The 57,671-nt window shown below is 69.2% G+C and carries 16 protein-coding genes (2 of these 16 only partly in view); 8 read left to right on the top strand and 8 right to left on the bottom strand.

What is annotated here, in order from left to right; all coding sequences use genetic code 11:
• The 3 genes in view from IBJ82_RS16550 to IBJ82_RS16540 are tightly spaced (at most 5 nt apart) and all read right to left on the bottom strand, a layout consistent with a single transcriptional unit that may run on beyond the window.
• Positions 1-994, bottom strand: partial view of an acyl-CoA dehydrogenase family protein gene (locus IBJ82_RS16550; protein ID WP_194826777.1) — the 5' portion only. It extends 167 nt beyond the left edge of the window; 994 of the gene's 1,161 nt are visible here — the first part of the coding sequence; its start codon is at positions 992-994; its stop codon lies beyond the left edge, outside the window.
• The gene (locus tag IBJ82_RS16545) at positions 991-3,084 is read right to left on the bottom strand and encodes an acetyl/propionyl/methylcrotonyl-CoA carboxylase subunit alpha (protein ID WP_194826776.1); all 2,094 of its coding nucleotides are present in this window, start codon (positions 3,082-3,084) and stop codon (positions 991-993) included. The genes IBJ82_RS16550 and IBJ82_RS16545 overlap by 4 nt, the downstream gene beginning before the upstream one ends.
• Before the next feature lie 5 nt (positions 3,085-3,089).
• A complete protein-coding gene (locus IBJ82_RS16540; protein ID WP_194826775.1) occupies positions 3,090-4,697 on the bottom strand; it encodes a carboxyl transferase domain-containing protein in 1,608 nt (535 codons plus the stop codon).
• An 88-nt stretch (positions 4,698-4,785) separates the two neighbouring features.
• Here IBJ82_RS16540 and IBJ82_RS16535 point away from each other — a divergent pair, with 88 nt between their 5' ends.
• A complete protein-coding gene (locus tag IBJ82_RS16535; protein WP_194826774.1) occupies positions 4,786-5,385 on the top strand; it encodes a TetR/AcrR family transcriptional regulator in 600 nt (199 codons plus the stop codon).
• Positions 5,386-5,446: 61 nt separating this feature from the next.
• On the opposite strand, the gene IBJ82_RS16530 is transcribed toward IBJ82_RS16535, so the two are convergent.
• The gene (locus IBJ82_RS16530; protein WP_194826773.1) at positions 5,447-5,839 is read right to left on the bottom strand and encodes an NYN domain-containing protein; all 393 of its coding nucleotides are present in this window, start codon (positions 5,837-5,839) and stop codon (positions 5,447-5,449) included.
• A gap of 107 nt (positions 5,840-5,946) precedes the next feature.
• Here IBJ82_RS16530 and IBJ82_RS16525 point away from each other — a divergent pair, with 107 nt between their 5' ends.
• Both IBJ82_RS16525 and IBJ82_RS16520 read left to right on the top strand, forming a co-directional pair.
• Entirely contained in the window at positions 5,947-6,156 is a 210-nt protein-coding gene (locus IBJ82_RS16525; protein WP_101468427.1) for a type II toxin-antitoxin system VapB family antitoxin, read from the top strand.
• The gene (locus IBJ82_RS16520; RefSeq protein WP_194826772.1) at positions 6,153-6,572 is read left to right on the top strand and encodes a PIN domain nuclease; all 420 of its coding nucleotides are present in this window, start codon (positions 6,153-6,155) and stop codon (positions 6,570-6,572) included. The genes IBJ82_RS16525 and IBJ82_RS16520 overlap by 4 nt, the downstream gene beginning before the upstream one ends.
• Here IBJ82_RS16520 and IBJ82_RS16515 read toward each other — a convergent pair.
• Both IBJ82_RS16515 and IBJ82_RS16510 read right to left on the bottom strand, forming a co-directional pair.
• On the bottom strand, positions 6,565-7,278 hold the full coding sequence (locus IBJ82_RS16515) for an ABC transporter ATP-binding protein (RefSeq protein WP_194826771.1): 714 nt from the start codon (positions 7,276-7,278) through the stop codon (positions 6,565-6,567). The genes IBJ82_RS16520 and IBJ82_RS16515 overlap by 8 nt on opposite strands.
• Positions 7,279-7,363: 85 nt before the next feature.
• Positions 7,364-8,404, bottom strand: a complete 1,041-nt coding sequence (locus tag IBJ82_RS16510) for an ABC transporter permease (RefSeq protein WP_194826770.1) — start codon at positions 8,402-8,404, stop codon at positions 7,364-7,366.
• A gap of 130 nt (positions 8,405-8,534) precedes the next feature.
• On the opposite strand from IBJ82_RS16510, the gene IBJ82_RS16505 reads away from it, so the two are divergent.
• From IBJ82_RS16505 to IBJ82_RS16495, 3 genes are read left to right on the top strand one after another with little or no spacing between them, the layout of a single operon-like run.
• A complete protein-coding gene (locus IBJ82_RS16505; protein ID WP_194827191.1) occupies positions 8,535-9,716 on the top strand; it encodes a sensor histidine kinase in 1,182 nt (393 codons plus the stop codon).
• On the top strand, positions 9,713-10,330 hold the full coding sequence (locus IBJ82_RS16500; RefSeq protein ID WP_194826769.1) for a response regulator transcription factor: 618 nt from the start codon (positions 9,713-9,715) through the stop codon (positions 10,328-10,330). Before IBJ82_RS16505 ends, IBJ82_RS16500 begins: the two co-directional genes overlap by 4 nt.
• A gap of 59 nt (positions 10,331-10,389) precedes the next feature.
• Positions 10,390-10,815, top strand: coding sequence for a PPOX class F420-dependent oxidoreductase (locus tag IBJ82_RS16495; protein ID WP_194826768.1), 426 nt, complete (start codon positions 10,390-10,392; stop codon positions 10,813-10,815).
• 11 nt (positions 10,816-10,826) lie between these two features.
• On the opposite strand, the gene IBJ82_RS16490 is transcribed toward IBJ82_RS16495, so the two are convergent.
• Positions 10,827-11,981: a TerD family protein gene (locus IBJ82_RS16490; RefSeq protein WP_228537156.1), complete on the bottom strand. Its 1,155-nt coding sequence runs from the start codon at positions 11,979-11,981 to the stop codon at positions 10,827-10,829.
• A 23-nt stretch (positions 11,982-12,004) separates the two neighbouring features.
• Positions 12,005-12,694 (bottom strand): DUF3105 domain-containing protein, encoded by a 690-nt coding sequence (locus IBJ82_RS16485; protein WP_194826767.1) that lies wholly within the window; start codon positions 12,692-12,694, stop codon positions 12,005-12,007.
• Between the two features lie 92 nt (positions 12,695-12,786).
• Between IBJ82_RS16485 and cobM the strand changes: the two genes are divergently transcribed.
• Positions 12,787-13,530, top strand: coding sequence for a precorrin-4 C(11)-methyltransferase (cobM, locus tag IBJ82_RS16480; RefSeq protein WP_194826766.1), 744 nt, complete (start codon positions 12,787-12,789; stop codon positions 13,528-13,530).
• Between the two features lie 419 nt (positions 13,531-13,949).
• Positions 13,950-57,671 carry the 5' portion of a non-ribosomal peptide synthase/polyketide synthase gene (locus tag IBJ82_RS16475; protein WP_194826765.1) on the top strand. The gene runs 69 nt beyond the window's last position, so the window shows 43,722 of its 43,791 coding nt (coding positions 1-43,722); the start codon lies at positions 13,950-13,952; the stop codon falls past the right edge of the window.

The raw sequence follows: 57,671 nt of genomic DNA, 5'->3' as shown, positions 1-57,671 counted from the left end.
CGCTGGCGACCATCTTCGCGATCGACGCGGCCTTCTTGAACGGCTTACCGGCCAGCATCAACGCGGCGGCGTCGTAGTAGGCGGTGCGCGCGACATGGGCCCGCGCCTCCATCCGGGCGATCTTGAACGCGATGGCCTGATTGCGCCCGATCGCCTGCCCGAATGCCTGACGTTCGCCCGCGTAGCGCACGCTCTCGTCGACACAGCCCTGCGCGGCGCCGACGGCCAGCGCGGCGATGGCGATGCGGCCCTCGTCGAGGATGCGCAGGAAGTTGGCGTAGCCGCGACCGCGCTCGCCGAGCAGGTTCTCCTGCGGCACCCGCACATCGGTGAAGCTCAGCGGGTGGGTATCGGAAGCGTTCCAGCCGACCTTGTTGTAGGCGGGCTCGGCCACGAAACCTGGTGTGGAGGTCGGCACCAGGATGGTGGAGATCTCCTTCTTGCCGCCGGACTGCCCGGTGACCGCGGTGACGGTGACCAGCCGGGTGATGTCGGTGCCGGAGTTGGTGATGAACTGCTTGCTGCCGTTGATCACCCAGGTCTCACCGTCCTGCACGGCGGTGGTCCTGGTGCCGCCCGCGTCGCTGCCCGCGTCGGGTTCGGTGAGTCCGAAGCCCGCCAGGGCCTTGCCGCTGGTGAGCTGCGGCAGCCATTCGGCGCGCTGCTTGTCGTTGCCGAAGCGGTAGATCGGCATGGCGCCGAGCGACACACCCGCCTCAAGGGTGATCGCCACGCTCTGATCGATCTTGCCGAGTTCCTCGAGCGCCAGGCACAGGGCGAAGTAGTCGCCGCCCATGCCGCCGAACTCCTCGGGAAACGGCAGGCCGAACAGTCCCATCTCGGCCATGCCCGCCACGACTTCGTACGGAAAGCTGTGTTCGGCATCGTGTTTCGCCGACACCGGCGCAACGACCTGGTTGGCGAAGTCGCGCACGGTCAGCGCGAGTTGGCGATATTCCTCGGGCAGCGAACCGGAGGACAGGTAGTCGGTCATGCGAGGGATCCTTCGCGCTCGGTTTCGGCGGTTTCTGCTGCGGCACTATCGGCCGCCGCGGTTTCTGCGGGATGGGCGACGACGCGCACCAGTACCTGGTCGAGCTTCACCTGGGCGCCAGCAGCGGCGAGCACCTCCACAGTGCCTGCCACCGGCGCGGTGAGCGCGTGCTCCATCTTCATGGCCTCGATGACGATCACCGGATCACCGACGGCGACGGTCGCGCCGTTCTCGACCGGCGTCGCGATCACCGAACCCGGCATGGGACTGCGGATCTCGGCGTCACCGACGTGGGCGACATCGCCACGCACGCTCGCCTCGGCGACCTCGCGCAGGACAGCGAGGGCGCCGTCGTGGCTCACCCACAGCTGACCGTCGGCCTCGGCGATGCGGTAGGTGCGGCGCAGTCCGTCGAGAGTCGCTGCGAGACCCTCGGCCGTGACAGTGGCGGTGAGTGTGTGCAGCGCGAGCTCGCTCGATGTCGAAACCTCGGCCCCCGGCTCGTCGAGCCAGACCGTCGCCGAAGCCGGTCTGCCCGCGATGAAAACGTGGCGTACCTGCTCGCCCGCGGACAGTCTGATCGAGGTCGGGGCCGGTGTGCCGAGGCGCCATCCCGAGGGGGTCGCCCAGGGATCGCCACCGGTGGCGGGCCAGCGTCGCAGCCAGTGATGTGTCGCGGCGGCGATGAATTCGGCGTCGGTGACCTCGGCGGTCACGAAGTCGGCGACGCGCCGATCCAGCAGCGCCGTGTCGAGACGGCCCGCCTGTACGTCGTCGTCGGCGAGCAGGAACCGCAGGAACTCGATATTGCTCGTAACCCCGAGCAGCACAGTCTGTTCCAGTGCGCGGTCCAGCGCGGCGAGTGCTTCGGCGCGCGTGTTGCCCCGTGCGATCACCTTCGACAGCATCGGGTCGTAGTCACTGCCGACCACGGTGCCTACCGACAGGCCCGAATCCACCCGCACGCCAGCGCCTTCCGGCTCCGACAGCGCGAGCACGGTGCCGCCGGTCGGCAGGAACCCGCGGCTCGGGTCCTCCGCGTAGACGCGCGCCTCGATGGCGTGCCCGACGAGGTGGATCTCGTCCTGGGTGCGCACCAGCTTCTGGCCCGCGGCCACCCGCACCTGGCACTCCACCAGGTCGACGCCGGTGACCATCTCGGTTACCGGATGTTCCACCTGCAGACGGGTATTCATCTCCATGAAGAAGAACTCGTCCGGCTGGTCGGCCGAGACGATGAACTCAACGGTGCCCGCGCCCACGTAGTCCACGCTGCGGGCGGTATTGCAGGCGGCGGTGCCGATCCGCGCTCTGGTCTGCGCGTCCAGCAGGGGTGACGGCGCTTCCTCGATCACCTTCTGGTGCCTGCGCTGCAAGCTGCATTCGCGCTCACCCAGATGCACCACATTGCCGAACTTGTCGGCCAGGACCTGCACCTCGATGTGACGGGGCCGGTTGACGAACCGTTCGAGGAACAGGGTGTCGTCGCCGAAGGCCGCACCGGCTTCGCGCCGGGCGCTCACCAGCGCGGCAGGCAGATCGGCGGGGTCGGCGACTCGGCGCATGCCCTTGCCGCCGCCACCGGCGGAGGGCTTCACGAGCACCGGGTAGCCGATTTCCGTTGCGGCGGCGATCAGTTGGTCATCGGTCAGGCCGGGCTCGGCGATGCCGGGCACCACGGGAACCCCGAACGCCGTCACCGTCTTCTTCGCGGTGATCTTGTCGCCCATCACCTCGATCGCCTTGGCCGGCGGCCCCAGGAACACGATGCCCGCGTCGGACAGCGCTGCCGCGAAGGCCGAATTCTCCGACAGGAAGCCATAACCCGGATGCACAGCCTGTGCACCGGAACGAACGGCGGCGTCGACGACCTTCTCGATCGACAGGTAGCTCTCACGCGCCGGCGCGGGCCCGAGCCGCACCGCGAGATCGGCCTCACGCACGTGGCGCGCGTCGGCGTCGGCGTCGCTGTAGACCGCGACCGAGCGAATACCCATGGCGCGCAGGGTCTTGATGACTCGCACCGCGATCTCGCCACGGTTGGCGACCAGGACGGTGTCGAATTCGACGGGTTGGTTCTTGTTCAGCATGTCGCTCACATCCGGAAGACGCCGTAGGAAACGGGTTCGAGCGGCGCTTGCGCGCACACCGAAAGGGCAAGGCCGAGCGCGGTTCTGGTGTCGGCCGGGGCGATCACGCCGTCGTCCCAAATGCGCGCGCTCGCGTAGTAGGGGTTGCCCTGGGTCTCGTACTGCTCACGGATCGGGGCTTTGAACGCCTCCTGATCCTCGGCCGACCACGGCTTGCCCGCGTTGTCGAGCTGATCGCCGCGCACCGTCGCCAGCACGGACGCGGCCTGTTCGCCACCCATCACCGAGATGCGCGCGTTGGGCCACATCCACAGGAAGCGAGGCGAATACGCGCGCCCGCACATGGAGTAGTTGCCCGCGCCGTAGGAGCCGCCGATCACGACCGTGAGCTTGGGCACCCGCGCGCACGCGACGGCGGTGACCATCTTCGCGCCGTGCTTGGCGATGCCGCCCGCCTCGTAGTCGCGCCCGACCATGAAGCCGGTGATGTTCTGCAGGAACAGCAGCGGGATCTTGCGCTTGTCGCACAGTTCGATGAAATGCGCGCCCTTCATGGCGGATTCGCTGAACAGCACGCCGTTGTTGGCGACGATGCCGACGGGATGGCCGTGGATGCGGGCGAAGCCGGTGACCAGGGTCTTGCCGTATTCGGCCTTGAACTCCTGGAAGCCGCTCTCGCCGTCGACGATGCGGTCGATGACCTCGCGCACGTCATAGGGGGTGCGCGGGTCGACGGGGACCACGTCGTAGAGTTCGTCCTCCGGCTTGGCGGGCGGGGTGCTCGGCAGTACCTCCCACGGCGCTTCGGGGCGCGGGCCGAGCGTGGCGACGATATTGCGGACGATGCGCAGTGCGTCGCGGTCGTCCTCGGCCAGGTGGTCGGTGACACCGGAGGTGCGCGAATGCAGCAGGCCGCCGCCGAGGTCCTCGGCGGTGACGATCTCGCCGGTCGCCGCCTTCACCAGCGGCGGACCGCCGAGGAAGATGGTGCCCTGGTCGCGCACGATGACGGCCTCGTCGGCCATCGCGGGCACGTACGCGCCGCCGGCGGTGCACGAACCCATCACCGCCGCGATCTGGGCGATGCCCTTGGCGCTCATGTTCGCCTGGTTGTAGAAGATGCGGCCGAAGTGCTCGCGGTCGGGGAACACCTCGTCCTGGTGTGGCAGGAAGGCGCCGCCGGAGTCCACGAGGTACACGCAAGGCAGGTTGTTCTGCGCGGCCACCTCCTGCGCGCGCAGGTGCTTCTTCACCGAGATCGGGTAGTAGGTACCGCCCTTGACCGTTGCGTCGTTGGCCAGGATCAGGCACTCGCGGCCCGCGATGCGGCCGATGCCCGCGATCACGCCCGCGCCGGGGCACTCGTCGCCGTACATGCCGTCGGCCGCCAGTGGGGACAGTTCGAGAAACGGGCTGCCGGGGTCGAGCAACTGGTCGACGCGCTCGCGGGGGAGCAGCTTGCCCCTGGCCACGTGGCGTTCGCGCGACTTCTGCGGACCGCCGAGCGCGGCTGTGGCCAGCCGCTGTCGCAGATTCGCGACCAGGGCGCCGTGCGCATCCCGGTTGCTCGTCGCGGCCACGGTGCCGTCTTCGGTCTCGTGCGTAACCGTCATCGCGCCCATTCTCTCATTCGGTTAATCGCTAATAACTGAAATTCAGGTTAATCTTCACTAACCAAGTTGTCCAGAGGGGGCGGCCACAATGTCGACCAGCGAGCCTGTCCAGGTGACCCGGCGCGAGCAACTCAAAGCTCAGCGTCGCGAACAGTTGCTCGCCGCGGGCGCCCGTCTCATCGCCGACCGCGGCTTCTTCGGCGTGCGCCTGGACGACCTCGGCGCGGCGGTCGGCATCAGCGGCCCCGCCGTCTACCGCCACTTCGCGAACAAAGAGGCACTGCTGGTCGAACTCCTGGTCGGCATCAGTGAGCGCCTGCTCTCGGGCGGTCGCGCCGTCGTCGACGAATCACCGTCGGCCGCCACAGCGCTGACGGCCCTGGTCGACTTCCACCTCGACTTCGCCTTCGGTAATCCCGAACTCATCCGCATCCAGGACCGCGACCTCGACAACGTGCCCGCCAACGACCGCCGGATCTTGCGCCGCACCCAGCGCCAATACGTCGAGATCTGGGTAGGTGTCCTGCGCGAACTGAACCCCGGTCTCCCCGAGGAGGCCGCCCGCATTCAGGCTCACGCCGCCTTCGGCCTGATCAACTCCACCCCGCACAGCGCGTCCGCGGCGAGTGCGTCGAGGGCCCGGCCGGTGCTTCGTCAGATGGCGTTGGCGGCGCTGTCGGCCGACTAGTTCGCGCTTTACGTGCGTGGGCTAGTCGCCGATCGGATCCGCGACCAGCCTCGGCGTGCGGTCAGCCGAGCTGGCTCCACAGCCAGCCGGGGCCTACGGATTCGGCGCCGTGGGCTGCTACTCGGGTGCGGAGTTCGCGGTCGGCGGTGACGACGGTGATCTGTTCGTGGGAATCGGTCTCGGCGACCACATCGACGATCTTGTCGTCGCCCGAGCGGTCGGCGAGAACCACCTTCATCCGTGGCGCGGAGGGTTCGGCGCCGTCGGCGGCGACTTTGGCCGCGCCTTCGAGGACGACGGTGACTTCTGTGGTCTCGGGCAGACGGGTCGTCAGGTCCGCCATGTCGGCGAGAAGCCTGCGCGCGGCACCCGCGCGGTCCTTCCACCAACCGTTGGGGCGCGAGCCGATGACATTGGCCGCATCCACCACGATGAGATGCCTCGGATCGCTCATCGCTCCAGTCTGCCGCGCAGTCTGCCGCGGGCGAGATGGCGCACCGGGTCGCCATCTTGATATATGATCTATAGAGGCTGTATATAACGTCAATGTTAGGTGGGGAAGTGTCCAAGCTACTGATCGACGTCGACGACGAAGCGCTCGCGGAGGCACAGCAACTTCTCGGAACATCGACGAAGAAGGAAACCGTCAACGCGGCACTCGCTGAGGTCGCCAAGCGACTCAAGCGGGTGCGGGCGTTGAACAGCCTTGCCGAGATGGCGGAGCAGGGCGACTTCGATGTGCTGCTCGACAAGTCCAATTACCGAGCGTGATCAGCTATTTGATCGATACCTCCGCCGCCGTCAGATTCATCGCGAATCCGGCCGTCAAACAGGCGTGGCAGGAGACTGTGACAGCGGGAGCGGTCGCGGTGTGCGACGTAGTGGAGCTCGAACTCCTCTACGGCGCAACGTCACTCGCCGACCGATTGCGAAAGAAGAAGCTTCTCGGCGAACTTTTCGGCTGGGCACCCACGCCCGACAGTGTGTGGACCCGGGCGCATGAGGTTCAGCAGTTGCTCACCGAACAGGGGCAGCATCGCAGCGCCGGTGCAGCGGACCTGGTGATCGCGGCCACCGCGGAGGCGAATCGCATCACGATCCTGCACTATGACCACGACTTCGAGGCCGTTGCCAAAGCAACCGGTCAGTCCACCCAATGGATCGCGCCGCCGGGTACCGTCAGCTGACCTCGCTCGGCACTTCCAGTCTGGACAGCGTGCCGTCGGTCATGCGGTAGACCGCGTCCATGCGGTGCAGGTGGGTCGGGTCATGGGTTACCAGGATGGTGGCGGCGCGGTGTTCGCGGGCGATGGTGGTGATCAGGTCGATGATCGCGGCGCCGCGTTCGGAATCCAGCGCGCTGGTGGGTTCGTCGACCACGAGCAGGGCGGGGTCGTTCATCAGGGCTCTGGCGATGTTGACGCGCTGGCGTTGGCCGCCGGAGAGCTGGGCGGGACGTTTGTGAGCTTGTTCGGTCAGACCTACCGCTTCGAGTAGTTCCTTTGCGCGGGAGGTGGTTTCACTACGCGATGCCCGCTTCGGGCCACCGAGGTGGGCGGTCACTTCCAGCTGCTCGACGGCGGTAAGGGACGGGATGAGATTCGGTTGTTGGAAGACGATGCCCATCGAGGTCCGGCGGGCTGCGGCGGCGGCTCGGCGGCTCAGCGTAGCCAGATCTGTAGTGGCCGAATCAGTTTCGAGAATGACCGTGCCCGAATCGGGCCGGATCAGGGTCGCGGCGACGGCGAGCAGGCTCGACTTTCCTGATCCGGACGCGCCGGTCACCGCGGCGATGGTGCCGCCGGGGACGTGCATGTTCACTCGGTCGAGGGCGGTGAGACGGTCTGTGCCGTCGGGGTAGGTGAGGGTCACGTCGGTGAGAGTGATTGCCACAGTGGATCCTTCGGTTGGTCGCCCGGTGCGCGGGATCGGCTGCGCGACTGCGGCATCGGTGCGGGCGACGGTCGTCACGGGTTAGTCAGCGGCTCGCGCCGAGCGCGGTCAGCGGGTCGGTGGTGAACAGGAAGCGCAGGGCGACAGCGGCGCCGGCGAGGCCGAGGACGATCAAGGCCAGCGCGGGGACCAGGGTCGTCGCGGGGCTGAGCACGAAAGGCATTGCCTCGCCGAGGAACAACGAAGCGAGGGCGGTGATCGCGAGGCCCGCCGTGACGCCCGCGGTCAGGACGATCGCGGCCTGGGCGAGGGCATCGCGAACCAGTGAGCCGGTGGTCGCGCCGAGAGCCTTCAAGGTGGCGATGTCGGGTTGGCGCTGCACGGTCCAGACCGTGAAGAAGGCGCCGATCACCAGCGCGGAGATGGCGAACAGCAGCACGGTCATCAGGGTGAGTGAGCTGTTCTCGGCCTGGTATGAGCCGATCGCCTGGACGGCATCTTTCGCGGGCAGCGAGTGCGTTCCGGCTTCGGCGTCGAGGCCACTGGGGACATCGCCGGTCACCGCCAGCACGGTCGCGGCACCGGCGCGCGGGCTGGCTGCCTGCCAGTCCTGCATGCTCGTCCAGATCACGGGGGTGTGGCTGTACCACTCGTCGTCGGCTACGTCGGCGACGGTGAACTCGTGGCCCGCCAGCAGCACGACGTCACCGGTACCCGCCGACAGCTCACGAGCCGCCGCCGAACTCAGCACCACGGCGCCGGGAGCGGTAGCAGGACGATTGCTGAACGCCGACGGGTCGCCGCCGAACAACGCGACCTGAGTCGGGCCGGCGCCGACGTGCTCGGCCCTCGTGCGTGAGATGCCGATCGGGGTAGCGTCCGCCGATTTCCACTGCTCGATCTGCTGCTCGGTGAGCACCGACGAATCGAAAGTCGGATCGGCCCCGGTCTCGGCGAAAACCACCTGGTCGGCGTCGATGCCCTGGACCGCGGAGATGTTCTGGTGCGCGAGCCCGGCGGTGAGACCGCTGAGGAAGCTCACCAGCACCGCCACCAACAGCACGACGGTGGTGATGAGCAGGAAGCGGCCAAGGGCGGCTCGCAGATCTCGGAGTGCGACGAACATGACTCCACTCTGTCGATCTCGCCTGTCGACGCCATCGCACCGGCGCACGAAACGCCGTCCATCCAAGGTCTGGCGGCGTTTACATCTTTCGATGGATGCCCGTGTGGTTGCCGCACATAAGCTGGTCGACGTGCACTCGTCCCCCCTGACCCCGGTGGTCACCACCCTGCGCCTCGGCCTGCATGTGCTGGTGACGGTGCTGGCGGTGGTGGTCGCGGTGCGTGCGTTGCTGCCCGACGGCGGCGGTCACGGAATCGCGGTGGTCGCGCTGACGGTGGTGTGGTTGCTGGTCTATTTCGCGGGGACCGAGTTCCCTCGCTCGCGTTCGCGGACGGTTCCCGATGGGGCGGTGTGGGTGTGGCTGGCGGCGTTGACCGTGCTGTGGCTGGTCTTGCTCGCGCTCACCCCCGATGCGGTCTACCTGGCGTTCGGGCTGTTCTTCGTCTACCTGCACCTGCTGCCACGGCCGTGGGGTCTGGTCGCGGTGGTCTCGGCGACGGCCATCGGTGTACTCGGGTTCGCGGTCCATCGTGGTTGGTCCGCGGGCGCGGTGGTGGGGCCGGTTCTCGGCGCGTTGGTAGCGATCGGAATCGGGCTCGGCTATCAGGCCCTGCATCGTGAGGCGGTCGAACGGGAGCGATTGATCGACGAATTGATCGGCACCAGAGCGATTCTCGCGGAACAGGAACGGACCGCGGGCAAGCTCGCCGAGCGTGAACGCCTGGCCAAGGAAATCCACGACACCGTCGCCCAGGGGTTGAGCAGTATCCAACTACTCCTGCACGCCGCCGAGCAGGCCGCGCCGGATCATCCTGCGCTGGACCGTATTCGGCTCGCGCGCGAGACCGCCGCCGAAGATCTGGCCGAAACCCGAAGGCTCATCGACGAATTGTCGCCCGCCGCGCTGGACGGACAATCGCTCGCCGAAGCGCTGGAACGTATCTGCCTTCGCGCGCAGTCGCCGACACTGACCACGCAGCTACTCGTCGAGGGTGAACCGGAACGACTGTCGATGCCGGTCGAGGCGGCGCTGGTGCGGATCGCGCAGAGTGCGGTGGCCAATGTGGTCCAGCACGCGCAGGCTGAGCGCATGCGGGTCACCCTCACCTACGGCGACACCGACGCGCACTTGGACATCGTCGACGATGGGATCGGGATCGAACCGGATATGTTGCGCCACCCTCGATCCGGCGCGTTCGGCCTCGCCGCCATGCGCAGTCGCGTCGAGCAACAGGGCGGTGCGATGACCGTCGAATCCGAACCCGGCCATACCGCCGTGACGGTGTCCTTCCCGCTCGGAGCGGCCTCATGATCCGCCTTCTCCTCGCCGACGACCACGCCATCGTCCGTGCGGGCCTTCGCGCGCTGCTCGACGCCGCCGCCGACATCACCGTCGTCGGCGATGTCGCCGATGCCGATGCGGCAGTGGCTTTTTGCGCCGCTACCCCCGTCGATCTGGTCCTCATGGACCTGCGTTTCGGCGACGGCCGCTCCGGCGCTTCCGCCACCGCCGACCTGCGCGCCCTCCCCACCCCACCGAACGTCCTCGTCGTCACCAATTACGACACCGACGCCGATATCCTCGGCGCCATCGAAGCAGGCGCCGTCGGCTACCTCCTCAAAGACACCCCACCCACCGAACTCCTCGCCGCCGTCCGCGCCGCCGCCGCGGGCGAAAGCGTCCTCTCCCCAACCGTCGCCTCCCGCCTGATGACCAGAGTCCGCCGAGCCGACACCACCCTCAGCCCCCGCGAAGTGGAAGTCCTGCGCCTGGTCGCCGCAGGCCTGTCCAACCGCGACATCGCCAAACAACTGTTCCTCAGCGAAACCACCGTGAAGTCCCACCTCGTCCACATCTACGCCAAACTGGGCGTCAAGTCCCGCACCTCCGCCGTCGCGACCGCTAGAGAAAGCGGTGCGATCTGACCGTCGACATGCACTTTCACCTTCGGCGTCACCTCCGTCGCTGCGTTTACCCTGAGTGCATGGCCTCTCTGTCTGATCCCAAGGTGCTCGAATTTCTGTCCCACGGAACGCGGACGGGCAAGGTGGCGTTCGCTGCCGCGGATGGGCGTCCGTTGGTGACGCCGGTGTGGTTCATCGTCGAAGGTGACGAGCTGGTTTTCAATACGGGCAAGAACTCGGCCAAGGGGCGGGCTTTCGCGCGTGATCCGCGCGTCGCGGTGTGCGTCGATCTCGAGGAACCGCCGTTCGCGCTGGTCGAGGTGCAGGGGACGGTCACGCTGTCCGAAGACCTCGATGAGCTGGTGCGCACGGCTACCGCCATCGCCGCCCGGTACATGGGGCCCGACAAGGCGGAGGAGTTCGGTAAGCGCAATGGGGTGGCCGGTGAGCTCGTGGTCAGGGTGCGGCCGACCAAGATCATCGCGCAGTTCGATATGACCGGTTAGGCCTTCGCCTACTAGCGACTCGACAGCACGAATTGTTTGCCCGGATCGACCATTTTTCGCACGGTCGCGCCTTTCGAATATTCGCCGAGGGCCGTCATATTCCATCCGTGCCCGGCACGGGTGAGCATCGCCAGGAACACCCCCGTGGTCGGTTCGCCCTTCGACAGCTCGAAACGCACCAACTCGGTGCCGGTGTGTTCGTCGACCAGCCGGCAATGCGCGCGGCCGACCTGATCGAACTTGTGGCCCGCGAAGGAGTTCACGGTGAACACCAGGGCGTGGACCTCCGGCGGCAGCGCGGTGAGGTCGACGGTGATGACCTCGTCGTCGCCGTCACCGTCGCCGGTCAGATTGTCGCCGGAGTGGGCGATGGCGCCGCCGAATGCCTCCCGTCGCAGGAACCACACGTTGGTCAGTTTCTTCGCTCGGTCGTCGTAGGCGATGACAGAGGCATCGAGGTCGACCCTGCTGCCGTGCGTGGCCGGGTCCCACCCCAACCCCATCCGCACCCGCGTGAGCGGCGGCGCGCCCTGCTTGGTGAGCGATACCGTCTCGTTCTTGCGCAGCGTGACGTGGCCCTTGGACAAGTCGACCGTCGGTCGACCGAATTGTGGCGGATCGGCGGGGGCTACCGGAGGTGGCGTCGGAAGTTGTTGCGCGGCTGGTGGGGTCGGCTCATCGTCGACGGTGATCCCGAAATCGCCTGCGATCCCGGCTAGTCCCTGCGCGTACCCCTGACCGACAGCGCGGACCTTCCATGCGCCATCGCGCCGGTAGATCTCGCAGGCGATCAGCGCGGTCTCCGGTCCGAGTCCGGTCGGGCTGAAAGTGGCCAGCAGTGCGTCGGTCACCGCGTCGGTCACCGCGATCCGGATCGGTCCGGCCTGGCCCCAGTCGGTTGGTCCGGTCCCGTCGAGACTGGTAGTGAGAACGATCTTTTCGATGTCGAGGGGCACCGACCCGAGGACGACTCGAATCGCATCGGGCGTCACGACCTCGACACCGGGTGCGACCGGTTGGTTGTAGAAGACGAAATCGCTGTCGGAGCGCACTTTTCCGGCAGCGGTGAGCAGCAGCGCGGCGATATCGACTGGTGTCGCGGCAGTTACCGTCACCCGCACCTCGCTCGCGGGGATCGGCGTGTTCGCACCCTTGGCCAACTCCATGGTCGTTCTCCGCTCTCGTCCGACTACCGAATACCCGACATGGGAACCGCGTCGGGGCCGGGCGGGGTCGGGTCGTACGGCGGGGGATCGGTGCGGTCGAAGAGGGGGGACGAGCAGGTCGCGCCGACTTCTGGAGTGGTGTAAGGGTTTTCGCGGAGGGCCACGATGAACTGGTCGATACGTTCGTCGGTGACGTCGTCGAGGGGGAGTTGATGGCCCCACGACTGCAACGAGATCGGGTGGTCCATGTCGGGGATGGGCGACATCAGGGTGTACTGCCTGTCGGTCACCTTCGCGCTCAGCGTCGCCTGGTCCTGCGCGCTCACCTGCGCGGGGTCGTAGGCGATCCATACCGCGCCGTGCTCCAGCGAATGCACCGCGTTCTCGGTGCGCAGGGCCTTCGCATAGACGACACCGGTGCAGGCCGCCCATTGCGCGTCGTGCGGTCCGCCCACCGGCGGGATCGACGGGTAGGCCACTCGCTGGTTCGGCCGCACATGCTGCTGCCCCGGCGCGATCTCGGTGACGACGACGCCGGGAATCTGGAGCGAGGGGTCACGGTTGTCCGAGGTCGGGGCGAAGCTGTCCGCGGTAGCGGTGGCCCTACCGACGACCTTCTCGGCCGAGCACCCCGTCGCCAGCGTGGCGGCCACGAGCACCACCGCGCAAGCGCCTGCGCCGCGCACCCCACCGGACCTACTCGAAACCCGCATCGCGGACCCCCGTTTCCTCGTCGCCGCCGCTTGCCATCCGACACAGAACCTACTTGTCTCCCGGTCGCGGGGGCACTTCTAGACTCCCGACTATGACTGTGCACTTCATCGGGGCAGGCCCCGGCGCCGCCGACCTGCTCACGGTGCGAGCGGTCGAGCTTCTGCGCGACAGTCCGGTCTGCCTCTACGCGGGTACCTACCTCGATCCCGAGGTTCTCGCGCACTGCGCGCCCGACACCGAAATGATCGACACCCAGCACCTGAATCTGGATCAGATCATCGACCACCTCGTGCGCGCTACCGAGGCGGGCCGTGACGTGGCGCGGCTGTGTTCGGGCGATCCCTCCATCTACTCGGCCCTCGCCGAGCAGACCCGCAGACTCGATGCTCGCAACGTGCCGTGGGATATCACCCCGGGAGTCCCCGCCTACGCGGCCGCCGCGGCGGCCCTCGGGACCGAACTGACCGTCCCCGAGGTCGTCCAGTCGGTTGTACTCACCCGGACCCAGGCCCGCTCCACCGCGATGCCCGCAGGTGAGGCCCTGAGGAACTTCGCCGCCACCGGCGCGACCCTCGTCCTCCATCTCGCCATCACCCGGATCAGGGTGCTGGCCGAGGAACTGGTCGCCGAATACGGTGCGGACTGCCCAGTCGCCGTCGTCTATCGCGCCAGCCAACCCGAGCAACTCGTCCTGCGCGGCACGCTGGCCGACATCGCCGATCAGGTGGAGGGCGCGGGCCTGCGGCAGGCCGCTGTGATCCTGGTCGGGCGTGCGCTGTCCACATCCATCGACTGCGCCCAGTCGCACCTCTACGACCCCGCCAGGGCCCGGTAACACCCACTGCCGCGACAGCAGACCGATCGGTGTGAGCCATCACTCAGTTCATCCGGTGCGCCGGTGGTCAGCCAGGGATGTGAGAACGCGGACAAGCGTCAGCAAACGAGGGCCGGCGGTTTCACCAGGGGCGATGCTTGCCAGCTATGGAGGTGGTTGGTTGCGGGGCGGCCACACCGGTAGATTGGTGCGATGGTTTGCGACGAGTAGACCGGCGCTGGCGGCCGGACGGTCAGGTGCATGGTCTCGGCTGTGTAACGAGACCGACCCGGGCGACAGATAGTGCCAATGGACATTTTGCCTGATTGATTCGAGAACTGAACCCGAGACGCGGGCGCCACGCTGGTAGTTAGGTGGGCGCTCGCGTTCCGGTGTCGTCGGGGAGCGCCTGACCGGGTGTTCCGGAAGCGAGGTTTGGGTTGGACCGGCTGGATTTCGGCGGAAACGGCGAAACTGGTGACGGACGTGGAGGCTCCTCGGAGTACTTCCCGCTCTCGCCCGCACAGCTGGGTATCTGGTACGCGCAGCACGTCGACCCACAGGTGCCGATCAATATCGCCCAGTACGTCGACCTGCGCGGACGCCTCGATGTCGCCGCGCTGGAGCGTGCGAGTGCCGACGCGGCCACCGACATCGAATCGGGCTGGTTGCGCATCGTCGAGGTCGATGGTGAGCCGATGCAGACGGTCGATCCCACCCAGGACGCGACGCTGATCTATGTCGACGTGCGTGGCGAAGCCGATCCCGAAGCGGCCGCGGCCGCCTGGATGCGCGCCGAGTACAGCCGCCCGCTCGACATCGTTCGCGACCGCCTCGTCCAGGCCGCCGCGCTGCAGCTCAGTGACGATCGCTGGTACTGGTATGCCCGCGTCCACCACATCGTGCTCGACGGTTTCGGCGCCAACAACTTCGTCAACCGCACGGCGGAGCTCTATACCGCCGAGGTCACCGGCACCCCGGCCCCGCCGAACAAAGCCACCGATCTGCGCACTCTCCACGAGTCCGAGCTCGTCTACCGCGACAGCACCCGTTTCCAGTCCGACAAAGAGCACTGGGCCCAGCGCGTAGCGGGTCTGGAAGAGGGCAGCAGCCTCACCGGCCGCTCGGCCCCGCCCTCGCCGGTCAACGACGTCACCAGCGCGGCGCTGAGCACGGCCCAGGACGCGCTGCTCACCGCGGCGATCGCCCGCCACGACAGCACCGCCGCACCGCTGCTGATCGCCGGTTTCGCGGCCTACCTGGCCCAGATCACCGGCACCGAGGACGTGATCCTCAGTCTCCCGGTCACCGCTCGCACCACCGCGGTGATGCGTCGCTCCGGCGGCGCCACCTCGAACATCGTGCCGCTGCGCTTGCGCGTCGGCCACGACACCACCGTCGCGCAGCTGCTGCGTTCGGTGACCACCGAGGTCTCCGGCGCCCTGCGCCACCAGCGCTACCGCCACGAGGACATCCGCCGTGATTCGGCGGGCGACGGCATGGTCTCCACGGAGTTCTTCGGCCCGTGGGTCAACATCATGCTGTTCGACAACCACCTGAGCTTCGGTGGCATGGAGGGCACGCTCAACGTGCTGTCCACGGGCAGCATCGAGGACCTGGGCGTCAACTTCTATCAGTCGCACGGTGGCACCCGCTCCCACATCGACTTCGAGACCAACCCGAACCTGTACTCGGCCGCCGACGCGCAGACCCATCACGGCCGGTTCCTCGAGTTCTTCGACCGGTTCCTGGCCGCCGACGCCGACCTCGCGGTCTGGAAGCTGCCGGTCACCGGCACCGCGGAGCTGGAACGCTCGCTCACCGACTGGAACGACGCGGCCCACGAGGTCCCCGCCACCACGCTGCCCGCGCTGCTCGACGCGCAGATCCTGCTCACTCCGGACAACATCGCCCTCGACTTCGAAGGCGAAACCCTCACCTACGCCGAGTTCGCGGCGAAGGTGAACCGGCTGGCCCGCTTCCTGATCGCCGATGGCGTCGGCCCGGAATCCCTCGTAGCGCTCGGCATGCGCCGTTCGCTCGACCTGGTCATCGGCATGCACGCCGTGCTCAGGGCCGGTGGCGCGTACGTGCCGATCGACCCGGACCATCCGGCCGACCGCACCGCCTACATCCTCGAGTCCGCGGCACCGGTCTGCGTCCTGACGACCACCGGTGACGACCTCGACCTGCCCGACACCGTCGCCCGCGTCGAGATCGATCGACTCGACACGACCAGTTTCGACGCCGCACCTGTCACCGATGCCGACCGCCTGTCCCCGCTGCGCCCGGACAACACGGCCTACGTCATCTACACCTCGGGTTCCACCGGTCGCCCCAAGGGCGTCGCGGTCACCCACCACGCGATCGTCAACCAAGAGCTGTGGATGCTCGACGAGTACCGGTTGACCGCCGACGACGTCTACCTGCAGAAGACCGCGACCACCTTCGACGTGTCGCTGTGGGGCTACTTCCTGCCGCTGATGGTCGGCGCGAAACTTGTCATCGCGAGCCCCGACGGCCACCGCGACCCGCTCTACGTCGCGGACATGATCGAACGCCACGGCGTCACCGTGACGGACTTCGTCCCGTCCATGCTCACGGTATTCGTCTCCCACGCGACGCAGGCCCAATGCGCCACGCTGCGTGCGGTTTTCGTCATCGGTGAAGCACTGCCTCCCGAGACCGCCGCAGGTCTGCGCGCGATCTCCGACGCCGGCCTGCACAACCTCTACGGCCCCACCGAGGCAGCGGTCTCGGTCACCTACTGGGAGGCCACCGAAGCCGACACCACCCAGGTGCCGATCGGTATCCCCGAGTGGAATGTCGAAGTCTACGTACTGGATTCGCGGCTGCGACCGGCCGCGATCGGCGCGCCGGGTGAGCTGTATCTGGCCGGTCGTCAGCTGGCCCGCTGCTACCGTGGCCGCCCCGACCTGACCTCGGATCGCTTCGTCGCCAACCCCGTCGGCGCCCCCGGCGAGCGCATGTACCGCACCGGTGACCTGGTGCGCTGGAACGCCGACGGCGTGCTGGAATACATCGGCCGCACCGACTTCCAGGTGAAGTTCCGTGGTCAGCGCATCGAGCTCGGTGAGATCGAAACCGACCTGCTCGCGCACCCGAGCGTCAGCCAGGCCGCGGTCCTCGTGGTCGATACCGCGACCGGCCAGCAGCTCGTGGCCTACATCGTGCCGTCGCCGGGCCAGTCCGCCGACCCGGCGACGCTGACCCGCTTCGTGTCCGAGAAGCTGCCCGCCTACATGGTCCCCGCGTCGATCATGGTGCTCGACGCGTTCCCGCTCAACACCTCGGGCAAGCTCGACCGCAAGGCACTGCCCGAGCCCGTCTTCACCGCCGCCGCAGGCGATTTCCGTGCACCGCGCACCCCGGCCGAACAGATCGTGGCCGGCATCTTCGCCGACGTGCTGAGCCAGGAACGGGTCGGCGCCGACGACAACTTCTTCGAACTCGGTGGCAACTCGCTGGTCGCCACCCAGGTCGTCGCCCGCATCGGCGCCGCGTTCGGCATCCAGCTCGGCGTGCGCGCGCTGTTCGAGACCCCGACCGTGGCCGGACTCGCCTCGCGGGTCGAATCCGCTACGCCCGCAGATGTTTCAGCCACGCGTCCGCAGCTGGTGGCGCAGCCCCATCCCGAACAGGTCCCGCTGTCGCTGGCCCAGCAGCGGATGTGGTTCATCAACCAGTTCGACCCCACCGCGCCCACCTACAACCTGCCCTTCGTGGTGCAGATGAAGGGTCGCGTCGATGTCGACGCCCTGATCGCCGCGCTCAATGATGTTGTGGTGCGCCAGGAATCGCTGCGCACGATCTTCCCCGACGCCGACGGCGGCTTCCAGCGGGTGCTCGGCGCCGACGAATTCGATCTCGGCATCGCGGTGACTCCGATCGACCAGTCGCGCCTGCGCGAGGAACTGATCGACTTCGCCTCCACCGGCTTCGACGTCACCCTGGAACTGCCCATCCGCGTGCAGATCTTCAAAATAGTCGGCGGAACGGCCGAGTCCAACGGCGCCGCTCCCGAGGGCTCTGCGTGGTCACGCTCCGCTACCGCCTCCGAGCCCGCCGGTCACGGCGCGGGCACACCGGAATACGCGGTCGCCTTCGTCGTCCACCACATCGCGGCCGACGGCTTCTCCTTCGGCCCGCTGGCCCGCGACGTCGCCACCGCCTACCTGGCCCGTGCCGCGGGCGAGGCCCCGGCCTGGCTGCCGCTGCCGGTCCAGTACCGCGACTACACCCAGTGGCAGCACGATCTGCTCGGCGCCGAGTCCGACCCGACCTCGATGGCCGCGCGTCAGCTCGACTACTGGCAGCGCGCGCTCGATGGCCTGCCCGACCAGCTCGACCTGCCCAGCGACCGCCCGCGCCCGCAGCAGCAGAGTTTCCGTGGCGCGCGCGTCGGATTCGAGATCGACGCCGACACCCACGAACAGCTCGCCGCCGTGGCCCGCGCCAACGGCGTCACCCTGTTCATGGTGGTGCACGCCTCCCTGGCTGTGCTGCTCGCGCGCCTGTCGGGCACCACCGACATCGCCGTCGGCACCCCGATCGCCGGCCGTGGTGAGCAGGCGCTGGACGACCTGATCGGCATGTTCGTCAACACCCTGGTGTTGCGTTCCGACGTCGACCCCACCCAGCCGTTCACCGAATTCCTCACCCGCACACGCGAAACCGACCTGAGCGCGTTCGCCAACGCGGACGTGCCCTTCGAGCGGCTCGTCGACGTGCTCAATCCGTCGCGCTCGCAGGCCCGGCACCCGCTGTTCCAGGTGGTGCTGTCGTTCCAGGAGATGTCGCACGGCACCCTCGAGCTGCCCGGTCTCACGGTCACGGCCGACGAGGTCGAGGTCGACATGGCCAAGTTCGACCTGCAGTGGACGCTGACCGAGGAGCACACCGGCACCGGCTCGCTGTCGGGCATGACCGGCGTGCTCACCTACGCCATCGACCTGTTCGACCAGTCGACCGTCGAAGAGCTGCTGTTGCGCTGGCGCCGCGTGCTCGACGCGATCCTGGCCGACCCGGCCGTCACCGTCGGCGCGATCGACGTGCTCGACGCCGCCGAACGCACCGACCTGGTCACCCGCTTCGGCGCTCCCGCCGCAGTGGCGCGCACCCTGCCGCAGCTCATCGCCCAGGCCGCCCGCGACACCGAATCGACCGCCGTGGTGTTCGAGGGGACAGCTGTCTCCTACGGTGAACTCGATCGGCGCTCGAACCAGTTGGCGCGCTTGCTGATCCAGCAGGGTCTCGGCGCCGAGGACTTCGTGGCCGTGGCTGTGCCGCGTTCGCTGGAGTCGGTGCTTGCGGTGTGGTCGGTCGCCAAGACCGGCGCCGCGTTCGTGCCCGTCGACCCGAACTACCCGGCCGACCGCATCGCCCACATGATCGCCGATGCCGGTGTGTCCGTGGGTATCACGGTCACCGGGGAAGCAGGCGAGCTGCCCGATTCGGTGAGCTGGCTGGTGGTCGACGACCTCGACCTCGACTACATCTCCGATGCCCCGCTGGCCCCGCGCGAACTGGTCCGCCCGACCGATCCCGCGCAGCCCGCGTACCTGATCTACACCTCCGGCTCCACCGGTGTGCCCAAGGGCGTCGTGGTGACCCATGCCAGCGTCGCCAACTTCTGCGCCGAGCAGATCGACCTCTACTCGCTCGACTCGAACACGCGCGCACTGCATTTCGCCTCACCCTCGTTCGACGCCTCGGTGCTGGAACTGCTGCTCGCGATCGGTCGCGGCGGCACCCTCGTCGTCGTCCCGCCGGGCGTCTACGGCGGTGAGGAACTGCGCGACATCCTCATCGCCGAACAGGTCACCCACGCCTTCGTGACCCCCGCCGCGCTGGCCACCTTCGACGCGCGCGGCCTCGATCACCTGCGGGTGCTCGCCGCCGGTGGCGAAGCGGTGCCGCCGGAACTGGTCGCCAAGTGGGCGGTGCGCCTGTCCAACGGTTCGCGCCGCATGCTGGGCAATGTCTACGGCCCCACCGAGACCACCATCGCGTCCAACCTCAGCGAAGGGCTGATCCCGGGGGAGCGGGTCGTCATCGGCGGACCCATCCGCGGCGTGCACACCCTGATCCTCGACGACCGCCTTCGCCCCGTGCCGGTGGGTGTCGCGGGTGAGCTCTACATCGGTGGCGTCGGTATGGCCCGTGGCTACCACGCCCGCGCCTCGCTGACCGCCGACCGGTTCGTCGCCAATCCCTACGCCCCCGGCGCGCGGATGTACCGCACCGGTGACGTGGTGCGCTGGACCGCCGATCGCAATGTGGAATACGTCGGCCGCTCCGACTTCCAGGTGAAGGTCCGCGGTTTCCGTATCGAACTGGGCGAGATCGACTCCGCGCTCGCCTCGCACGAGACCGTCGATTTCGCGGTCAGCATCGGCCACAAGAACAAGGGCGGCAGCACCTCGCTGGTGTCCTATGTCGTCGCGGTGCCCGGCACGTCGATCGATATCGCCGAACTGACCGACCACGTCGCGCAGCGCCTGCCCGCGTACATGGTGCCCTCGTCGATCATGGTGCTCGCCGCGATCCCGCTGACGGTCAACGGCAAGCTCGACCGTCGCGCGCTGCCCGCGCCGGTGTTCGAGGTGCGCGAGTTCCGTGCCCCGACCACCCCGATCGAGCAGATCGTCGCGCAGATCTTCGCCGACGTGCTCGAACTGGGCCGCGTCGGCGTCGAGGACGACTTCTTCGAACTGGGCGGCAACTCGCTGATCGCCACCCAGGTCGCCTCCCGCATCGGTATCGCCCTCGACACCCGTGTCCCGGTCCGCATGCTGTTCGAGGCTCCCACGGTGGCGGCGCTGGCCGCCCGGGTGGAATCCCAGGCCGGTGACGGCGCGCGCAAGGCGCTGGTCGCCCGCGAGCGCCCCGACCGGGTGCCGCTGTCGCTGGCGCAGCAGCGCATGTGGTTCCTCAACCGCTTCGACACCGCCTCGGCGGTCAACAACATCCCTGTCGCGATCCGGCTCTCCGGTGATCTCGATGTGGCCGCGTTGCAGGTCGCGGTCATCGACGTCATCGACCGGCACGAGTCGCTGCGCACCGTGTTCCCCGACTCCGGCGCGGGCCCCGTGCAGGTGGTTCTGGACGCCGCGCAGATCGTCCCCGACCTCACCCCGTACCGGGTCACCGAGGACAACCTCATCGATCACCTGATCGACCTGGCGTCGATGGCGTTCGACGTGACCAGCGAAGTACCGCTGCACGCACGGCTTTTCGAGGTTTCCGAGTCCGAGTACGTGCTCGGCATGGTGGTGCACCACATCTCCGCCGACGGTTGGTCGATGGCGCCGCTCTCGCGCGATGTGATCATGGCGTACGCGGCCCGCACCTCGTGGGAAGCGCCGACCTGGGCCGAATTGCCGGTCCAGTACGCCGATTACGCGCTCTGGCAGCGTGAGGTGCTCGGTTCCGAGGACGATCCGCAGTCGCTGATCTCCTCCGAGATCGCCTACTGGGCAAAAGAACTCGCCGACCTGCCCGACGAGCTGGTCCTGCCGGCCGATCATCCGCGCCCGCCCGCCGCCTCCTACCGCGGTGGCACGTACAGCTTCGTGATCGCGAGCGAAACCCAGCGCGCCCTGGTCGAATTGGGCCGCCGCTACAACGCCTCGCTGTTCATGGTCATGCACAGCGCGCTGGCCGTGCTGCTCGCCCGCGCCAGCGGCACCAGCGATATCGCCATCGGCACCCCCGTCGCGGGCCGTGGTGATCAGGCGCTCGACGACCTGGTCGGCATGTTCGTCAACACCCTGGTGCTGCGCTCGCAGGTCGAGGGCGCCACCCCGTTCGCGACCCTGCTCGACCAGGCCCGCGAGACCGACCTGCAGGCCTTCGCGCACGCCGATGTGCCGTTCGAGCGGCTCGTCGAGGTGCTCAACCCGGCCCGTTCGCAGGCGCGCCACCCGCTGTTCCAGGTGATGCTGTCGTTCCAGAACAACAAGCAGGCCTCGCTCCAGCTGCCCGGCCTCGCGGTCAGCGGCATCGATTACGACCCACAGCTGGCCAAGTTCGACCTGCAGCTCACGCTCACCGAGGTGCAGGACACCAACGGCGAAGCCGGCGGCATGGCGGCCGAGTTCTCCTACGCGCTCGACCTTTTCGAGGAATCGACGATCGCCGCGTTCGCGCGCAGGCTCGACAACATCTTCGCCGCGATCGTCGCCGATCCCGAGGTGTTCGTCGGCGATATCGATCTGCTCGCGCCCGAGGAGCACGCGCAGGTTCTCGTCGACTGGAACGACACCGCGCACGCGGTCCCGCAGGGCACGCTGGTGTCGCTGTTCGACGCGCAGGTCGAGCGGACCCCGGACGCCGTCGCCCTGGTCTTCGAGCAGGAAGAACTGTCCTACCGCGAGCTCCAGGAGCGGGCCAACCGCATCGCGCGCCGCCTGATCGCCGACGGCGTCGGCCCCGGTGACCATGTGGCACTGGCGATCCGGCGCTCCACCGAGCTGGTCGTCGCCATGTACGCGGTGCTGCAGACCGGCGCCGCCTACGTGCCGCTCGATCCCGATCAGCCCGCCGACCGTATCGGTCACATCATCGAGACCGCGCAGCCGCGCCTGGTGCTCACCAGCCGTCGCGACTCGTTCGAGGCCGACGGCGTCACCGTGCACGTGGTCGAGAACATCTTCTCGCCCGCCGATTTCAGCGGTGCCCCGATCACCGATGCCGAACGCGTGCAGCCGCTTCGGGCCACCAACACCGCCTACGTGATCTTCACGTCCGGCTCGACCGGTCGCCCCAAGGGCGTCGCGGTCGACCACGCGGCGATCGTCAACCGGCTGCTGTGGATGCAGCACGAGTACCCGATCGACGCCGCCGACGCCGTGCTGCAGAAGACCCCGGCCACCTTCGACGTGTCGGTGTGGGAGTTCTTCTGGCCCTTACAGACCGGCGCCCGCCTGGTCGTGGCCAAGCCCGACGGACACCGCGACCCGGTGTACCTGGCCCAGATCATCGCCGAGCGCGCTATCACCACCGCGCACTTCGTGCCCTCGATGCTGTCGGTGTTCGTCTCGACCCTCGGCAGCAACGGCAACGGTGACGCGGTGCGCCTGCGTCAGGTGTTCGCCTCCGGTGAGGCGCTGCCCGCGCCCACCGCGCAGCGGCTGCGCAAGCTCACCGGCGCCCGCCTGCACAACCTGTACGGCCCCACCGAGGCCGCGGTCGACGTCACCTATCACGAGGTCGTCGACGCCGATGTGGAGTCGGTGCCGATCGGCCGCCCGGTGTGGAACACCAGGGTTTTCGTGCTGGATTCGCGGCTGCACCCCGTGGCCCCCGGTGTCGCGGGTGAGCTCTATCTCGCGGGCGATCAGCTGGCCGTGGGCTATCTCAACCGGGCCGACCTGACCGCCGACCGTTTCGTCGCCAACCCGTACGGCGCGGCAGGCTCGCGGATGTACCGCACCGGCGACCTCGTCACCTGGACCGCGGTGTCGGACGGGAACGGACTCTCCTACGGCGAGCTGAACTATCTGGGCCGCACCGACTTCCAGGTGAAGTTGCGCGGTCTGCGCATCGAGCTCGGCGAGATCGAGGCGACCCTGCTGGCCCAGCCGGGCGTCGCGCAGTCGGTCGTGGTCGTGCGCTCCGACGCGCACGCCGGTGACCAGCTCGTCGGTTACGTTGTGCCCGAAGCCGGTACGACCGTCGACGTGGCCACCGTGAAGGCGGGCGTCACCGCTGAGCTGCCCACCTACATGGTGCCCTCGGCCCTGCTCGTGCTCGATGCCTTCCCGCTCAACGCCTCCGGCAAGCTCGACCGTAAAGCTTTGCCCGCGCCCGTGTTCGAGGCGAAGGTGTTCCGTGCGCCCTCGACCCCGATCGAGGAGATCGTCGCCGAGATCTTCGCCGATCTGCTCGGCGCCGAGCGCGTCGGCGTGGACGACGACTTCTTCGCCCTCGGCGGCAACTCCCTGGTCGCCACCCAGGTCGCGGCCCGCCTGAGCAAGGCGCTCAACGCCGAGGTCGGCGTGCGCACGCTGTTCGAGGCGCCCACCGTCGGCGCGTTGGCCGCGCGGGTGGAGTCGCACGCGGGTTCCGGTCTGCGCGCCGAGCTCGCGGCCCGTCCGCGTCCCGAGCACCCGCCGCTGTCGCTCGCGCAGCAGCGCATGTGGTTCCTCAACCGCTTCGACGTCGCCGACACCGGCACCTACAACATCCCGGTGGCGGTCCGCCTGCAGGGCCTGCTCGACCTGCCCGCCCTGCGCGGCGCGGTCGCCGACGTGATCGCCCGCCACGAGACCCTGCGCACGGTCTACCCCGTGTACGTGGCCCCCGAGTCGGGACGCGCCACCATGGCGGAAGGCGCCGCGTACCAGAAGGTCCTCGCCGCCGCGGGCTCCATCCCCGACGTCGAGCTGATCGAGGCCGACGAGACCGATATGGCGATCTCGCTCTACGAGTTCGCCCGCCGCGGTTTCGATGTCACCGCGAACGCGCCGGTGCGCCTTCGGGTCTACGAGCTCGGTGAACGCGAGCACGTGCTGGTGATGGTGGTCCACCACATCGCCGCCGACGGTTTCTCGCTGCGTCCGCTGGTGCGCGACCTGATGACCGCCTACGTCGCCCGCACCGCGAGCACCGAACCCGGCTGGCCGCCGCTGGCCGTGCAGTACATCGACTACGCGCTCTGGCAGCGCGAAGTCCTCGGCGACGAAATCGATCCCACCTCGCTGATCTCCGAGCAGCTCGATCACTGGCGCGGCGCGCTGGCCGACCTGCCCGACGAACTGCGCCTCGGCCACAAGTCGCGGCCCGCGCAGGCCAGCTACCAGGCGGGCACGCACCGTTTCGAAGTGCCGGGCGAGCTCGTCGAGGCACTGAACCGGGTCGCCCACGAGCACAGCACCACCCTGTTCATGGTGGTGCACAGCGCTTTCGCCGTCCTGCTGGCGCGGCTGTCGGGCACCTCCGACATCGCCATCGGCACGCCGGTCGCGGGCCGTGGTCAGCAGGCACTCGACGATCTGGTCGGCATGTTCGTCAACACCCTGGTGTTGCGCGCACAGGTCGACCCGGGCGCGAGCTTCACCGAGCTGCTCGGTCAGGTCCGCGAAGACGACCTGGCCGCTTTCGCCCACGCCGACGTGCCGTTCGAGCGCCTCGTCGAGGTACTCAACCCGACGCGGTCGCAGTCGCGCCACCCGCTGTTCCAGGTGATGCTCTCGTTCCAGAACCTGGGCCGCACCACCCTGGAATTGCCCGGCCTCACCGTCTCCGAGCTGGGCATCGACCAGCACATGGCCAAGTTCGATCTGCAGCTCGCGCTCAGCGAGGTCCCTGCCGACGACGACAGCCACATGGACGCCGAACTCGTCTACGCGACAGACCTTTTCGACGCGGGCTTCGCCGCGACCTTCGGCGCCCGACTGCTGCGCGTGCTCACCGCCGTCGTGGTCGACCCCTCGGCTCCCGTCGGTGACATCGAACTTCTCGACTCCGCCGAGCGTGCCCTGGTGCTCGATCGCTGGAACGACACCGAATTCGCCGTCGACGCCGCGCTGAGCACGCCGAGTGACGACGAACCGGCCACCCTCCACGCGCTGTTCGAGGCACAGGTCGCGCGGACCCCCGACGCGATCGCGCTCACGTTCGAGGGGACGAGTCTGTCCTACGCCGAGTTCGCCGGGCGGGTGCGTCAGCTGGCGCGCTGGCTCAAGGACGCCGGTGTCGGCCCGGAATCGTATGTGGCACTCGGCATGCGGCGCTCGATCGACCTGCTGGTCGGCATGTACGCCGTGTCCGCCGCCGGTGGCGCGTATGTGCCGCTCGACCCCGACCACCCGACTGAGCGCATCGAGCACATCCTCGAGACCGCGCAGCCGGTCTGCGTGCTGACCTCGGGTGAGAGCCTGCCCGCTGCCGCCGGTCGCGAGGTACGCATCGACCAGCTCGACCTGTCCGGCCACTCCACCGCGCCGGTCACCGATGCCGACCGGCACCGCCCGCTGCGCTCGGACAACACCGCCTACGTCATCTTCACCTCCGGCTCGACCGGTCGTCCGAAGGGTGTCGCGGTCAGTCACGCGGCGATCGTCAACCGCCTGGTGTGGATGCACGCCGCCTACGGCCTCGCCGCCGACGACGTGGTGCTGCAGAAGACCCCCGCCACCTTCGACGTGTCGGTGTGGGAGTTCTTCTGGCCCTTGCAGGTCGGCGCGCGCCTGGTCGTCGCCAAGCCGGACGGGCATCGCGACCCGGCCTACCTGGCCCGCCTGATCGGGGCCGAACAGGTCACCACGGTGCACTTCGTGCCGTCGATGATGGCGGTGTTCGTCACCGAACCGCTGGCCGCCGAGTGTGTCTCGCTGCGCAACGTGTTCGCTTCCGGTGAGGGTCTGCCCGCGCCGACCGCACAGCGTCTGCGCGAATTGACTGGCGCCGCACTGCACAACCTCTACGGTCCGACCGAAGCCGCGGTCGACGTGACCTATCACGAGGTCACCGACGCCGACACCGAGACGGTGCCGATCGGCGCCCCGGTGTTCAACACCCGTCTGTACGTGCTGGATTCGCGACTGCGACCGGTTCCGGTGGGTGTCGCGGGTGAGCTCTACCTCGCGGGCGTGCAGCTGGCCCACGGGTATGTCGGTCGCGCCGATCTGACGATGGACCGGTTCGTCGCCGACCCGTTCGCACCCGCCGAGCGCATGTACCGCACCGGCGACCTCGTCACCTGGACCGCCGACGGCGAGCTGGAGTACCTGGGCCGCACCGACTTCCAGGTGAAGCTGCGTGGTCTGCGCATCGAGCTCGGCGAGATCGAGTCGGCGCTCACCGCGCTGCCGGAGATCGCCCAGTCGGTGGTCGTGGTCCGCGCCGACGAGCACACCGGCGATCAGCTGGTCGCCTATGTCGTCCCGGAGACCGGCGCCACCATCGACACCGACGCGGTCAAGGACGCCCTCGGCGCCGAGCTGCCCGTCTACATGGTGCCCGCCGCGTACGTGGTGCTGAACGCGTTCCCGCTCAACGCTTCCGGCAAGCTCGACCGCAAGGCGCTGCCCACGCCGGTATTCGCCACCCGCACCTTCCAGGCGCCGGTCACCCCGGTGCAGCAGATCGTCGCCGCCACCTTCGCCGAAGTACTCGGCGCCGGTCAGGTCGGCCTCGACGACGACTTCTTCGAACTCGGCGGCAACTCGCTGGTCGCCACCAGGGCCGCGGCGCGTCTGTCCGAGGCGCTCGACACCCAGGTGCCGCTGCGCGCGCTGTTCGAGGCCTCGACCGTCGCGGCGCTGGCAGCTCGCGTGGAAACGCATACCGGTCGTGGCGGACGGATCCCGCTCGTCCCGCGCCCGCGTCCCGAGTTGGTGCCGTTGTCGCAGGCCCAGCAGCGGATGTGGTTCCTCAACCGCTTCGACAACCGCACCGCGGTCAACAACATCCCCGTCGCGATTCGCCTCACCGGTGACCTCGATGTCGCCGCGCTCGAAGCGGCCGTCGCCGATGTGGTGGCCCGGCACGAATCGCTGCGCACCTACTACCCGGCATCCGACGTCGCCGCGGGCGCGGTCGACGAAGGCGCCGGCTACCAGCGGGTCCTGCCCGCCGACGAGGTTCGTTTCGCGCTGCCCGCCCAGCCGGTCGCCGCGAGCGACGTGGTCGCGCGCGTGGTCGAGTTGGCGAGCGTGCACTTCGACGTGACCCGCGAGGTCCCCTTCCGCGCGAGCCTGCTGCGAGTCGACGACCGTAATCACGTGGCCGTATTGGTGATGCACCACATCAGCGGCGACGGCTTCTCGCTGCGTCCGCTGCTGCGCGATGTCGTCGTCGCCTACACCGAGCGCACCAGGGGCGAGATCCCCGCCTGGTCGCCGCTGGAAGTCCAGTACGCCGACTACACCCTGTGGCAGCGTGAGGTCCTCGGCGAGGAGTCCGATCCCGAATCGGTCGCCGCGAGCCAGCTCACCTACTGGACCGAGCAACTGCGTGACCTGCCGGATCAGCTCGAACTGCCCGCGGATCGTCCGCGTCCCGAGGTCGCCACCAATGCCGGTGACCTGCACCGCTTCTCGGTCGACGCGCACCTGCACCATGCGCTCACCGAGATCGCCCGCGCCCGCGGTGTCACCCTGTTCATGGTGATGCACGCGGCACTGGCCACCTGGGCCGCGCGCCTGTCCAACAGCACCGACATCGCCATCGGCACTCCCATCGCCGGTCGTGGCGAGCGCACGCTCGACGACCTGGTCGGCATGTTCGTCAACACCCTGGTGCTGCGCAGCGAGGTCGACTCCAGCGCGAGCTTCAGTGACCTGCTCGATCAGATCCGCAAGGTCGACCTGTCCGCTTTCGCCAACGCCGATGTGCCGTTCGAGCGCCTGGTCGACGTGCTCAGCCCCACCCGTTCGCAGGCGCACCACCCGCTGTTCCAGGTGGCGCTCACCTTCGAGGCGGCCACCGCCGCCGACACCGGCACCATCGCACTACCTGGTCTCGAGCTCGATGTCGTCGACTTCGATCCGGGCACAGCGAAGTTCGACGTGCAGCTCACCGTGGGCGAATCCGCCGACGGCTCCCTCGCACTGTCGTGGAACTACGCCACCGATCTGTTCGACGCCGAGACCGTCGCCGCCTTCGGTGACCGGCTGGTGCGTATCCTGCGCAGCGTCGCCGAGGACCCCGACGTGATCGTCGGCGATATCGACCTGCTCGGCGAGGCCGAACAGCGCGATGTCGCCCAGCGCTGGGTGTCCTCCGGCGTCGACGCCATCGGTCTGCCGGTCATCCACGATGCCAGCACCCCCGCGGGCTACCGGCGCGGTCTGTTCGGCAACAAGCACACGACCCTGGTGGACCTGTTCGACGCCGCGGCCGCCGCCTACCCGGACCGCATCGCCGCCAAGTTCGGTGTCGAGTCGCTGACCTACGCCGAACTCGATCGCCGCGCGAATGTGTTGGCGCGCAGGCTGATCGACGATGGCGCGGGCCCAGAATCGCTGGTCGCGGTGATCCTGCCGCGCTCGCTCGATCTGGTCGTCGCGCTGCTGGCCGTCGTCAAGACCGGTGCGGGCTACGTGCCGGTGGACCCGACGTACCCGGCCGAGCGCATCGCCTACGTGCTCGAAGACTCGCGCCCCACCAGCGTGGTCCTCGATTCCACCGTCCAGGTGACAGTGCCGGAGCACCTGCCCTCGGTGGTGCTCGACGGATTCGCCGTGGAAACCGGCAATATCGAAGACGCCGACGACGCCACGATCACCGACGCCGACCGGCTGGCACCGCTTTCGCCGGACAACGTCGCCTATGTCATCTACACCTCCGGCTCGACCGGTCGCCCCAAGGGCGTCGCGGTCGCGCACCGCAATGTGGTGCGGCTGTTCGCCAACACCGACCGGGACTTCGGCTTCGGCCCGCGCGATGTGTGGACGCTGTTCCACTCCTACGCCTTCGACTTCTCGGTGTGGGAGCTGTGGGGCCCGCTGCTGTTCGGCGGCTCGCTGATCGTCGTCGACTACTACACCTCGCGCTCGCCCGAGCAGTTCCTGGAACTGCTGCGCGTGGAGCAGGTGACGGTGCTCAACCAGACGCCGTCGGCGTTCTACCAACTGGCCGAGGCCGACCGGAACGCCGGACCCGGCCTGGAACCGCTTGCCCTGCGCTACGTCGTGTTCGGTGGCGAGGCTCTCGAGCTGCGTCGTCTGTCGGATTGGGTCGCCCGCCACGGTGACAGCTCGCCGACGCTGGTCAACATGTACGGCATCACCGAGACCACGGTTCACGTGTCGTTCCGTGCACTCGATGCGAAAACCATTGCCGCCGCAGCGGGTTCGGTCGTCGGCCGGGCGATCGCCGGGCTCGGCGTGTACGTCCTCGACAACCGGCTGCGTCCCGTGCCGGTGGGTGTCGCGGGCGAAATGTATGTCGCCGGACCGCAGTTGGCGCGCGGCTACCTGGGTCGCCCCGACCTGACCGCCACCCGCTTCGTCGCCAACCCCCTCGCAGGCCCGAACCAGGGCGGCTCGCGTCTGTACCGCTCCGGCGACCTCGCGCGCTGGAACCGCTTCGGCGAACTCGAATACCTGGGCCGAGCCGACGATCAGGTGAAGGTCCGCGGTTTCCGCATCGAGCTCGGTGAGATCGAAGCCGCCGTGCTCGCGCAGCCGGGTATCGCGCAGGCCGCGGTGATCGTGCGCGAGGATCAGCCGGGTGACCAGCGGATCGTCGCCTACGTGGTCGCCGAGGGCGACCTGGAACCCGACCTCGAGGTCATTCGCAGCGGTGCGGCCGAACAGCTGCCCGCCTACATGGTTCCCGCGGCGCTCGTGCGCCTCGAGTGGATCCCGCTGACCGTCAACGGCAAGCTGGACCGCCGCGCGCTGCCCGCCCCCGCGGTGCAGGCGCGGGCCTTCCGCGCACCCGTCACACCTGTGCAGGAAACCGTCGCCGCGGTCTTCGCCGATGTCCTCGGCCTGGATCGGGTCGGTGTCGACGACGACTTCTTCGACCTCGGCGGCAACTCGCTCATCGCCACCCGTGTCGTGGCCCGCATCGGCGCGGCGCTCGGCGCCACGGTGCCGGTGCGTGCCCTGTTCGAAGCCTCCACCGTGGAAGCCCTCGCGGCACGGGTGGAATCGCACACCGGCGGCACCGCCCGCGCGGCGCTGGTCGCCCGTGAGCGCGCCGAAGGCGAAACGGTTCCGCTGTCGTTCGCCCAGCAGCGCATGTGGTTCCTCAACAAGTACGACACCACCTCGGCCGCCTACAACCTGCCCGTCGCGATCCGCCTCACCGGCGAACTCGACACCGAGGCACTGGCGCTCGCGCTCGCCGACCTGGTCCGCAGGCACGAATCGCTGCGCACCCGCTACCCCGAGCACGGTGGCACCCCGGTGCAGCAGATCGTTGCCGCGGAACGAATCTCGCTGGATCTGCGCCCCGTCGCGATCGATCGCGACGAGCTGTTCGAGACGGTCACCGAGTTCGTGTCCACCGGTTTCGATGTGGCCGAACAGGTTCCGATGCGCGCGCGGCTGTTCCGCGTTGCCGGATCAGTTGACAGCGCTCCCGACGAGCACGTGTTGGTCGTGGTCGTGCACCACATCGCCGCCGACGGTTTCTCCATCGCACCGCTGACCCGCGACGTGATGCGCGCCTACACCGCCCGCGCCCAGGGCACCGCCCCCGGCTGGGCGCCGCTGCCGGTGCAGTACGCCGATTTCGCGATCTGGCAGCGCGCCGTGCTCGGCACCGAGGACGACGCCGAATCGCTGATGTCGCGCCAGGTCGGCTACTGGCAGTCCCAGCTCGCCGGCGTCCCCGACGAACTGACCCTGCCGTTCGACCGTGCCCGCCCGGCGATCGCCTCGCACCACGGCGCCACCGTGCACCGTGAGCTCTCGCCCGAGCTGATCGCCAGGCTCGACGAGGTCGCCCGTCGTCAAGGCGCGTCGCTGTTCATGGTCATGCACACCGCCCTCGCGGTGCTGCTGGCCAGGCTGTCCGGTTCCGACGACATCGCCATCGGCACCCCCATCGCGGGCCGTGGCGAGCAGGCCCTCGACGACCTGGTCGGCATGTTCGTCAACACCCTCGTCCTGCGCACCGGCGTCAGCCCGGCGGAGTCGTTCACTGACCTGCTCGAACGCGCACGCAAGGCCGACCTCGACGCCTACGGCAATGCCGACGTCCCGTTCGAGCGCCTGGTGGAACTGCTCGCGCCGGAGCGCTCGCAGTCGCGCAACCCGCTGTTCCAGGTGATGCTGGCCTTCCAGAACCTGGACCGCACCACCCTCGAACTGCCGGGGCTCGCTGTCTCGGCGCTCGATCTCGACGAAAGCGTTGCCCGCTTCGACCTGCAGTTCACCCTGTCCGAACTGGGCGAACCCGGCAGCGGCGGGATGGCGCTGGCACTGAACTACGCCACCGAACTGTTCGACGAGAACACCGTCGCCGCCATCGCGGTGCGCTGGCAGCGCGTACTCGAAGCCGTCGCAGGCGATGCCGCGATCACGGTCGGCGCGATCGATGTCCTCGATGCCGCCGAGCGGTCCGATCTGGTGTTCCGCGTCGGTGCACCGCCGGTACCCGCCCGCACCCTGCGCAACCTCCTGACCGAGGCTGTCGCCCAGAACCCGACCGGCCCCGCCGTAGTGTTCCAAGGGGTCAGCGTTTCCTACGCCGAGCTCGACGAACGCTCGAACCGGTTGGCGCGCTTGCTGATCGCCGAGGGCATCGGCGCCGAAGACCTCGTGGCCGTCGCGGTCCCGCGCTCGGCCGATTCGGTGCTGGCCGCGTGGGCCGTCGCCAAGACCGGCGCCGCCTTCGTACCGGTCGACCCGACCTACCCGGCCGACCGCATCGCGCACATGGTCACCGACTCCGGATCGCCGCTCGGCCTCACCGTCGCCTCCGTGCGTGACGGATTGCCGGATTCGGCGCGCTGGCTGGTGCTCGACGAGTTGGATCCGACCACCGTCGACGGTGGTCCGATCGCGGATTCCGAACTCGTGCGGGTGACCACCCCCGAGCAGCCCGCCTACGTCATCTACACCTCCGGCTCCACCGGCGTGCCCAAGGGCGTCGTCGTCACCCACGCGGGTCTGGGGAACTTCGGCGAGGAGCAGGCCGAGCGCTACGCCCTCGACTCCGACACTCGCGCACTGCATTTCGCCTCGCCCTCGTTCGATGCCTCGATCCTCGAACTGCTGCTGGCGCTGGCCCGTGGCGGCGCGCTGGTCGTGGTCCCGCCGGGCGTCTACGGCGGCGACGAGCTGTCCGAGCTGATCCGCACCGAGCGGGTCACCCACGCCTTCATCACCCCCGCCGCCCTGGCGACCTTCGACCCCAGCGGTCTCGACTCGCTGCGCGTCCTTGTCGCCGGTGGCGAAGCGGTGCCCGCTGATCTGGTGTCGAAGTGGGCAGTTCCGTTGGCGGACGGCACGATGCGTGCCTTCCACAACGGCTACGGCCCCACCGAGACCACGATCATGACCAACATCAGCGCCGCGCTGGCGCCGGGCGAGCTGGTCACCATCGGTGGCCCCACCCGCGGCATGCGTTCGCTGATCCTGGACGCCCAGCTCCAGCCCGTTCCGGTGGGTGTGGCGGGTGAGCTCTATCTGTCGGGCATCCAGTTGGCCCGCGGCTACCACGCCCGCGCCGGGCTCACCGCGGACCGGTTCATCGCCGACCCGTTCGTTCCGGGGGAGCGGATGTACCGCACCGGTGACGTGGTGCGCTGGACCGCTGATCGCACCGTCGAGTACGTCGGCCGCTCCGACTTCCAGGTCAAGATCCGCGGCTTCCGTATCGAACTGGGCGAGATCGACTCCGCCCTCGCCTCGCACGAGACCGTCGACTTCGCGACCACCGTCGGCCACAAGAGCACCGCGGGCGCTGTCTCGCTGGTAGCGTATGTGGTTGCCGCACCGGGTCATTCGATCGATGTCGCCGCGCTGACCGCGCATGTCGAGGATCGTCTGCCCGCGTACATGGTGCCGTCGTCGATCATGGTGATCGACCACGTACCGCTGACCCCGGTCGGCAAGCTCGACCGCAAGGCGCTGCCGGAGCCGGTCTTCGCCACCGAGGTCACCTTCCGCGCCGCACGCAACCCGATCGAGCAGACCATCGCCGAGGTCTTCGCCGAGGTTCTCGGTGTGGAGCGCGTGGGCGTGGACGACTCGTTCTTCGCCCTCGGCGGCGACTCGATCGTCTCCATCCAGCTCGTCTCCCGGGCCAAGGCCCGTGGCGTGCTGTTCTCCCCGCGCAACGTCTTCGAACAGCGCACCGTCGCGGGCCTGGCCTCGGTCGCCGAAACCGCCGATGTCGCCGCGGCTTCCGCGATCACCCTCGCCGAGCTGCCCGGTGGCGGCGTCGGCGAGATGCCGCTGACCCCGGTCGTGCGGTTCATGGCGGAGCGGTCCGGTTCGTTCAACCGGTTCAACCAGACCCTGGCTCTCGAGCTGCCGGTCGGCATCGACCGCGCGGGCATCGCCGCCACCGTCGGTGCGGTGATCGACCGCCACGACATGCTGCGCTCGCGCCTGCACCAGGTCGACGGCCGCTGGGTCGTCGACACCGCCCCCACGGGCACGGTCGACGTCACCGCGCGCATCGACCACACCGTCTTCGATCCCACCGTCTCCGACGACGAGCTCGTCGAAATCGCCTCTGCCGCACTGGACGCCAGCCTGGATCGCCTCGATCCCGCCAATGGTGTCGTGGTGCGATTCGTGTGGCTCGAGCCCGCCGCGCCGGACAACAGCGACTCGTCCACGCGGTCCGCCGCACGGGCCGGTCGACTGATCGTCGTCGCGCACCACCTGGTGGTCGACGGCGTGTCCTGGCGCATCCTCGTCCCCGACTTCGTCGCCGCGTGGGGTCAGCTCTCGGCCGGTCAACAGCCGGAGCTGGTGGCCCCCGCGACCTCGATGCGAGCCTGGGCGCACGCCCTCGCCGACGAGGCGAAGAGCACCGAACGCGCCGTCGAGCTCGACTTCTGGCGCGCGGTCGTCGACACCCCGGACCCGCTGCTCACCGAGCGGGCGATGAACCCGGCGGTCGACGTCTCCGGCGTGGTCGAGAAGCTGCCGGTCGAGGTGTCCGCCGAGGTCACCAAGGCACTGCTCACCACGGTCCCCGCCCTGTTCCACGGTGGCGTCAACGACGGCTTGCTCACCGCGCTCGCGCTGGCCGCCGCCAAGTGGCGCTCCACCCGCACCGGTCCCGGCGCACTCGGTAACGGCCGCCGCGCCGACTCGACCAGCGACGCGCTGCTCGTGCGCCTCGAAGGCCACGGTCGCGAGGAAGAGGTCGCGCCCGGCGCCGACCTGTCGCGCACCGTCGGCTGGTTCACCGCCATCTTCCCGGTCCGACTCGACCTGGCCGGCATCGACATCGACGCCGCTCTCGCCGGTGGCCCGGCGCTCGGCCAGGCCGTCAAGGCGGTCAAGGAACAGCTGCTCTCGGTGCCGGACAAGGGCATCGGCTACGGCCTGCTGCGGTACATGAACGCCGAGACCGCCGCCGAACTGCCCACGCAGCTCCCCGGCCAGATCAGCTTCAACTACCTCGGCCGCGTCGCCGACAGTGATGTCCCCGACGCCCTGCGCGGCTTCGGCTGGATCCCCGCGCCCGAGCTGGCCGCCCTCGGCGGCGCCTACGACGCGGACATGCCCGCGATGGCGCCACTGGACGTGAACGCGATCGTCGTCGGCGACAAGCTCAGCGCCAATATCGGCTACCCGAGCACGCTGCTCGCCGAGGCCGAGGTGCGCGCGTTCGCCGATCTATGGATCACCGCGCTGGAAGCTGTTGCCCGGCACGCTAATTCGGCAGATGCGGGCGGTCACACACCGTCCGACTTCGCCCTCGTGCGCTCCACCCAGCGCGATATCGACACCTGGGAGAAGCGCTACCCCGAGCTGACCCAGGTGTGGCCGCTGGCCGCGCTGCAGGCGGGTCTGTTCTTCCACGCCCGACTGGCCGCCACCTCGGTTGACGTCTACACCGCACAGGCGGTCCTCACCCTCACCGGTCGCGTCGACGCCACCCGTCTGCGCGCCGCCGCCCAGGCGCTGCTCGACCGCCACGAAACCCTGCGCACCGCGTTCGTCACCGACCACGACGGCAACGCCGTGCAGGTCGTCCTCGACACCACCCGCGTGGCCTGGACCGAACACGATCGCATCGAGACCGGCGAATACGCCGACCTCGTCGAGGCCGACCGCACCGCCCGCTTCGACCTGGCCGACCCGCCGCTGATCCGCTTCACCCTGATCCAGATCGCCGAGCACGAGTGGCGCTTCGCGGTGTCCAACCACCACATCCTCCTCGACGGCTGGTCGACGCCGCTGGTGATGCGTGACCTGCTCGCCCTCTACGCTCTGCACGGCGACGCGAGCGCGCTGCCCGCCGTTCGCTCCTACCGCCACTTCCTGGAATGGGTTGCCCGCCAGGATCACTCGGTTTCGGTCGAGGCCTGGTCGCATGCGCTGCGCGGCGTCACCGAGCCGACCATGCTGGCCCGCCCCGACGCGAGCCGCGAGATCGCCGCGTTGTCCGACGAGTACCTGTTCGACCTCGACGAGCCCACCACGGCGCGGCTCGTGGCGATGGCCGCCGACCTCGGCGTCACCCCGAACACCGTCCTGCAGGTGGCCTGGTCGATCGTGCTCGGCCGGATGACCGGCCGCGACGACGTGCTCTTCGGCACCACCGTCTCGGGCCGTCCCGCGCAGCTCTCGGGCGTGGAATCCATGGTCGGTCTGTTCATCAACACCGTCCCGGTGCGCGTGCGCTTCGACGCCGCCGAAACGGTGCGCGACGTGCTGACCCGCACCCAGGGCGAGCAGGCCGACCTGCTCGACCACCACTACATCGGCCTCGCCGAGATCCAGTCCGCGGCCGGAATCGGTGGCCTGTTCGACTCGCTGGTGGTCTTCGAGTCCTACCCGGTCGACGCCGAGGGCATCAAGGCCCAGGCCGCCGACATCGACGGCATGGCTGTCACCGGCCTCGACGCCGCCGACGCCACCCACTACCCGCTGTCGCTGATCGCCCAGCTCGACACCCAGCTGCGCGTGCGCGCCGGCTACCTGAGCGACCTGTTCGACGCCGCCACCGTGCATCGCATCGCCGAGCGCCTGATCCGGGTGCTCACCGCGATCACCACGGAACCGACTGTCGCCGTGGGCGATATCGAACTGCTCGACGCCGCCGAACGTGAACTCGTCGTGCGTGAGTGGAACGCCACCGCGCACGAGGTCGACCAGCGGGCCACCCTCGTCTCGATGTTCGAGGCCCAGGTCGCCCGCACGCCGCAGGCCACCGCCCTGTCCTTCGAGGGCACGAGCCTTTCCTACGCCGAGTTCGCCCAGCAGGTCTACCGCCTGTCGCGCTGGCTGATCGACCGCGGCGTCGGCCCGGAAACCTATGTGGCGCTCGGCATGCGCCGCTCGATCGACCTGGTGGTCGGCATGTACGCGGTGAGCGTGGCCGGCGGCGCCTACGTGCCGCTGGACCCCGATCATCCGGCCGAGCGCACGGAATACATTCTGGCGACGGCGGATCCGGTCTGCGTGCTCACCTCGGGCACCGATCTGGAGATCGACACCGCACAGGTCCGGATCGACCTGCTCGACCTGGACGGCTACGCCGACACCCGCGTCACCGATGCCCAGCGCATCGCGCCGCTGCGTCCGGAGAACACGGCGTATGTGATCTTCACGTCGGGTTCGACGGGTCGTCCGAAGGGTGTGGCGGTCGGCCATGGTGCGATCGTCAACCGTTTGGTGTGGATGCAGGCCGCCTACGGCCTGACCGAAGCGGACGTCGTGCTGCAGAAGACGCCCGCCACGTTCGACGTGTCGGTGTGGGAGTTCTTCTGGCCCTTGCAGATCGGCGCGAAGCTGGCTGTCGCGAAGCCCGACGGACATCGCGATCCGGCGTACCTCGCGGAGATCATTCGCGTCGAGGGCGTCACCGTCACGCACTTCGTGCCGTCGATGCTCGCGGTGTTCGTCGCCGACGCCGATGCCGCGCGCTGCGAGTCGCTGCGGATGGTGTTCGCCTCCGGTGAGGCGTTGCCGCCCAAGCCCGCGCACCGGTTGCGGGAGCTGACCGGCGCCGCGCTGCACAACCTGTACGGCCCCACCGAGGCCGCGGTCGACGTCACCTTCCACGAGGTCGTCGACACCGATGTGGACACTGTCCCGATCGGCGCCCCGGTCTTCAACACCCAGGTCTACGTCCTCGACGCGCGTCTGCGCCCCGTGCCGGTCGGTGTCGCGGGTGAGCTCTACCTCGCGGGCACCCAGCTGGCCCGCGGCTATGTGGCGCGCCCCGACCTGACCGCCGACCGTTTCGTCGCCGACCCGTTCGCTGCTGACGGCGAGCGCATGTACCGCACCGGTGACCTCGTCGCCTGGACCGAACAGGGCGAGCTGGAATACCTGGGCCGCACCGACTTCCAGGTGAAGCTGCGTGGTCTGCGCATCGAGCTCGGCGAGATCGAGTCCGCGCTGACCGGCCTCGACGAGGTGGCGCAGTCGGTGGTCGTCGTGCGCGGCGAGCAGCACACCGGCGATCAGCTGGTGGCCTACGTGATCCCGGCGACCGGCCGTACCGTCGACATCGAGGACGCCCGCGAGGAACTGGGCAACAACCTGCCCGCCTACATGGTGCCCGCGGTGATCATCGTCCTCGACGAGTTCCCGCTCAATGCCTCGGGCAAGCTCGACCGCAAGGCGCTGCCCGCGCCGGTGTTCGAGGCCGCGGTGTTCCGCGCCCCGACCACGCCGGTCGAGGAGATCGTCGCCGCGACCTTCGCCGACGTGCTCGGCCTCGACCGGGTCGGTCTCGACGACGACTTCTTCGCCCTCGGCGGCAACTCGCTGACCGCCACCCAGGTCGCCGCGCGCCTGTCGGCCGCGCTGGACACCGATATCGGCGTGCGCGAGCTGTTCGAGGCCTCCACCGTCGCCGGGCTGGCCGCCCGCGCCGAGACGCACTCCGGCGCCGAACGCCGCGCGCCGCTGGTACCGCAGCAGCGCCCCGAGCGGGTGCCGCTGTCGCTGGCCCAGCAGCGCATGTGGTTCCTCAACCGCTTCGACCCCGAGTCCGCGGTGGACAATATCCCCGCCGCCGTCCAGCTGTCGGGCTTGCTCGACCGCCAGGCGCTGCAGGTCGCCGTGGCCGACGTGCTCGCCCGCCACGAGTCCCTGCGCAGCTACTACCCGGAGGTGGCGGGCGCCGGCTACCAGGTGATCGTCCCGACCGGCAAGGTCATCCCCGACCTTGCGCCGATCGAGACCACCGTCGCCGAACTGCCGCAACGGCTTTCGGAGCTGGTACTCACCGCGTTCGACGTCACCGCCGAGGTGCCGTTCCGCGCCGCCCTGTTCGAGGTGAGCCCCACCGAACACGTGCTCGCCCTTGTCGTGCACCACATCTCGGCCGACGGCTTCTCCATGGGCCCGCTGACCCGCGACGTGATGACCGCCTACAGCGCCCGCGTGGAAGGCGCCGAACCGGCCTGGCGTCCCCTGGAAGTCCAGTACGCCGACTTCGCGCTGTGGCAGCGCGCCGTGCTCGGTGACGAGGACGACGCGAAATCGGTGATCGCCCAGCAGATCTCGTACTGGGGTTCGACCCTGCGCGGCCTGCCCGAGCAGCTCGACCTGCCCGCCGACCGGCCGCGTCCCGCGGTCGCCAGCGGACGCGGCGCCACCCACGCCTTCGAGATCGACGCGAAAACCCATGCGGCACTGACCGAGCTGGCCCGCACCCGTGGCGCGACGCTGTTCATGGTCGCCCACGCCGCGCTGGCCCTGCTGCTCTCGCGCCTGTCCGGCGAGAACGACATCGCCATCGGCACCCCCATCGCGGGCCGTGGCGAGCGTGCCCTCGACGACCTGATCGGCATGTTCGTCAACACCCTGGTGCTGCGCACCGAGGTCGACGGCGACGCGAGCTTCACCGACCTGCTCGGTGCGGTCCGCGCGAGCGATATCGCGGCCTTCGGTCATGCCGACCTGCCGTTCGAGCGGCTCGTCGAGATCATCAACCCCGCCCGCTCGCAGGCCCGTCACCCGCTGTTCCAGGTCATGCTGGCCTTCCAGAACACCGGCCAGACCAGCCTGGAACTGCCCGGCCTCACCGTGAGCGGTGTCGACCTGCCGATCGACGTGGCCAAGTTCGACCTGCAGGTGGTGCTCACCGAGAAGCCGGGCGACGCATCCGGCATTCTCGCCGAGCTGATCTACGCCACCGATCTGTTCGACGCGGCCACCATGGACCGCTTCGGTGCCCGCTTCGCCCGCCTGCTCGCCGAGATCGCGGCGGCTCCGAACCGCGCTGTCGGCGACATCGCCCTGCTCGACTCCGCCGAAACCGCACTGGCCGTGCGTGGATGGAACGACACCGCGCACGAGCTGTCCGGCGCGGGCACTCTGGTGGACGAGTTTGCCCGTCAGGCGCTGGCCACCCCCGACGCGGTCGCGATGGTCGACCCCGCCACCGGCGAGACCCTGACCTACGCCGACTTCGCCGCTCGCGTGCACCGTTTGGCGCATCGCCTGATCGAAGCGGGCGTCGGCCCGGAATCCCTCGTCGCGCTCGGCCTGCGCCGCAGCATCGACCTGGTCGTCGCCGCCTACGCGGTGCAGGAAGCAGGCGGTGGCTACGTGCCGCTCGACCTGGACCAGCCCGCCGACCGCATCGCCTACGTCCTGGAGACAGCAGCCCCGGTCGCCGTCCTCACCACTACCCGCGACGGGTTCGGACTCGACGACGACGCGGCCGTGGACACCGCGCCGATGACGCTGGTCATCGACGCGATCGACCTCACGGCGTACCCGCAGACTCCGGTCAGCGATGCCGAGCGGATCGTCCCGCTGCTCCCGCAGCATCCGGCCTACGTCATCTTCACCTCCGGCTCGACCGGTCGCCCGAAGGGTGTGGCCGTGCCGCACTCGGCCGTGGTGAACCAGATCCGCTGGATCACCGGCGAATACGGCATCGACGCCGACGATGTGGTGCTGTTCAAGACCCCCGCCACCTTCGACGTGTCGGTGTGGGAGCTGTTCGGCCCGCTGAGCACCGGCGGCCGGATCGTCGTGGCGAGCCCCGACGGTCACCGCGATCCGGCGTACCTCGCCGATGTCATTGCCGCGCAACGGGTCACGATGACCTCGTTCGTGCCGTCGATGCTCACCGTCTTCGCCGGCAGCATCGATGCCGCCGCCGTCGCGGGCGGAGCGCTGTCCTCGCTGCGCGCCCTGCTGATCGCCGGTGAGGCGTTCACCGCCGACGCGGTCGTGGCCCTGCGCAAGGTGAGCGACGCGGCCCTGTTCAACCTGTACGGCCCCACCGAGTTCACCGTCCACGCGACGCACGGCCCGGTCGCCGACCAGGTCGACGGCGCTGTCCCGATCGGCTCGCCGGTCTGGAACTCGCAGGCCTACGTCCTGGATTCGCGACTGCATCCGGTCGCCGCCGGTGTCGCCGGTGAGCTGTATCTGGCCGGCGCCCAGCTGGCCCGCGGCTACTTCGGCCGCCCCGACCTCACCGCCGACCGCTTCGTCGCCGACCCGTTCGGGGCTGTATCCGATGGCGGGCAAGCCGAGGGCCCTGCGTGGTCACGCTCCGCTACCGCCTCCGTGCCCGCCGGCAGCCCCGCGGGCGGCGAACGGATGTACCGCACCGGTGACCTCGTCCGCCGCGACGAGAACGGCGTGATCACCTACCTCGGCCGCACCGACTTCCAGGTCAAGCTGCGTGGTCTGCGCATCGAGCTCGGCGAGATCGAAGCCGCGCTCACCGCGCACAACACCGTCACGCAGGCCGTGGTGGTCGTGCGTTCGGACGCGCGCACCGGCGACCAGCTCGTCGGCTATGTCGTCCCCGCCGCGGGCGCGACCGTCGACATCGACGCTTTGCGCTCGCATCTGGCCGCGCAGTTGCCGTCCTACATGGTTCCGGCCGCGTTCGTCGTCATCGACGAGATGCCGCTGAGCGCCAATGGCAAGCTCGACCGGCGCGCCCTGCCGGAGCCGGTGTTCGAGGCGCGTGAGTTCCGTGCGCCGCGCACGCCGATCGAGGAGATCGTCGCCGCCACCTTCGCCGAGGTGCTCGGCCTGTCCGGCGACCGCGCGGTCGGCCTCGACGACGACTTCTTCGACCTGGGCGGCAACTCGCTCATCGCCACCCAGGTGGTCGCCCGCCTCGGTGCCGCCCTCGACACTCGCGTCCCCGTGCGCGCGCTGTTCGAAGCGCCGTCGGTGTCCGCGCTGGCCGCCAAGGTCGAGGTCCACGCGGGCAGCGGCAGCCGCCGCGAGCTCGTGGCCGGTGCGCGCCCGGAGCAGATCCCGCTCTCGCTCGCCCAGCAGCGCATGTGGTTCCTCAACCGCTTCGACAGCACGACCGGCGTCAACAACATCCCCCTCGCGGTCCGCCTGATCGGTGACCTCGACATCGACGCCTTGCGTCAGGCCGTCGCCGACGTGGTCGACCGGCACGAGGTGCTGCGCACCGTCTACCCGGAGACCGCGGAGGGTCAGGGCGTACAGGTCGTGCTGCCCGCCGGTCAGATGCCGATCTCGCTGCACCCGATCACGGTCGGCGAGGACGAGATCCGCGACCGCATCAGCGCACTCGTGCTCGCCGGGTTCGACGTCACCGCCGAGGTCCCGGTGCGCGCCGAACTGCTGCGCGTCGCGGGCTCGATGGACGGTTCGCACCCCGACACCCACGTGCTGGTCTTCGTCGTGCACCACATCTCCGGTGACGGCTGGTCGGTGCGCCCGCTGGCCCGCGACGTGATGATCGCCTACGCCGCCCGCTCGCGCGGTGAGGCACCCGGCTGGGCGCCGCTGCCCGTGCAGTACGCCGACTTCGCCCTGTGGCAGCGCGAAACCCTCGGCTCCGAAGCCGATTCGGCGTCGATGATCGCGCAGCAGGTGGCCTACTGGTCGCAGAACCTGGCCGGGCTGCCCGACCAGCTCGACCTGCCCGCCGACCGGGCCCGTCCCGCCATCGCGTCCAACCGCGGTGGCGTGCACGAGTTCTCGATCGACCCCGCCCTGTCGGCCGGACTCAACGCGCTGGCCCGCGAACACGGCGCCAGCCTGTTCATGGTCGTGCACGCCGCGTTCGCCGCACTGCTGGCCCGTCTGTCGGGCAGCGACGACATCGCTATCGGCACCGCCGTCGCCGGTCGTGGCGAAGCGGTGCTCGACGATGCCATCGGCATGTTCGTCAACACCCTGGTCCTGCGCAGCGCCGTCGACCCGGCCCAGCCGTTCACCGAGCTGCTCGACCGGACCAGGGAGAACGACCTGGCCGCCTTCGGCCACGCCGACCTGCCGTTCGAGCGGCTCGTGGAGATCCTCAACCCGGCCCGTTCGCAGGCCCGCCACCCGCTGTTCCAGGTGATGCTGTCGTTCCAGAACACCGGTGAAGCGTCCTTCGAACTGCCCGGCCTCGAGGTCGCGGGGGTGCCGCTGGATGTGGTCACCGCCAAGTTCGATCTGCACCTGAATCTGGCCGATCGTCACCGTGCCGACGGTTCCGCCGATGGCATGACCGCCGAATTCGCCTACGCCACGGACATGTTCGACGCCGACACCATCGCCGCCCTCGCGCAGCGCCTGGTGCGGATGCTGACCGCGGTCGTGGCCAAGCCCGCCCGCGCGATCGGTGAGGTCGACCTGCTGGCCCCGGCCGAATACCGCCAGGTGGTCACCGACTGGAACGCCACCGAGCACCCGGTCGACCAGGCCGCCACGCTGGTGTCGATGTTCGAGGCACAGGCCGCGACCAGCCCGAACGCGACCGCCGTCACGTTCGAGGGGACGAGTCTGTCCTACCGCGAGTTCACCGCGCAGGTGAACCGCCTTGCCCGCCATCTCATCGCCCAGGGCGTCGGCCCGGACACCATGGTCGCGCTCGGCATGCGCCGCTCGCTCGACCTGGTGATCGGCATGTACGCGGTGAGCGTGGCCGGTGGCGCCTACGTGCCGCTGGACCCCGACCACCCGGCCGAGCGCACCCACTACGTGCTCGAGACCGCCGCCCCGGTGTGCGTATTGACCACTGTCCGTGACGAATTCGACGCGGGTTCGACCACGGCGCTGAACATCGAGCGCCTGGATCTCTCGGGCTACTCGGACGCGCCGGTCACCGATGCCGAGCGGATCGCCCCGCTGCGTCCGGAGAACACGGCGTACGTGATCTTCACGTCGGGTTCGACGGGTCGTCCGAAGGGTGTGGCGGTCAGCCATGGCGCGATCGTCAACCGCTTGGTGTGGATGCAGCAGGCGTACGGCCTGACCGAGGCCGATGTCGTCTTGCAGAAGACCCCGGCGACCTTCGACGTGTCGGTGTGGGAGTTCTTCTGGCCCTTGCAGATCGGTGCGCGTCTGGTCGTCGCGAAGCCCGACGGTCACCGCGATCCGGCCTACCTGGCCGAGATCATCGCCACCGAGGGCGTCACCACCGCGCACTTCGTGCCGTCGATGATGTCGGTGTTCGTCGCCGAACTGGCCGAGGCCGCCGCTGTCGCGCTTGCCGACGGTCGGCAGATCTCGAACAGCCTGCGCCTGGTGTTCGCCTCGGGTGAGGCGCTGCCCGCGCCGACCGCCCAGCGGATGCGCGCCCTCACCGGCGCGGCCCTGCACAACCTGTACGGCCCCACCGAAGCCGCAGTCGACGTGACCTTCCACGAGGTCACCGATGCCGACACCACCTCGGTGCCGATCGGTGCGCCGGTCTTCAACACCCAGGTGTACGTGCTGGATTCGCGTCTGCACCCGACGCCCGTCGGCGTTCCCGGCGAGCTGTACCTGGCCGGTGTCCAGCTGGCACGCGGTTACGTCAGCCGCCCCGACCTCACCGCCGACCGCTTCGTCGCCGACCCGTTCGGGACCGACGGCGAGCGCATGTACCGCACGGGTGACCTCGTCGCCTGGACCGTCGATGGTGAGCTGGAATACCTGGGCCGCACCGACTTCCAGGTGAAGCTGCGTGGTCTGCGCATCGAGCTCGGCGAGATCGAGTCGGCGCTCACCGCGCTGCCCTCGATCGCCCAGTCCGTGGTCGTGGTCCGCTCCGATGAGCGTCTCGGCGACCAGCTGGTCGGGTACCTGATCCCGGCGGCCGGCGCGAGCATCGACCTCGATGCCGTGCGTACCGACCTCGGTGGCGCACTGCCGACCTACATGGTCCCCACCGCCTTCGTGATCCTGGATGCCTTCCCGCTCAACGCTTCCGGCAAGCTCGACCGCAGGGCGCTGCCCGCGCCGGTGTTCGAGGCCAAGGTGTTCCGCGCGGCGTCCACCCCGATCGAAGAGATCGTGGCGGGCACCTTCGGCGACGTTCTCGGCGTGACCCGCGTCGGCGCCGACGACGACTTCTTCGAACTCGGCGGCAACTCGCTGCTGGCCACCCAGGTCACCGCCCGCATCGGCGCCGCCCTGGACACCCAGCTCTCGGTGCGCGACCTGTTCGAGGCCTCGACCGTGTACGCACTGGCCGCCCGCGCCGAGCACAACGCGGGCTCCGGTCGGACCCGTCCGCGCCTGACCGCGGGGGAGCGGCCCGCCGTCATCCCGCTCTCGCCCGCCCAGCAGCGCTACTGGTTCCTCAACCAGTTCGACACCTCCACCTCCGCGGTCGACAACATCCCGCTCGCGGTGCGCCTCACCGGCGAACTCGACGTGCCCGCGCTCGAACAGGCCATCGGCGACGTGTTCGCCCGCCACGAAATGCTGCGCACCACCTACCCGGGCTCGCCCGACGGCCCGCACCAGGTGATCCTGCCTGTCTCGCAGAGCCGCGCCGTGGTGCACCACATCGCGGTCACCGAGACCGAATTGCTCGGCAGCGTCATCGAATTCGCGATGACCACCTTCGACGTCACCCGAGAGGTGCCGCTCAAGGTCGCGCTGTTCGAACTCAACGAGACCGACCACGTGCTCGCGTTCACCGTGCACCACGTCTCCGCCGACGGTTCCTCGATGGGCCCGCTGGCCCGCGACATCATGGCCGCCTATGTGGCCCGCGTGCAGGGCGAGGCGCCGCAGTGGGCGCCGCTGCCGGTGCAGTACGCCGACTACGCGCTGTGGCAGCGTGAGGTCCTCGGCGACGAGACCGATCCCGAATCGCTGGCCGTCAAGCAGGTCGCGTACTGGACCGAAGCCCTCGCCGAGCTGCCCGACCAGCTCGAACTGCCCGCCGACCGGCCGCGCCCGCCCGCACAGTCGTTCCAGGGCCAAGCCATTCGCTTCGAGATCGATCCGACCCGTCACGCGGCCCTGCACGATCTGGCACGGGCGAACAACGCTTCGCTGTTCATGGTCGTGCACGCCGCGCTCGCGGTGCTGCTCGCTCGCCTGTCCGGCACCGACGACATCGCCGTCGGCACCCCGATCGCGGGCCGTGGCGAGCGCGAGCTCGACGACCTGATCGGCATGTTCGTCAACACCCTGGTGTTCCGCACCGTCGTCGACTCCGGCGCTTCCTTCGCCGAACTGCTCGCCGATGTGCGCAACCGCGACCTGGAAGCCTTCGCCAACGCCGACGTGCCGTTCGAGCGCCTGGTCGAGGTGCTCAACCCGGTCCGCTCCACCGCGCGCAACCCGCTGTTCCAGGTGGGTCTGTCGTTCCAGAACCTGGCCGACACCACCTTCGAACTGCCCGGCCTGACCGTCAGCGCCGTCGACTACGACTCGCAGCTGGCCAAGACCGACCTGCACGTCACCCTCTACGACCGCTACACCGACGACGGCGCACCGGCCCAGCTGGTCACCGAATTCGAATACGCCATCGACCTATTCGACGAGGCGACGGTCCAGAGCTTCGCCGACCGCTTCCTGCTGGTGCTCGACGCGGTCGCCGCCGACGCCACGATCCCGGTCGGCGATATCGACCTGCTCACCAGGCCGGAATCCGCGCAGATCGTCACGGCGTGGAACGACACCGCGCACGAGGTCGACACCGATGCCACCCTGGTGTCGCTGCTCGATGCCAGCGTGGCCGCGACTCCGGAGGCCGTCGCGTTGGTCGTCGACGAGGCCGACGGTCGCCGCGAGCTCACCTACGCCGAACTCGACGCCGAGGTGAACCGTCTTGCGCGGCAACTGATCTCGCGGGGTATCGGCACCGAGGACCGGGTGGCGCTGGCCATCCGTCGCTCCGCCGAGCTGATCATCGCGATGTACGCGGTGGCCCGCACGGGTGCGGCGTATGTGCCGATCGACCCGGATCAGCCTGCCGAGCGCACCGACTACATCCTGGAAACGGCCGCGCCCGCTGTCGTGCTGACCACGGCGAACGCCGAATTCAGCACGGCGGCAGCCGAAGTGGTGGTCCTCGACAACCTCGACCCGAGCGCTGTCAGCGACGCCGCGATCACCGGGCTCACCCTGGCTCCGGCGAATACCGCGTACGTGATCTTCACGTCCGGCTCGACCGGCAAGCCGAAGGGTGTGGCGGTCTCGCACGGTGCGATCGTCAACCAGCTGCTGTGGGAGACAGCCGAATTCGGCATCGGCGCCGACGACGCGGTCCTGCTCAAGACCGCCGCCACCTTCGACCTCTCGGTCTGGGAGTTCTGGACCGCCGCCGTCGCGGGTGCCCGTCTGGTGGTCGCCACCGCCGACGGCCACCGTGACCCGGCCTACCTCAACGACCTGATGCGGGCCACCGGCGTCACCACACTGCACGTGGTGCCGTCGATGCTCGACGCCTTGCTCACCGAATCCGGTGCGGCACTACCGCGTACGTTGCGTCGCGTCCTCGCGATCGGCGAGGCGTTGCCCGCCGCGACCGCGCAGCGCTTCCGCACGGCCAACACCGCCGCGCTGTTCAACCTGTACGGCCCGACCGAGGCCGCGGTCTCGATCACCAGCCACGCGGTCACCGACGCGGACAAGGTGTCGGTCTCGATCGGTGCGCCGGAGTGGAACAGCCGTGTCTACGTGCTGGATTCGCGCCTGCGCCCGGTTCCGGTCGGTGTGTCCGGTGAGCTGTACCTGGCCGGCGCCCAGCTGGCCCGCGGCTACTACGGTCGCGCCGATCTCACCGCCGACCGCTTCGTCGCCGACCCGTTCTCCGTGCTCGGCGAGCGCATGTACCGCACCGGTGACCTCGTCGCCTGGAACGCCGACGGTGAACTGGACTACCGGGGCCGCACCGACTTCCAGGTGAAGATCCGTGGCTTCCGGATCGAGCTCGGCGAGATCGAGGCCGCGCTGCTGCGTCAGCCGGGCATCACCTCCGCCGCTGTTCTGGCCCACACCGATCCCGTGGTGGGCGACCGTCTGGTCGCCTACGTCGTGGCCGCCGATGTGGTCGACAAGCTGGCCCTGCGTGCCGCACTGGCCGCCGAGCTGCCGTCGTACATGGTTCCGACCGTGTTCCTGCAGCTCGACGCGCTGCCGCTCAACGCCAACGGCAAGCTCGACCGCAAGGCTCTCCCGGAGCCCGAGGTCGAGAAGGCGGTATTCCGCGCGCCGGTGAGCCCGAGCGAACAGCTCGTAGCCGCCACCTTCGCCGAGGTCCTTCGCCTCGATGCCGACAAGCGCTTCGGCCTCGACGACGACTTCTTCGCCTGGGGCGGTAACTCGCTGCTGGCCACGCAGGTCGCCGCCCGCCTCGGCGAGGCGCTCGACACCCGTATCCCCGTGCGCCTGCTGTTCGAGGCGTCCACGGTGTCCGCGCTCGCCCACCGGGTCGAGCAGCACGCGGAAACCGGTGACCGCAAGGCACTCACCGCCGGTCCCCGCCCCGAGCACATCCCGCTCTCGCTCGCGCAGCAGCGCATGTGGTTCCTCAACCGCTTCGACACCCAGTCGGCGGCGTACAACGTCCCGGTCGCGGTTCGCCTCACCGGCGAACTCGACATCAATGCGCTGCGTGCCGCGGTCACCGACCTGGTGTCGCGCCACGAGATCCTGCGCACGATCTACCCGCAGACCGAATCCGGTGCGGCACAGGTGATCCTGTCGCCCGCGCAGGCGGCACCGGAACTGATCGAACGCACCGTCGCCGCCGAGGAGATGGAATCGGCGGTCGCGGAACTGATGTCGACGATGTTCGACGTCACCGTCGAGGTGCCGCTGAAGGTCGCGCTCTTCCGCGTCGAGAACACCGACGAGTTCGTCCTCGCCCTGGTCGTGCACCACATCTCCGGTGACGGCTCCTCGGTCGCCCCGCTGACCCGCGACCTGATGACCGCCTACGCGGCCCGCTCGATGGGCTCCGAGCCCGGCTGGGCGCCGCTGGCAGTGCAGTACGCGGACTACAGCATCTGGCAGCGCGACCTCCTCGGCAGCGAGGACGACGCCGATTCGATGGCGTCCAAGCAGGTCGCGCACTGGAAGCAGGCCCTCGCCGATCTGCCCGATCAGCTCGACCTGCCCGCCGACCGTCCGCGCCCCGCGGTGCAGACCTTCGCGGGCAGCAAGGTCGACGTCCAGATCGACGCCGACACCCACCGCGCGCTGGTCGAACTGGCCCGCGCCGAGGGCGCGACGCTGTTCATGGTCGTGCACACCGCCCTCGCGGTGCTGCTCGCCCGCCTGTCGGGCACCGACGACATCGCCATCGGAACCCCCATGGCCGGTCGTGGCGAAGCCGCGCTCGACGACATGATCGGCATGTTCGTCAACACCCTGGTCTTCCGCACCAAGGTCGACAGCGGCGAAGCCTTCACCGAGCTGCTGGCCCGCCAGCGTGAGGACGACATCGCGGCGTTCGCCAACGCCGACGTGCCGTTCGAGCGCCTGGTCGAGGTGCTCAACCCGGTCCGTTCCACCGCGCGTCACCCGCTGTTCCAGGTGGGCCTGTCGTTCCAGAACCTCGGCCGCGCCACCCTGGAACTGCCCGGCCTCACGGTCTCCGGCCTCGACATCGACTCCAAGCTGTCGCAGTTCGACCTGCACCTGATCGCCACCGACCGCTACGGCGACGCCGGTGAGCCCGAAGGCATCTCGGGTCTGTTCACCTACGCCACCGACCTGTTCGACCACGCCACGGTCGAAGGCTTCGTGGAGCGTTTCGTCCGCCTGCTCGGCGCGATCGTCGCCACCCCGCGCACCGCGGTCGGCGATATCGAGCTGCTGGCTCCGGCCGAACGCACCCAGGTGCTCGACGCCCGCAATGCCACCGCCTACCCGGTCGACACCGAGGCCACCCTGGTCTCGCTGCTCGACGCGTCGGTGGCCGCCGATCCGAAGTCGACCGCCCTGGTCACCGATGACGGCGCGCAACTCACCTACGCCGAACTCGACGCGAAGGTGAACCGCCTCGCGCGGCACCTGATCTCGCTCGGTGTGGGCCCGGAGTCCCGTGTCGCGCTGGCGATGCGCCGCTCGGTGGACCTGGTTGTCGCGATGTACGCGGTGGCCAAGTCCGGTGGCGCGTATGTGCCGGTCGACCCCGATCAGGCGGCCGAGCGCACCGACTACATCCTCGAGACGGCGGCACCGGTCTGTGTGCTGACCAACGCCGAGTTCGCCACCGATATCGCGCCCGTGGTCCGCATCGACGAGCTCGACCTGGAATCGATCGGCGCCACCCCCATCTCCGATGCCGAGCGCACCGAACCGCTGCGTCCGGAGAACACCGCGTACGTGATCTTCACGTCCGGCTCCACCGGCCGCCCGAAGGGTGTCGCGGTTCCGCACGCCGCCATCGCCAACCAGCTGCAGTGGAAGCTGATCGAGTTCGGCATGGACGCCGCCGACGCGGTACTGCTCAAGACCGCAGCTACCTTCGACCTCTCGGTCTGGGAGTTCTGGTCGGCAGCGGTCTGCGGTGGCCGCCTGGTGATCGCCTCGGCCGACGGCCATCGCGACCCGGCCTACCTCAACGAGCTGATGTCGCGCGAATGGGTCACCACCCTGCACGTGGTGCCGTCGATGCTCGACGCGCTGCTGGCCTCGGGGATGCCCGATTCGCTGTGGCGGGTCCTGGCCATCGGTGAGGCGCTGCCGGGCTCGCTGGCCCAGCGTTTCCGCGCCGAGTTCAGCCGCACCGAGCTGTTCAACCTGTACGGCCCGACCGAGGCCGCGGTCTCGATCACCTCGCACCGGGTGAACGCCGCCGACCAGGTGTCGGTCTCCATCGGTTCGCCGGAGTGGAACAGCCAGGTCTATGTGCTCGACGAGCGTCTGCGCCCGGTGCCCGACGGCGTCGCCGGCGAGCTGTACCTGGCCGGCGCGCAGCTGGCCCGTGGCTACTTCGGCCGCGCCGACCTGACCGCCGACCGTTTCGTCGCCAACCCGTTCACCCCCGGTACCCGCATGTACCGCACCGGTGACCTGGTGGCCTGGAACAACCGCGAACTCGACTACCGCGGCCGCACCGACTTCCAGGTGAAGATCCGCGGCTTCCGGATCGAGCTCGGCGAGATCGAGGCCGCGCTGCTCGCGGTACCCGAGATCGCGCAGGCCGCCGTGATCGCCAAGTCCGATCCGCGCACCGGCGACCGCCTGGTCGCCTACCTGGTCGGCACGGATATCGCGGTGGCACAGGTCAAGTCGACGCTGTCGGCCGGTCTGCCGTCGTACATGGTGCCCGCCGCCTTCGTGGTGCTGGACGCGCTGCCGCTCAACGTGAACGGCAAGCTCGACCGCAAGGCACTGCCGGAGCCGGAGTTCGAGGCACAGGCCTTCCGCGCACCGTCGACTCCGATCGAGGAGATCGTGGCGGGCGTGTTCGCCGATGTGCTCGGTGCCGAGCGCGTCGGCGCCGACGACGACTTCTTCGCTCTCGGCGGTAACTCGCTGCTGGCCACCCAGGTCGCCGCCCGCCTCGGCGCCGCACTGGACAGTCGGGTGCCTGTGCGCCTGCTGTTCGAGGCGTCGACGGTGGCCGGTCTCGCGGTGAAGGTCGAGCAGGGTGCGGGCGCCGGTGGGCGTCGCGCGCTGGTCGCCGGGCCGCGCCCGGATCAGGTGCCGCTGTCGCTCGCGCAGCAGCGCATGTGGTTCCTGAACCAGTTCGACACTGCGTCTTCGGTGAACAACATCCCCGTCGCTGTCCGCCTGTCGGGCGCGCTGGATGTCGAGGCCTTGCAGCTGGCTGTCGCCGATGTGCTCGCGCGGCACGAGACCCTGCGCACGGTGTACCCGTCGACCGACGGCACACCGCACCAGGTGATCCTGCCGGTCGAGGGCAACGTGCCGGACCTGACGCCGGAAACCGTTGCCCCCGAACAGGTGCGCGACAAGATCGCCGAACTGATCACCACCGGCTTCGACGTGATCGACGAAGTTCCGTTGCGCGCGAAGCTGATGCGAGTCGCCGACGAGGAATTCGTCCTCGTCTTCGTCGCCCACCACATCAGCGCCGACGGCTGGTCCATGGGCCCGCTGACCCGCGACGTGATGATCGCCTACGCCGCCCGTGCCGCCGGTGAGGCGCCGGGCTGGGCGCCGATGCCGGTGCAGTACGCCGACTTCAGCGTCTGGCAGCGTGAGGTGCTCGGCGCCGAGACCGACGAGACCAGCCTCGTGGCCCAGCAGGCCGACTACTGGAAGCGCGCGCTCGCCGGTGTCCCCGACGAGCTGAACCTGCCCCTGGATCGACCGCGTCCGAGCACGCAGTCCTTCGCCGGTGGCCGGGTGCTGTTCCCGATCGGCGGCGACATCCACGCCGGGCTGTCCGCCATCGCTCGCCAGCAGAACGCGACGCTGTTCATGGTCGTACACACCGCGCTGGCGGTATTCCTGGCGCGCATGTCGGGCACCGAGGACATCGTCATCGGTACCCCGATCGCGGGCCGTGGCGAGGCCGAACTCGACGACGTGATCGGCATGTTCGTCAACACCCTCGCCCTGCGCACGCAGGTGGGTGGACAGCTGAGCTTCGCGGAGCTGCTGACCCAGGCCAAGGAAGCCGACCTGGCCGCCTTCGCCCACGCCGACATCCCGTTCGAGCGTCTGGTGGAACTGCTCAACCCCGAGCGCTCCACCGCGCGGCACCCGCTGTTCCAGGTGGCGCTGTCGTTCGAGAACCTGCCCGACGCCAGCTTCGAGCTGCCGGGTCTGTCGGTCTCGGCCGTCGACTTCGACGTCGACACCGCCAAGTTCGACCTGCTGCTCACCGTGCGGGAAGCGACGGCCGGTGACGACGCGGGCGCTTACGCCGAGTTCTCCTACGCCAGTGCGCTGTTCGATCAGTCGACGGTGGAGAAGTTCGCCCAGCGCTTCCAGCGTCTGCTCGCCGAGGTCGTCGCTGACACCACGACGCCGGTCGGCGATCTCGAACTCCTCGACGAGTCCGAGCGCACCGAACTGCTCTCTCGCACAGGCGGTCCCGCCGCTTCGGTGAGTACCCTGCCGGAGCTCCTCGCGCAGGCCGTGGCGACGAACCCGACCGGTCAGGCCATCGTCGCGCCGGGCGAGTCGGCCTCGCTCACCTACGCCGAACTCGACGCGGCCTCCTCGCGTCTGGCGCGGGTGCTGATCGAACGTGGCGCCGCACCGGAGACGGTCGTCGCCATCGCCATGCAGCGTTCGCTCGACACCACCCTGGCCATCTGGGCCGTCAGCAAGACCGGCGCGGCGTTCCTGCCGGTCGACCCGAAGTACCCGGCCGAGCGCATCGCGCACATGATGTCGGACTCCGGTGCGGCACTGGGCATTACGGTGTCGGCCGAGGTCGACCACCTGCCCGCGCCCGCGTTGGGCGACTGGCTCACTCTCGACGACGCGGCCACCGAGGCCGCGATCGCCGCGCAGTCCGACGCCGAGATCACCGAGGCCGATCGTCGTGGCGCGGTCAGCCCCGACAACACGGCCTACATGATCTACACCTCGGGTTCGACGGGTCTGCCCAAGGGCGTCGTCGTGACCCACGCCGGTGTACCCAACTTCGCCGCCGCCCAGGTGGCGCAGTTCGGTCTGGACAAGAACGCTCGGACCCTGGCCTTCGCGTCACCGTCGTTCGACGCCTCGATCCTCGAGTTCCTGCTCGCGGTCGGCTCGGCGGGCACCCTCGTCATCACGCCGGTCGGCGTGGTGGGCGGCGAGGAGCTGGCCGACATCATCGCGAGCGAGCGGCTCACCCACGTGTTCCTCACCCCGCTGGTCGCGGCGTCGATGGAACCCGCGGCACTGGCCGGACTCCAGGCGCTGATCGTCGGTGGCGACAAGGCCCCCGTCGACCTGGTCGCGAACTGGCACAGCGCGGGCACCGACCCGGCACACCACCGGTTCTACAACGCCTACGGCCCGACCGAGGCGACCATCGCCACCAACCTGTCCGATCCGCTGCTGCCGAGCGACACCATGAACATCGGTGGCCCGATCGCGGGCGCGACCGTGCTGGTGCTCGACTCTCGCCTGCGGCCCGTGCCAGAGGGCGTGGCCGGCGAGCTGTACCTCGGCGGCGTCCCGCTGGCACGCGGCTACCACGCGCGCCACGGCCTCACCGCCGAGCGTTTCGTGGCCAGCCCGTACGCCGTCGGCGAGCGGCTGTACCGCACCGGTGACGTCGTCGCCTGGCGCACGGTGAACGGCAAGCCGGTCGTGGAATACGTGGGCCGCAACGACTTCCAGGTGAAGATCCGCGGTTTCCGGATCGAACTGGGCGAAATCGACGCGGTCCTCACCGCGCACGACGACATCGAGTTCGCCGCCACCATCGGTCGCAAGACCGATGCGGGCGCCACCATCCTGGTGTCCTACGTGCGCGGCAACGTCGACCCGGCCGCCCTGGTCGAATACGCGGCGCAACACCTGCCCGCGCACATGGTGCCCGCCGCCGTGATGGTCCTCGACGCGATCCCGCTGACCCCCGCGGGCAAGCTGGATCGTCGCGCACTGCCAGAGCCTGTTCTCGCCCCGCGCGAGTTCCGCACGCCGACAAGCGAAGTCGAGGCGATCATCGCCATCGTCTTCGCCGAGGTGCTCGGTGTCGACGCCGTCGGCCTCGACGATTCGTTCTTCGCCCTCGGCGGCGACTCGATTCTGTCCATCCAGCTGGTCTCGCGTGCCAAGGACCGCGGCGTGCTCTTCAAGCCGCGCGATGTGTTCGAAAAGCGCAGCGTGGCAGGGCTTGCCGAGATCGCCGTGCTCGCGGGCGACGCCGAACAGATCGTCCTCGAGGAACTGCCGGGCGGCGGTGTCGGCGACATCCCGATGCTGCCGATCATGCGCCAGATCCTGGCCGGCGGCTCCACCTACGACCGGTTCTCCCAGTCGATGGTGCTTCGCCTGCCCGAGAACATCACGGCCGAGGTCCTGCACGCCACGATCGGTGCGGTCTTCGACCACCACGACGTGCTGCGTTCGCGGGTGGCTCGCGGTGCGAACGGTTGGGAATTCGAGGCTTTGGCGCCGGGCGAGGTCGACGTGGCCACACTCGTGCGTCGGGTCGAGGTCGCCGGCGACATCGCCGAGGACCAGCTCTCCAAGCTGGCCAGCGTCGAATACGACGAGGCCATGGGCCGTCTCGACCCCGCGAACGCCGCCATGGTGCAGTTCGTCTGGTTCACCTTCGGTGCGCCCGCCGAGGGTCCGCGCCGCCGCGACGTGCTGCTCGTCGTCGGACACCACTTCGTGATCGACGGCGTCTCGTGGCGCATCCTGATCCCGGATCTCGGCATGGCCTGGGGCCAGATCGCGGCGGGCCAGCAGGTCACGCTGCCCGTCAACGGCACCTCGATGCGTCGCTGGGCACACAGCCTGGTGGAGCAGTCGACGGATCGTCGTGCGGAACTGCCGTTCTGGCGCGAGGTTTCGGCCACCGCCGATCCGCAGCTGGGTGCGCGGGCCTTCGACCCGCAGGTCGACACCTTCGCCACCGTCGACCGGGTGCAGGTCACCCTGTCGCCCGAGGTCACCGACGCGGTCCTCACCGCGATCCCCGGCCTCTATCACGGCGGCGTCAACGACGGCCTGCTCACCGCACTCGCACTGGCCGTATCCCGGTGGCGCGGTGACGAATCCGGCACCGCGGCACTGATCAAGCTGGAAGGACACGGCCGCCAGGAAGAGATCGTCGCCGGTGCCGACCTGTCGCGCACCGTCGGCTGGTTCACCACCGCCTTCCCGATCCGCCTCGACCTGGCAGGCGCTGACCTCGACGACGCGTTCGCCGGTGGCGCCGTGCTCGCCGACGTGATCAAGTCGGTCAAGGAGCAGATGCTGGCCGTGCCCGACAAGGGCATCGGCTACGGCATGCTGAAGTACCTGACCACCGAGGGCGCGGATCTGCCGAGCGTCGGCCAGATCAGCTTCAACTACCTCGGCCGCGCGACCGCCGGTGAGATCCCCGCCGAGCTCGCCGAACTCGGCTGGGTGCCGGTGGCGGATCTGGGTCAGCTCGACGCCGAGATGGACCTGGACATGCCCGCCAACGCGACGCTGGACATCAACGCCATCGTCAACGACGGCGACGAGGGCCCGCAGCTCGGCGCGAATATCGCGTTCCCGAAGGGCCTGCTCACCGCCGACCAGGCCCAGGAGTTCGCCGATCTGTTCGTGGCCGCGCTGACCGCGCTCGCCACTCACGCGCAGCGTGCCGACGCGGGTGGCTTCACCCCGTCCGACATGCAGCTCGTGCGGGTCGGCCAGTCCGATATCGAGCTCTGGGAGCGCAACTACCCCGCGCTGTCGGAAGTGTGGCCGCTCTCGCCGCTGCAAGCCGGCCTGATGTTCCACGCCATGCTCAGCTCGGCGACCGTCGACGTCTACACGGTGCAGGCCGTGCTCGACCTGACCGGCACTCTCGACACCGAGCGGCTGCGCGGCGCGGCCCAGGCCGTGCTCGACCGGTACCCGAACCTGCGGACCGCGTTCGTCACCGATTCGGCCGGTCAGCCGGTGCAGGTGGTGCTGTCCGAGCTCGAGGTGCCGTGGCGCGAGGTGGACCTCACCGACCTGCCCGAAGACGAGCGGATGCCGCGCATGCGGCAACTGCTGCTCGCCGACCGCGCCGACCAGTTCGACATGGCCACCGCGCCGCTGATCCGCTTCGGTCTGTACACGACCGGCGAGGGCACCGCGCACCTGGCGATCACCGTCCACCACATCCTGGTCGACGGCTGGTCCATGCCGCTGCTGATGCGCGACCTGCTCGTCCTCTACGCGGTGCGCGGTGACCTCACCGCGCTCCCGCGGGTGGCGTCCTACCGCAACTTCCTGTCCTGGCTCTCGGGCTGGGATCGTGAGGTGTCGCTGCAGGTGTGGGCCGAAGCGCTGGCCGGGGTCGAAGGCCCCACCCAGCTCGCGCCCGCGCCGCGCACCGAGGAGCGCTACGAACTCGACAAGGTCATCGTCGAGATCGACAACGACCGCACCAGGGCTCTCGGCAAGTTCGCGGGCGAGCTCGGTGTCACCGTGAACACGCTGCTGCAGACCGCGTGGGGCATCGTCGTCGGTCGCCTCACCGGCCGTGACGACGTGGTGTTCGGCGCGACGGTCTCGGGTCGCCCGGCGGAGCTGCCCGGCGTCGAGTCGATGGTCGGCCTGTTCATCAACACCCTGCCCGTGCGCATCCAGATCGACGACCGGATGACCGCGGAGAAGCTGACCCAGCGGGTGCAGTCCGAGCAGGCCGAACTGCTCAGCCACCACTTCGTCGGGATGTCCGACATCCAGCGGGTGGCGGGCATGGGCTCGCAGTTCGACACCCTCGTGGTGTTCGAGTCCTACCCGATGGACAAGGACGCCGTCACCGCGGCGAGCTCGATCGACGGCATGCAGGTCACCGGTGTCGGCCTCGACGACGCCACGCACTACCCGCTCACGCTGGTGGTGATGGCCGAGTCGACCATCGAGATCACGATGAAGTACCTGACCAGTACCTTCACCGCCGACGAGGTTCGCACGCTGTCGCAGCGCCTGCTGCGTGTGCTCGACGAGCTGCTCGACAACCCGACCGGCCTGGTCGGCGACATCGACATCCTCGACGCGAGCGAACGAGCGCAGCTGCTCGCCGATTCCGGTGTGACAGCCGCTGTTTCGGCTCCGGTGGCTACGGGCGTCGGCGCGCAGACGGTGGCCAAGGTGCTGGCCGAGGTCGTCGAAGCCGACCCGCAGGCCCCGGCCCTGTTGCGCGGCGACAGCGAAATCGCCTACAGCGCACTGGATCGCAAGTCCTCGCAGCTGGCTCGCGTGCTCATCGCACGCGGTGCGGGCCCCGGCGACGTGGTCGCGATCTCGCTGCCGCGCAGCGTGGATTCGGTCCTCGCCGCCTGGGCGGTCCAGAAGGCGGGCGCCGCGGCCCTGTTCGCCGGCGAACTCCCCGGCGTCGAGATCGCGGCCGCCGGAGCGACCTTCGGCATCAGCGCGACCCCGGTCGCCGGCGTGGCGGGCCAGTGGTTGGTTCTGCCCGACATCGAAGCCGACATCGCCGCGGCGGCGGCCCACCCCGTCTCCTACGCCGACCGGGTCCGCCCGCTCACCGAAGACCACCCCGCCTTCGTGCTGGTCTCCGGCGAGAACACCAAGGTCCTCGGCCAGTCCGAAGCGGTGGCTCTCGCCGAACGCCTCCGCGACGAACACGGCATCGATTACGAATGCACCACCTACACCACCCACGCCTCCGGCCCGGCCGCCGTCCAGGAATTCCTGGCCTCGTCCACCGCGGGCGCCCTGTCGGTGCTGCCCGACGCCTCGGTCGAAGACGACCTGGCCGAGGGCGAAGTGACCCAC

Origin of the sequence: Nocardia sp. XZ_19_231 (genome assembly GCF_015355705.1) — a bacterium.
Taxonomy (GTDB): Bacteria; Actinomycetota; Actinomycetes; order Mycobacteriales; family Mycobacteriaceae; genus Nocardia; species Nocardia salmonicida.
The sequence above is the reverse complement of the archived record's forward strand: the minus strand, read 5'-3'. Positions and strand labels throughout refer to the sequence as shown.

Excerpts from the sequence above, each read along its gene's own strand:
- IBJ82_RS16540 (WP_194826775.1), bottom strand. The coding sequence starts at position 4,697 with ATGACGGTTACGCACGAGACCGAAGACGGCACCGTGGCCGCGACGAGC.
- cobM (WP_194826766.1), top strand. The coding sequence starts at position 12,787 with ATGACTGTGCACTTCATCGGGGCAGGCCCCGGCGCCGCCGACCTGCTC.
- IBJ82_RS16485 (WP_194826767.1), bottom strand. The coding sequence starts at position 12,694 with ATGCGGGTTTCGAGTAGGTCCGGTGGGGTGCGCGGCGCAGGCGCTTGC.
- IBJ82_RS16545 (WP_194826776.1), bottom strand. The coding sequence starts at position 3,084 with ATGCTGAACAAGAACCAACCCGTCGAATTCGACACCGTCCTGGTCGCC.
- IBJ82_RS16535 (WP_194826774.1), top strand. The coding sequence starts at position 4,786 with ATGTCGACCAGCGAGCCTGTCCAGGTGACCCGGCGCGAGCAACTCAAA.
- IBJ82_RS16530 (WP_194826773.1), bottom strand. The coding sequence starts at position 5,839 with ATGAGCGATCCGAGGCATCTCATCGTGGTGGATGCGGCCAATGTCATC.
- IBJ82_RS16500 (WP_194826769.1), top strand. The coding sequence starts at position 9,713 with ATGATCCGCCTTCTCCTCGCCGACGACCACGCCATCGTCCGTGCGGGC.
- IBJ82_RS16490 (WP_228537156.1), bottom strand. The coding sequence starts at position 11,981 with ATGGAGTTGGCCAAGGGTGCGAACACGCCGATCCCCGCGAGCGAGGTG.
- IBJ82_RS16510 (WP_194826770.1), bottom strand. The coding sequence starts at position 8,404 with ATGTTCGTCGCACTCCGAGATCTGCGAGCCGCCCTTGGCCGCTTCCTG.
- IBJ82_RS16495 (WP_194826768.1), top strand. The coding sequence starts at position 10,390 with ATGGCCTCTCTGTCTGATCCCAAGGTGCTCGAATTTCTGTCCCACGGA.